38 protein-coding genes and 1 pseudogene (1 of these 39 running past the window's edge) are annotated in these 57,671 nt (G+C 61.2%); 24 read left to right on the top strand and 15 right to left on the bottom strand.

The window, feature by feature from the left end; translation table 11 throughout:
* From BV106_RS30575 to rpoD, 4 genes are all read left to right on the top strand, one after another.
* Positions 1–1,545 carry the 3' portion of a hypothetical protein gene (locus BV106_RS30575; RefSeq protein ID WP_265596239.1) on the top strand. Its footprint begins 183 nt before the window's first position, so only the last 1,545 of its 1,728 coding nucleotides appear in the window; its start codon lies beyond the left edge, outside the window; its stop codon occupies positions 1,543–1,545.
* 68 nt (positions 1,546–1,613) lie between these two features.
* Positions 1,614–2,105, top strand: a complete 492-nt coding sequence (locus BV106_RS36500) for a zinc/iron-chelating domain-containing protein (RefSeq protein WP_051946567.1) — start codon at positions 1,614–1,616, stop codon at positions 2,103–2,105.
* 81 nt (positions 2,106–2,186) lie between these two features.
* Complete coding sequence (dnaG, locus tag BV106_RS36495) at positions 2,187–4,049, top strand: DNA primase (RefSeq protein WP_051946565.1); 1,863 nt, start codon at positions 2,187–2,189, stop codon at positions 4,047–4,049.
* Between the two features lie 195 nt (positions 4,050–4,244).
* A complete protein-coding gene (gene rpoD, locus BV106_RS39180; protein WP_304945304.1) occupies positions 4,245–6,080 on the top strand; it encodes an RNA polymerase sigma factor RpoD in 1,836 nt (611 codons plus the stop codon).
* Between the two features lie 1,850 nt (positions 6,081–7,930).
* Here rpoD and BV106_RS30555 read toward each other — a convergent pair.
* From BV106_RS30555 to BV106_RS30545, 3 genes are all read right to left on the bottom strand, one after another.
* Positions 7,931–8,305 carry a hypothetical protein gene (locus BV106_RS30555; RefSeq protein ID WP_038171233.1) on the bottom strand — a complete coding sequence of 125 codons (375 nt, stop codon included), beginning with the start codon at positions 8,303–8,305 and terminating at the stop codon, positions 7,931–7,933.
* A 61-nt stretch (positions 8,306–8,366) separates the two neighbouring features.
* Positions 8,367–8,954, bottom strand: coding sequence for a DUF883 domain-containing protein (locus BV106_RS30550; protein ID WP_038171232.1), 588 nt, complete (start codon positions 8,952–8,954; stop codon positions 8,367–8,369).
* A gap of 186 nt (positions 8,955–9,140) precedes the next feature.
* On the bottom strand, positions 9,141–15,761 hold the full coding sequence (locus tag BV106_RS30545) for a hypothetical protein (RefSeq protein WP_038171230.1): 6,621 nt from the start codon (positions 15,759–15,761) through the stop codon (positions 9,141–9,143).
* A 323-nt stretch (positions 15,762–16,084) separates the two neighbouring features.
* Between BV106_RS30545 and BV106_RS30540 the strand changes: the two genes are divergently transcribed.
* From BV106_RS30540 to BV106_RS30525, 4 genes are all read left to right on the top strand, one after another.
* Complete coding sequence (locus BV106_RS30540) at positions 16,085–16,921, top strand: ParB/RepB/Spo0J family partition protein (protein ID WP_063768030.1); 837 nt, start codon at positions 16,085–16,087, stop codon at positions 16,919–16,921.
* Between the two features lie 10 nt (positions 16,922–16,931).
* Complete coding sequence (locus BV106_RS30535) at positions 16,932–17,423, top strand: nuclear transport factor 2 family protein (RefSeq protein WP_038171227.1); 492 nt, start codon at positions 16,932–16,934, stop codon at positions 17,421–17,423.
* A gap of 135 nt (positions 17,424–17,558) precedes the next feature.
* Positions 17,559–19,160 (top strand): fused MFS/spermidine synthase, encoded by a 1,602-nt coding sequence (locus tag BV106_RS30530; protein ID WP_038171224.1) that lies wholly within the window; start codon positions 17,559–17,561, stop codon positions 19,158–19,160.
* A 345-nt stretch (positions 19,161–19,505) separates the two neighbouring features.
* Entirely contained in the window at positions 19,506–20,867 is a 1,362-nt protein-coding gene (locus tag BV106_RS30525) for a PQQ-dependent sugar dehydrogenase (protein ID WP_081892469.1), read from the top strand.
* A 107-nt stretch (positions 20,868–20,974) separates the two neighbouring features.
* Here the strand turns inward: BV106_RS30525 and BV106_RS30520 are convergent, their stop codons facing one another.
* The 3 genes and pseudogenes from BV106_RS30520 to BV106_RS30515 form a co-directional block, all read right to left on the bottom strand.
* Positions 20,975–21,769, bottom strand: a complete 795-nt coding sequence (locus BV106_RS30520) for a TIGR00266 family protein (protein WP_038171256.1) — start codon at positions 21,767–21,769, stop codon at positions 20,975–20,977.
* 102 nt (positions 21,770–21,871) lie between these two features.
* Positions 21,872–22,006: pseudogene (locus BV106_RS38980) on the bottom strand (GYF domain-containing protein); the annotation flags it as partial.
* A 21-nt stretch (positions 22,007–22,027) separates the two neighbouring features.
* A complete protein-coding gene (locus BV106_RS30515; RefSeq protein WP_051946560.1) occupies positions 22,028–22,573 on the bottom strand; it encodes a GNAT family N-acetyltransferase in 546 nt (181 codons plus the stop codon).
* Positions 22,574–22,760: 187 nt separating this feature from the next.
* On the opposite strand from BV106_RS30515, the gene BV106_RS30510 reads away from it, so the two are divergent.
* The 4 genes from BV106_RS30510 (at position 22,761) to BV106_RS30495 (ending at position 30,697) form a co-directional block, all read left to right on the top strand.
* Positions 22,761–24,206 (top strand): PLP-dependent aminotransferase family protein, encoded by a 1,446-nt coding sequence (locus BV106_RS30510; RefSeq protein WP_038171222.1) that lies wholly within the window; start codon positions 22,761–22,763, stop codon positions 24,204–24,206.
* 80 nt (positions 24,207–24,286) lie between these two features.
* Positions 24,287–25,165: a sugar phosphate isomerase/epimerase gene (locus BV106_RS30505; RefSeq protein ID WP_265596238.1), complete on the top strand. Its 879-nt coding sequence runs from the start codon at positions 24,287–24,289 to the stop codon at positions 25,163–25,165.
* Between the two features lie 234 nt (positions 25,166–25,399).
* Positions 25,400–29,407: a hypothetical protein gene (locus tag BV106_RS30500; RefSeq protein ID WP_038171220.1), complete on the top strand. Its 4,008-nt coding sequence runs from the start codon at positions 25,400–25,402 to the stop codon at positions 29,405–29,407.
* A gap of 132 nt (positions 29,408–29,539) precedes the next feature.
* Positions 29,540–30,697 (top strand): hypothetical protein, encoded by a 1,158-nt coding sequence (locus BV106_RS30495; protein ID WP_265596237.1) that lies wholly within the window; start codon positions 29,540–29,542, stop codon positions 30,695–30,697.
* A 12-nt stretch (positions 30,698–30,709) separates the two neighbouring features.
* Here the strand turns inward: BV106_RS30495 and BV106_RS30490 are convergent, their stop codons facing one another.
* Positions 30,710–31,552, bottom strand: a complete 843-nt coding sequence (locus BV106_RS30490) for a hypothetical protein (protein ID WP_038171216.1) — start codon at positions 31,550–31,552, stop codon at positions 30,710–30,712.
* A 270-nt stretch (positions 31,553–31,822) separates the two neighbouring features.
* Positions 31,823–33,118 carry a hypothetical protein gene (locus BV106_RS30485; RefSeq protein ID WP_038171215.1) on the bottom strand — a complete coding sequence of 432 codons (1,296 nt, stop codon included), beginning with the start codon at positions 33,116–33,118 and terminating at the stop codon, positions 31,823–31,825.
* A gap of 153 nt (positions 33,119–33,271) precedes the next feature.
* Between BV106_RS30485 and BV106_RS30480 the strand changes: the two genes are divergently transcribed.
* From BV106_RS30480 to BV106_RS30470, 3 genes are all read left to right on the top strand, one after another.
* A complete protein-coding gene (locus BV106_RS30480) occupies positions 33,272–34,075 on the top strand; it encodes an Hsp33 family molecular chaperone HslO (protein WP_038171213.1) in 804 nt (267 codons plus the stop codon).
* A 234-nt stretch (positions 34,076–34,309) separates the two neighbouring features.
* A complete protein-coding gene (locus BV106_RS30475; protein WP_051946559.1) occupies positions 34,310–34,840 on the top strand; it encodes a PH domain-containing protein in 531 nt (176 codons plus the stop codon).
* A gap of 96 nt (positions 34,841–34,936) precedes the next feature.
* Positions 34,937–35,689: a HAMP domain-containing sensor histidine kinase gene (locus BV106_RS30470; RefSeq protein ID WP_038171211.1), complete on the top strand. Its 753-nt coding sequence runs from the start codon at positions 34,937–34,939 to the stop codon at positions 35,687–35,689.
* 71 nt (positions 35,690–35,760) lie between these two features.
* On the opposite strand, the gene BV106_RS30465 is transcribed toward BV106_RS30470, so the two are convergent.
* The 3 genes from BV106_RS30465 to BV106_RS30455 form a co-directional block, all read right to left on the bottom strand.
* Positions 35,761–36,126, bottom strand: coding sequence for a hypothetical protein (locus tag BV106_RS30465; RefSeq protein WP_038171209.1), 366 nt, complete (start codon positions 36,124–36,126; stop codon positions 35,761–35,763).
* Between the two features lie 179 nt (positions 36,127–36,305).
* Positions 36,306–38,873 carry a phosphatidylglycerol lysyltransferase domain-containing protein gene (locus tag BV106_RS30460; protein ID WP_038171208.1) on the bottom strand — a complete coding sequence of 856 codons (2,568 nt, stop codon included), beginning with the start codon at positions 38,871–38,873 and terminating at the stop codon, positions 36,306–36,308.
* 113 nt (positions 38,874–38,986) lie between these two features.
* On the bottom strand, positions 38,987–39,766 hold the full coding sequence (locus BV106_RS30455) for a DUF1003 domain-containing protein (protein WP_081892466.1): 780 nt from the start codon (positions 39,764–39,766) through the stop codon (positions 38,987–38,989).
* A gap of 208 nt (positions 39,767–39,974) precedes the next feature.
* On the opposite strand from BV106_RS30455, the gene BV106_RS30450 reads away from it, so the two are divergent.
* Positions 39,975–42,971 (top strand): c-type cytochrome, encoded by a 2,997-nt coding sequence (locus BV106_RS30450; protein WP_038171206.1) that lies wholly within the window; start codon positions 39,975–39,977, stop codon positions 42,969–42,971.
* 124 nt (positions 42,972–43,095) lie between these two features.
* Here BV106_RS30450 and BV106_RS30445 read toward each other — a convergent pair whose 3' ends face one another.
* Positions 43,096–43,986 carry a DMT family transporter gene (locus BV106_RS30445; protein WP_038171205.1) on the bottom strand — a complete coding sequence of 297 codons (891 nt, stop codon included), beginning with the start codon at positions 43,984–43,986 and terminating at the stop codon, positions 43,096–43,098.
* A gap of 176 nt (positions 43,987–44,162) precedes the next feature.
* Here BV106_RS30445 and BV106_RS30440 point away from each other — a divergent pair, with 176 nt between their 5' ends.
* A complete protein-coding gene (locus BV106_RS30440; RefSeq protein ID WP_038171202.1) occupies positions 44,163–44,690 on the top strand; it encodes a peroxiredoxin in 528 nt (175 codons plus the stop codon).
* A gap of 158 nt (positions 44,691–44,848) precedes the next feature.
* Positions 44,849–45,403, top strand: a complete 555-nt coding sequence (locus BV106_RS30435) for a peroxiredoxin (protein ID WP_038171198.1) — start codon at positions 44,849–44,851, stop codon at positions 45,401–45,403.
* Positions 45,404–46,023: 620 nt separating this feature from the next.
* Here the strand turns inward: BV106_RS30435 and BV106_RS30430 are convergent.
* The 3 genes from BV106_RS30430 to BV106_RS30420 form a co-directional block, all read right to left on the bottom strand.
* Entirely contained in the window at positions 46,024–46,497 is a 474-nt protein-coding gene (locus tag BV106_RS30430; protein ID WP_038171196.1) for a hypothetical protein, read from the bottom strand.
* A gap of 79 nt (positions 46,498–46,576) precedes the next feature.
* Complete coding sequence (locus tag BV106_RS30425) at positions 46,577–47,125, bottom strand: hypothetical protein (protein WP_265596236.1); 549 nt, start codon at positions 47,123–47,125, stop codon at positions 46,577–46,579.
* A gap of 155 nt (positions 47,126–47,280) precedes the next feature.
* The gene (locus tag BV106_RS30420; RefSeq protein WP_038171194.1) at positions 47,281–47,844 is read right to left on the bottom strand and encodes a hypothetical protein; all 564 of its coding nucleotides are present in this window, start codon (positions 47,842–47,844) and stop codon (positions 47,281–47,283) included.
* A 661-nt stretch (positions 47,845–48,505) separates the two neighbouring features.
* Here BV106_RS30420 and BV106_RS30415 point away from each other — a divergent pair.
* From BV106_RS30415 to BV106_RS30390, 6 genes are all read left to right on the top strand, one after another.
* Positions 48,506–48,985 carry an Hsp20/alpha crystallin family protein gene (locus BV106_RS30415; protein WP_265596235.1) on the top strand — a complete coding sequence of 160 codons (480 nt, stop codon included), beginning with the start codon at positions 48,506–48,508 and terminating at the stop codon, positions 48,983–48,985.
* Between the two features lie 73 nt (positions 48,986–49,058).
* A complete protein-coding gene (gene lon / locus BV106_RS30410; protein WP_038171192.1) occupies positions 49,059–51,494 on the top strand; it encodes an endopeptidase La in 2,436 nt (811 codons plus the stop codon).
* A 164-nt stretch (positions 51,495–51,658) separates the two neighbouring features.
* The gene (locus BV106_RS30405; protein ID WP_038171191.1) at positions 51,659–52,402 is read left to right on the top strand and encodes a hypothetical protein; all 744 of its coding nucleotides are present in this window, start codon (positions 51,659–51,661) and stop codon (positions 52,400–52,402) included.
* Positions 52,403–52,508: 106 nt separating this feature from the next.
* Entirely contained in the window at positions 52,509–54,029 is a 1,521-nt protein-coding gene (guaA, locus tag BV106_RS30400; protein WP_038171189.1) for a glutamine-hydrolyzing GMP synthase, read from the top strand.
* A 106-nt stretch (positions 54,030–54,135) separates the two neighbouring features.
* Entirely contained in the window at positions 54,136–57,126 is a 2,991-nt protein-coding gene (locus BV106_RS30395) for a Sel1-like repeat-containing protein kinase family protein (protein ID WP_038171188.1), read from the top strand.
* 259 nt (positions 57,127–57,385) lie between these two features.
* On the top strand, positions 57,386–57,671 hold a 286-nt coding region (locus BV106_RS30390; RefSeq protein WP_038171187.1), incomplete at its 3' end, for a hypothetical protein.

Here is a 57,671-nt window from a genome sequence, read left to right as displayed (position 1 = left end):
AACGCGGTGTCTCTGGATGATGCCACCCACCTGGCGGACCACGCCTGGTATGAACTGGATACCCGGGCCCGGATCAGCCGCTGGCGGGCGGAGTTCATCCAGTGCATGGAGATCGCGCAGCGGCATGGACTGCAGGTCTATTTCACCATGGACGTTTTCAGTTCCACCCCGGCGGTGCGGGAGCAGATTGCCCGGCTGCGCTGGACGGTGGAGCGCTTCCTGGCGGAGCTGCTGGATGGCTTTCTCCGGGATTTTCCCCAGGTGGCGGGTGTGATTCTGCGGATCGGAGAGTCTGACGCCACGGACGTGCAGGGGGAGTTTCGCAGTGAGCTCTACCTGAAGCGGCCGGAGCAGGTGAACCGCTTCCTCAAAACCCTGCTGCCAGTGTTTGAGAAGCACGGAAGACAGCTCGTCTTCCGCACGTGGACGGTGGGGGCTTACCGGATCGGGGATCTCATGTGGCACCGGGGCACCTTTGTGACGGTGCTGAAGGGCGTGGTGGACAGCCCCTCGCTCATCGTCTCCATGAAGTTCGGCGAGAGTGACTTCTTCCGCTACCTGCCGCTCAACAAGAACTTCTTCCGCACCCGGGTGAGGAAGATCATCGAGCTCCAGACCCGGCGGGAGTACGAGGGCTGCGGGGAGTACCCCAGCTTCACAGGGTGGGACTATGAGCGGTACGCGAGGGAGCTGGATCAGGCGGAGAACCTGGTGGGCATCATGGTCTGGTGCCAGACCGGCGGGTGGGTGCCCTTCCGACGCCTTGCCCTGCTGGAGGACCGGGCCGTCTGGACGGAACTGAACACCTTTGTGACCATCCGGACCTTCAAGGATCGGCAACTGGTGGAGGAGGCGGTGCGGGACTTTGCCCAGCTCAAGGGCTTGCCCCACTGGCGCTCCCTGCTGGAACTCCTGCGGCTGTCCGACACAGTCATCCACGAGCTGCTCTATGTGGAGGAGTTCGCAAGGCAGAAGCTCTTTTTCCGCCGGGTGCGCATCCCGCCCATCCTCCAGGTGTACTGGCACAACATCTTCATCAGCCACTCGGTGAAGAAGGTGCTGGGCTACTTCGTGCAGGACAAGGAGGCCTGCCTGCGCACCACCAAACTGTGCCAGCAGAAACTGGAGCAGATGAAGGGGCTGGCGGCGGAGTGCGGGATGCCAGTGGGGGACATCGAGTACATGGCTGACACGTTCAACATTCTGGCTCTGGCCCGGGAGTACTACTTCCAGCCGTTCTGCGCCGAGATCGAAGCCCGCCTGCGGGCGACCAAGAAGGCGTACAAGGCGAAGTACCCCAAAGGCGGCGAGCGACATCGCTACCGGGTGAAGATGGACTTCAAGCCCTTCTGGGTGAAGGCCCGCTACCTCGGCTGGGCTTTCCAGCTGCTCATGCGTCGGCAGCGCGGCTACCGGTTGCTGGATCGATTGCTCACCCTGCACACGCTCTCGCTCATCTTCCGGGTGGTCTCGCGACGTCGGCCGCAATGGATCCCGAGCTTCGCCAAGGACAGTGCCATGGGGGTGGATACGGTTTTTAAGTGAAGGGATAAGGGAAGAGGGGCAAGGGATAAGGGGGTGGCGGTTTGGAGGATCTGGGGTAGCGTGCGTGAATGTCTCTGTCCGATGCTGAAGTTCGAGCTGAAATGGCCGCCATTTATGCGGCTGTGGAGGCGCGTCCCTTGGAGCGACAGTGCAGCATGCTCACGGAGTGCTGCCAGTTTCACCTCACAGGCCGGACTCCCATGCTCACGCTGGGGGAGGCCCGGTACGCCGCGATCGGTGTGCGGGCCAGTGGACGGAAGAAGCTGCCGGTGCGTCCCAATGGGGATGGAGCCTGCCCGCTGCTGGGGCAGAACGGCCGCTGCATGATCTACCAGCATCGCCCCTTCGGCTGTCGCACTCATTTCTGCGCGGCGGCGGGTGGGCCGTATCCCCGGAAGCATCTGGCAGATCTCATTCAGCGGCTGGAGGTGCTGGATGAAAAGCTCGGCGGCGATGGACCGCGCCCCATTCAGGGAGCCGTGGCGGATGCCCTGGAGGACGGCGACGGCGGGCGAGGCCAGCAGGCGGGGAAGGGGAAGCACAAACGGGGCAGGCGGTAGGCGGGCAGGTCGATTTTCGACGGAGACTTTTTGTGACAACTTGCTGACGGAGTTTGTATCGTCGAAGCTGACGCTTGGCGCATGGCTCGAATCCCTGAAGAAACGCTTCAACAAGTGCTCGCGGCCACGGACATCGTGGATCTCGTGGGGCGCTATGTGAAGCTACGCCGGGTGGGGACGAACTGGCGGGGTCTGTGCCCGTTCCACGGGGAGAAGACCCCCTCGTTCTATGTGAATCCCGCGCGCGGGTCCTACCATTGCTTTGGCTGTGGGGCAGGGGGCACAGCGATCCGGTTCGTCATGGAGCATGACGGCCTGCAGTTCATGGATGCGGTGAAACGCCTGGCCGACTCGGCCGGAATTCGCATCCAGGAAGAGGTGTGGGACGCCAATGCAGAGCGCGCGGCCAAGATCCGCAATGGCCTGGTCAAGCTCCACAAGGACATCTCGGCCTGGTTCCACCTCCTGCTGATGAAAGGGCAGGTCGCGGAGGAGGCTCGCGCCTATTTGAAGTCTCGCGGCATCAATGCGGCGACCGCCAAGTCCTGGGAAATGGGCTACGCTCCCGCCTCCACCCCCATGCTGATGAAGTGGGCGGATGAGCACAAATACACGGAAAATCTGCTGGTGGCCGGTGGCATCCTGGCCCGTGGCGATGAGGACTCGGGGCGCGGTGGGCAGATTTATGCGCGGTTTCGGCATCGGTTGATGTTCCCCATCCGCAATGACTACGGGGAGGTCATCGCCTTCAGCGGTCGCCTGCTGGACTCCAATGCCAAGGCTGCAAAGTACCTGAACTCGCCGGAGACCATGCTCTTCAACAAGAGCAAGGTCCTCTTCGGCCTCGACAAGTCCAAGCGCGCCATCATCAAGGCGAACCGCGCTGTGGTCTGCGAGGGGCAGATCGACATGATCATGGCGTTTGAGAGCGGGTTCGAGAACGTGGTCGCTCCGCTGGGCACCGCCTTCACTGAGTTCCACGCTCGCATGCTCAAGCGGCATGCTGAGGAGGTAGTGCTCTGTTTTGACTCGGACAATGCTGGGTACAAGGCCGCCGAGCGCGCCTTTCACATCCTGGCCCCCACCGGGCTGGTCGTGAAGGTGGCACCTCTGCCGCAAGGGGAGGACCCGGATTCACTGATCCGGAAGGAGGGCCCTCAGGCCTTCCAGGCCAAGCTGGACGATGCCCGGGATTTCTTCGATCACATGATCGACTATGCCTCCTCCACCCGGAACATGGCGGAGACCCGGGAGAAGACGCGGTTTGCCGGAGACATGGCCACCATGATCCAGCTGCTGGACAACAACATCGCCCGGGACGCCGCCATCCAGAAGGTCTGTGTGCGGCTCAATATCCTGGAGTCCGATTTCCGCAAGCAGGTGGCACGGCTGGCTAAATCCATCGCCAACCAGCAGCAGCAGAAGGCGGCAGCAGGAAAGAACGGCGGGAACGGGGCATCTGGCGCCTCCGACGGGCCCGCAGAGGCGGAGTTGCCTCCGCCCCACCCGCACGCCCGGCAGCTCATTCGCCTGGCCGTGACGTCGACGGAGGTCTTGGAGCTCATTCGCACGCATGCGCAGCTGGAGGCTCTGGCGGCGGTGCCAGGCTGTGAATTGCTGGAGCTCATCTTCAAATCCCAGTCAGACCTCTCCACCGCCGGCGGGTTGAGCGCCTTTCTCGCCACGTTGACCCCCGCAGAGGAGCGTGCCTTCAGCCGCGTCGTGGCAGAGCCTCCCCAACGAGTTTCCACCGAGACCGCCCACCAAACTCTCCAGCACATCGAGTTTCAGGGGCTGGAGAACCTCTATCAGAACCTGACCACCCGACTCCGCCAACCGGGATTGCCCAAGGAGGACGTCATCCGGATGCAGGAAGAGGTGATCCGTTTGAAGGGGGAGATCGGCGTTCGACGTGCTCAACTGCCCAGCAAGCAGGATTACTGAGTGAATCTGGCTGATGAATTTCAGGTTTTGCATCATCCGCCGATCTTCAGAACTGGCCTCATTTGCCCCCAGTAGGTGATTATAGGGCGAAAATGAACCTTTTAGCCCCTCAGTTGGCTAAAGGCTTTCCTCAACAGCACAAAGATTCCTTGACCGTAGCTCTTGCCTCCAGAAGATTCTCCCGCTTCCGGCTTCATGAGTGCATCTGCAAACCCCCAGCATACGGATTTGAACGAGGGTGCAACATCGGTTTCACCGACCCCGCATCGCCGTCGTCGTGGTCGTCCTCGGAAACATCCTTTGCCGGATGGTTCAGCGGCTCCACCCCCGGCCCCCGTTCAAGTCAACGGTAAACGTCGTCGTGGACGTCCACCCAAGTCTTCGCGTCCGGCTGAACCGCCGCCGCCCCAGCACGATGACATCAACGCCCCGGAGATTCAGGAGAAACTCCGCTACTTGATCCGTCTGGCCAAGGAGCAGGATTACCTGACCTTTGACGACTTCAACGAGAGCCTGCCCAATGGCTTCGTCACGGCTGAGTTGATGGATGAGATTCTCATTCGCCTGCGCAGTCTGGAGATTGAAGTCATCGAACCCACCCAGGTGGATCGAGTGAAGACCAAGCGTGCCGCTGCCTCGGATGACGAGGACACCGTCGTCGAAGAGCGCGAGGACGGGCAGCTGGACATGCTGGATGACCCTGTGCGCATGTACTTGAAGCAGATGGGCGCGGTGCCCCTGCTCACCCGGGATCAGGAAATTGGCATCTCCAAGCGCATTGAAAAGGCGGAGAGCCACCTGCAGTCTTGCCTGCAAAACATCGGCTTCATTGCCACCGAGTACCTGCACCTGGGCGATGCCCTCGCCAGCGGTACGGAGCGCTTCGACAAGCTGGTGCTGGATCGCCAGATCGAAGACCGCGACAGCTATTTCAAGAAACTGCGCCAGGTCTGTGACCAGGTGCGTGATGACATCACCAAGGCCAATGATCAGTATCGCGCCTTGATGTCGGCCAGCGCCAAGCAGAGGCAGTCGCTCAAGGATGCCTTTGAGCAGACGAAGTCCAGCCTGATCAAGCTCTGCGCCAAATTCTACTTCAAGCAGAAGACGAATGAGGACCTCATCGCTGTGCTGCGCCAGCGCATGACGGAGCTGGACCAGATCGAGATCGAAGCCTCCCGCTCTGCGAACAACCCCGATGTGCAGAAGGCACTGGAGGAGTTTGAGCTTCACGCCTGGGTCACGCCCGAGGAGTACCGCCGTCTGGTGGCAGAAACCATCCAGTGGAGCAAGGAATCCACCAAGGCCAAGACGGAGATGGTGGAGGCCAACCTGCGCCTCGTGATCTCCATCGCGAAGAAGTACACGAACCGCGGCCTGTCATTCCTCGACCTCATTCAGGAAGGCAACATGGGCCTCATGCGTGCCGTGGAGAAGTTCGAGTACAAACGCGGCTACAAGTTCAGCACCTACGCCACCTGGTGGATCCGTCAGGCCATCACCCGCAGCATTGCCGACCAGGCGCGGACCATCCGCATCCCGGTCCACATGATCGATACCATCAACAAGCTGTTGCGCGTGCAGAAGCAGTTGGTGCAGGAGTTGGGTCGTGACCCGACTCCGGATGAGATCGCTGAAGAGATCCACCTGCCCGTGGAACGCGTGAACGCGGTGCTGCGCATGAGCCAGCAGCCGGTGTCCCTGCAGACCAAGGTGGGCGATAGCGACGGCGACACTGAATTTGGCGATTTCATTGAGGATAACACCAGCGTCAGCCCCATGGAGCTGACGGCGATGAATCTGCTCCGCGACAAACTCAAGGACGTGCTCGACAGCCTCACTGACCGTGAGCGGGCCGTGCTGGAACAGCGCTTCGGCCTGGTGGACGGCAGCGGCCGTACTCTGGAGGAAGTGGGACGCCAGTTCCACGTGACGCGCGAGCGCATTCGCCAGATCGAGGCCAAAGCCCTGCGGAAACTCCGCCACCCCACCCGCATCCGGAAGCTGGGAGGCTTCTTCGGTACGCAATAGGGGCGGTGGTGACACCGTTGCCGGGACAGAGTTTGTAGACAGCGCTGGAGACCGGCACGTCAGCACGTGGCATGTGGGCAGGAGCGAGGGTGCTCCTGTCCCGGGGTGTTCTCAAAATGATCTCTGTCGGAGAAGCCAGGGAGCGCACGCATCTTGCGTGCTGTTCCCGGCATCTTGCCGGGAACCTCAGTCAGCGTGGGGCTTCGTGAGGTTCAACCAGACATTCGTGCCCCATCGCATTGGAGCGACATGGAGGCGTTGAAGACGGTGGGAGGGAAAGCGGATGTTGTCTGGGATTGTGGCCATATCCTCTTCGAGGAAGAACTTCGACTGAGCGGGGTCTCCGGCCCCGCGTGGCAGCGAAGGTGAGGACATCGCAGGTGAAACAAGACGTCACCGGCTGAGACATCAGGGGGATTTGTCTCACTGCAACACCATCAACACCCTTTTTGGTAGTTCACCGAGAAATGCAGGGGGTCTTTCTTGGCGTAACTTGGAAATAGGGTGTTGATGGTGTTGCAGGAAAGAGTGTTGGGCGGAGGGATCATTCATCGGCTGCACCTGCCATAGACCGGGAAGTCAGTGTCTCCTCACGTCGTCAACTACACTGGCGCTGGGCGGTTGGTGGTCAAAGACCGGTGGGGGTGTGATTTGGTAGTACATGTCTTCAGGTCACAGCCTTCCCCCCGCTGCACGGATGGCCAGGTATTAGGGGACGCTACGTCAAAAGACGTTCGGCTGAGCGGGGCTGGGAACCCCGGCCTCCTGTATCAGGAAACAAGCTATCAGATGACTTGGCTGCGGAATAAAGGAGGCGGGGTCTCCGGCCCCGAGTGGCAGCGAAGGTGAGGACATCGCAGGTGAAACAAGACCGTCACCGGGTGAGACATCAGGGGGATTTGTCTCACTGCAACACCCTCAACACCCTCTTGGGAAGTTCACCGAGAAATGCAGGGGGGCTTTCTTGGCGTAACCTGTAAATAGGGTGTTGATGGTGTTGCAGGAAAGAGCGTTGGGCGGATGGATCATTCATCGGCTGCACCTGCCGTAGACCGGGAAGTTAGTGTCTCCTCACGTCGTCAACTACACTGGCGCTGGGCGGATGGTGGTCAAAGACTGGTGGGTGTGGGATTTGGTAGTACACCTCTTCGGGTCACAGCCTTCCCCACGCTGCACGTATGGCCAGGTATCAGGGGACGCTACGTCAAGAGACGTTCGACTGAGCGGGGCTGGGAACCCCCGCCTCCTGTACCAGGAAACAAGCTATCAGATGATTTGGCTGCGGAATAAAGGAAGCGGGGTCTCCGGCCCCGCGTGGCAGCGAAGGTGAGGATATGGCAGGCGAAACAAGACGTCACCGTGTGAGACATCAGGGGGATTTGTCTCACTGCAACACCATCAACACCCTTTTGGGAAGTTCACCGAGAAATGCAGGGGTCTTTCTTGTCGTAACTTGGAAATAGGGTGTTGATGGTGTTGCAGGAAAGAGCGTTGGGCGGATGGATCATTCATCGGCTGCACCTGCCATAGACCGGGAAGTTAGTGTCTCCTCACGTCGTCAACTACACTGGCGCTGGACGGTTGGTGGTCAAAGACCGGTGGGGGGCGAAGTGGTAGTTGAGGATATGGCAGGTGAAACAAGACGTCACCGTGTGAGACATCAGGGGGATTTGTCTCTCTGCAACACCATCAACACCCTTTTGGGAGGTTCACGGAGAAATGCAGGGGGTCTTTCTTGGCGTAACTTGGAAATAGGGTGTTGATGGTGTTGCAGAATCATAAAAAAGCCTCCTTTCCTCGCTCCAACAGAGGAGCGAAAAAGGAGGCGAGGCGGATAGTTTTAGAATTACTCAGTCCACATAGGGCGGCGCAGCGGTTGGGGAGGAGTTGAGGTCGAACTCCCTCCGCAGTCGGGCGGCCTCGGACTCTTCTTTGACCATTTCATACACCTTGGCAGCGCCAAAGAGGAAGAGGGCCGGTGGAGCCAGGGCGGAGACGATCCGAAGGTTGGCATTGATGATCGCCCGGAGCGGCAATCGGTGCAGGAAGTAGCCCACGGCTACTGCGGTAGCAAGGGATGCTGCCGGGGACCGGCGCACAGTGTCCTCGACTTCGGCGTACTGCCGTCGCACCGTGTCCTGGGCTTCATTCAGGAAGCCGGTCACGCCGCGGTCGATGGACTTCAACACGGACTCAGGCTGAAGGGAAGATTGGGGAAGGCTCATAACTGGGATGAGATGGAATGGATTGAATCAGACGAGTGGGTGCCAGATGACGATGTCGCGACTACCAGAACTTGAACTGGCTGGCGGTGCGACGGGCCTGGGAGAGGATATCGTCCACCGCCCGCCGGTTCTGGCGCGTGTTGATCCTGTCGACAGCATGTTGTGCACCGGAGCGGGCCATATCATACTGATCGTGCAGCTTTTCGGCAATGGGGGCCAAGGCGGCGAAAACGGCACCTCGTGCGGTATTGACAGGATCTTCAGCAAAGCGCTGGCGGAAGGTGCGCTCCTCTTCCTTGCGGCTGATGAGGACCCCCACCACGATGCCTACGGCCAGGGCGCCCAAGAGCGCGGGAATGGGGTTCTCCTTCACATAGTTGCCGCTGTGGGTCAGGGCTTCGTTCGTCTTGTCCTTGGCGGTGTGCAGGGCCTGCTGGGTGCGTTCGCGGGCTACGCCGTAGGCCTCTGACGCGCGATCACGTGCCACATGCATGGCCTCGTTGGTCTTTTCCCGGGCGGTGGCCAGGGCTGCTCCTGCCCGGTCCCGGGCGGTGGCGAGGGCCTCGCGGGTGGCGGTGGACGCCTGCTGGGCGATTTCTCCGGCCTTTTCCGGGAGCTCATTGAGGGGAGATGGAAGTTCGTCTTTCATATCCCTGTATCGCGTGCCGCGGGACGGCTGGTCCCTTCTGGATGGGAGCGCGAGGCGCAGGCTCCCGTGGGAGGGGTTCCGTCTCATCCGAAAGAAATGGGGCGGGATCACGAATGATCCCGCCCCGAATGCTGGCTGAGTGAGAACCGGCGGATGCGGTCAACTTCCGCGTGCCGGAAGGGGCGGCTATTGCGCCGGAGGAGTGACTTCTCGAACCTGGGCTCCGTTGGCGTCCGTGAGCACCAGGATGGAGAGCTTCTCCACGGCATTCAGCTCGGTGGGCTTGAGCATCTGGTGATCCAGTCCATTGCCTGAGGCTCCGGCCTGACGTGCCTGCGGCATGGGGGGCGGCACGGGCTGTCCGGCGCTGGTGCCGTTGAGGCTGGCGTAGTCGAATCTCCCGCGGAGATCCGTATAGCCGTCCTTGAAGAACCTCACGGTGCCGTTCTTCAGCCGGGCATACACCTTCACATAGCCTTTGGCGATCGGTTTGTCCGTGCCGCTGTCGCGCACCTCCAGCCGTCCGTAGTTCTCTGTCACCGCGAGTTTGAGCGTGTTGGCATGGTAGGCCTGCGTCTTGCGCTGACCAGCACCCATGATCTCCACCAGGAGGTTGGCCCGTGAGTAGGCTTCCGGCAGCGGGATGCTGAGGGTGTCCTTGTCAGCGGGCAAGGTGACAGCGACGCTCTGGTTCGGTTTGATCACGCTGAACCGGCTGGCGTCTTCGCTGACGAAGGGATTGCTGCTGAAGCTGAACTCAGGATCCGTCAGATAGTAGTTCACCGTGACCTGGGACAGACGATGCCAGTTGAGCGAGATGGTCCGGTTTTCCACCTTGAACTCAAAGCCCGGCTCCGTGGCCGACAGTTCGCCCTGCTGACGATTGCGATCTGGCGGCGCGGGTACGCCATCTGGAGAAACTGCTGGCGCTTTGCCATCGATTTCATCCAGCTGGGAGAGTACCTCGCCGAAGCGCTGTTTCCACCGGGGCACCGGATGGTCGCGATAGGTGGCAGCCACGGTCCGTGCCGTGGCGGTGTCTCCCTCATAGAAGGCCGCCTGGCAGCGCAAGTAGTCGAGCTGGATTCTGGTGGCGAGATCCTGTCCCGGGGTTGCCTTGAGCCTGTCCAGAGCCTCCTCCACGCGGTCCTGGAGGAAGAGGAAATAAACGACCGCCAGGTTGTCCGCACTGTTCAGGGTGGGTTTGAAGGAGAGGGTGCCCAGAAGCTTCTGGTACTGCTCCAGCACCTCCTCGTTGGCGATCCGCCACTCCCTGCCGAGCCGGTGGGCGCGCTGGTTGATGAGCGGGCTGTATTCCAGGTGCTCATAGAGATCGAACTCCAGCGGACCAAACTTCACCAGGGGGGATTCCAGAACCGGGCCGAACTCCTCCGAGTAATGATGCTTGAGCCACTCACCCAGAGTGGGCGTGTCATTGTGGTACAGGGCGTAGCTGGTCAGCGTGTCATCCCAGACATGGCGTTCCGCCAGCACCTTGATGACCTGACGGTAAAAGTCCGCACTCTGGCGGCAGCGCCAGGCGATGCGGCCCAGATCCACGCGCTGGATGTTGTTTTGCCCCAGATAGGCGAACACCTCCGCATCCGTGGCATACTGGGAGACATAGTCCCAGGAGGCCTTGTCCACACCGGAGAGCTGGGTCACGACGTTGAAGGAGAAGACCGGGGCTTTGCCCGCCTCCTTGCCACCCGTGGCCACGTGCACTGGATAGTGGGCGAACTTCCCGCCAGCCTGTGCTGGAGGAGTGGGGAAGTAGAAGTAGTACTCCCGCGTCGTGGTGGTGTAGGGCTCCAGCGGCAGTCTCACCGACTGGGTGGCCTTGCTCCCGCGGACGGGGAGGGCACCCTGGGGGATCTGCAGCAGGATCTCTGCCTTGATCCGGCTGCTGGTGGCATTGGTCACCACGATGTTGGCTCCATAAACCGTGCCGGTCAGGAATTCATCGGTGACGTTCTTCTGGAACATCTCGTTGCCCTCCTGGCGGAAGCGTTCGTCCGCGCGGAAGAAGGACTGGGAGACCAGCAGTTGGCCGGCCGACTGGTCATTGGCTGCCGGGGCAGGGCGGATCTGCTTGTGAAACACCAGCACCGGGGCGCTGGCGGTGAACTCAAAGCGGCGTCCCTCCGTCTTCGTAGCATGCTTGGGGGCGTCGAAGGGCAGATCGAGCACGGCGAGGGCCAGAAGGATCTCAGTGAAGTTCCGGCTGGCCTCAGCCACGTGGGGCGAGACAAACGGGCCCTTGGAACCTTCTGCAATCCAGGCCGCAAAGTCGCGCCAGTACGCATTGACCGTCACCAGGGTGGCGTTTTGCTCGGACTGGCGGAGTTTGTAGTAGTTGTTCTCCGCCCACTCCCGGGCCGGTCCAAGTTCGCGGAAATAGGCGCGTGCCAGCTGGCGTGCGTCTGCCTGCAGGGCCACCCCGGCATAGGCGTACTGGCTGTCATAGCCCACCGTCAACTCGATGGGCTTGGCTTCGGCGACCAACCGCTCGCGTCCTGCCTGCTCTTTTTGCTTCTCCGCCAGATCCCGCAGTTCCAGCTCTTCACCCGCAGAGTCTTTTTTGCCTGCTACGGAGAGGCCGCGTGCTGCGGGCTGGCTGATGGCCGGGGCGGCAGGGTCTGCGATACCGGAGAGCCGTCCGGAGACGCTGCTGAAGTTGTCAGCAGGGGCCGCCGGTGAGGTCGTCGGCGCCGGGGCCGGTGAGGGGGAGTCCAGGGCTAGAGCCGCGGACTTGCTGGTCTCAGCGTCGGCCCAGAGGGACGACTTGTCGGTACCATCGAGCGAGCGGCCCCGCAGAGCGGTCTCGAAGTACGTGTCCTGAGCCTCGGGATTGAGAGGGAGCAGTTCCCAGGACTCCTGCAGATGGCGGGCCGCACGGGCAGCTTCACCGGGCAGGCGCTGGGCCAGCAGGGCGCGCTCCACCACATTGAGCCGGGCATAGCGCCAGGGTTCAAGGTAACTGTCCAGCTTCGACTCCAGGAGGAAGTCATCCATGAAGGTCTTGTCCTTCTTGTTGGCGAGGTAGGGCTTGACCACGGCGGTGAAGAACTCGGGATCCTTCTTGGCCAGGAACAGATGCAGCTCATGGCAGGCGTGCTCTCCGTACTTGGCCCGCTTTTCCGCATCGCTGAACTTGGGCCACTGCAGGATCCAGGCAAACTCGGCCACATGGGCGTCTGCATTGAGCGTCTTCAGCAGGGAGTACACGCCGCCCAGGGTGTCGTAGCTTTCCACCTCACTGGTGAGGATGTCCTCCAGCACCAGGGACTGGCCTTTCTGCAGCACCGTAGTTTCCTTGGTCTCCGTGAACGGGCTGGTGGGGGTGAGGTTACGCGTGAGCCTCTCGTCACGGAGCTTGGTGCCCGCTTCAGGGAGGGAGAGCTTCTGCCAGACCGCGTTCTCCAGGTCCTCCGCATAGATCTGCAGGTCCTGGCGATCCCCCAGGTCTTTCTTGGGGATGCGGACCACGCCTGCCTGATCGGGCACCAGGTTGTAGTGGGTGGGGGCGCTGAGGGCGAGGAAGTCCAGGTTCCCGTCCTGAGTGCCGGGGAGGCCCGCCGCGCTGCCGCGGGGGGCGTTCTCCGCCCGGGCCTTGCGCAGGGCACCATCCCGCCCGCCCAGGGTGGAGCTGGCGGCCTGGCCTGTGGCCATCTCCAGCTCCGTGAGGCTGGTTTCACGTGTCTGCCAGGGGTTCAGCAGCAGTTCCGCACGGGGCAGCATGCTGCCGGCGAAGGTCTTGGCTCGGCGTCGCTCCAGGATGTAGCGGTACTCGTCCCCAATCTCGCGACCAGCGGCATACAGTGCCGGAAGCTGCGGGGGAGAGGTGATGGAGGCACCGAACCGGGGAAAGCCGCCCAGGCTGCTGAAGAGGGTGGATGTCTCCTCGAACCGGGTGGCCGTCACGTGCACCCGGGTGAAGGGATTGACGTTGGCGAGCTTCACCGTCACGAAGTCCGGCTCCGTGGTGACGCCGGTGATTTGCAGCATCTTGCTGCCCTTGAGCTCCAGCTGGCGATGCCTGCCCAGCAACCAGCCGCCCACCGGCTTGCCCGCAGAGATGCGCAGGTCCAACTGGACTGGCGGTGCGCCACGGAGCTGCAGTGAGTAATCACCTGGGGACAGTCCTTCCACCACCACAAAGCCATCGCGCACGGTGGCGCTGGCGCTGCGATCCGCGGCGAAGGTGCCCGCCCGGGTCTCCAGCAGGGAGACGCCGCCGTCAGCACCCGTGAAGCCAGCCGGAGCGGGGATGCGCAGTGTCTCTCCCTGAGCGGCCTGAATGACGGATGGCCACGTGCGCTGATACACCTGATTCTGCCAGCCCACCTGCTGTCCATCCGGGCATTGGGCGGAGATGGTGCCGACATCAGAGAGGGTGCCCAGATCAACGCGTCCCTTTTCATCCGTGCGGAGGGCCAGATCGAGGGTGGAGGTGAAATCAGGATGCGTAAAGGTGAAGGCCACCTGGCGATCGGCCAAGGGTTCGCCGTTCTTGCCCAGGAGTTCGAAGAAATGACGCCCGGCCATTTCTGAGAAGCGACCGGCGAAGATGGCATCCGTCTTGTCCAGGGTGTTGATCTCCCAGGTGCGGCTGGCCATCAGCTGGCGTTTCTCACCCCCCTGGCTGAAGAGCTCGACGCTGGCGCTGAGGGCGGCGGTGACTTGGGCCAGCCGGTTCGGCACCACGAAGGTGTGGGCGAGCACGCTGGTGGCATTGAGCTTCAGGTCCTTCACCTCGTGGGTGGTGGTGATGCCATCCAGGGTGCGGGTCGTCAGGGTCAGCTTGGGCTCCAGCAGGGCGGACGGGGCCACGTGGGTGCCGCCAAGCATGAGTGAGGGGCGCACGGCGAGCGTGGCCTCCCGGCCTGCCAGGAGCTGCTCCCGCGTGAGATGGAACTGCGCGGTGAACTGGGGCTCTTCCGCGTGATGTTCGAACTTGGCCAGGGAGGCAAAGGTCCCTTGGGCGTCTGCCAGTACCACCGGTTTGATGCCCGGCTTCGCGGTGAAGGGGACCAGGATGGCACCGCCCAGCTTTTCCTGCGGGGTGAGCTTGCGCCCATCGAGCCAGGCCACGGCATCCGTCACAGGCGCGCCCTTTTCATCCAGGACCACCAGGTAGTCGCCTCCGGGGCCGGGGCGCTGCAGCACCTGCCACTGCCCCACCCGCACCAGGGCGCGGCTGCTGCGGCCACCGCCGATGAACTCGATCACCCAAGCCCCGCGTTTCCCCTTGAGCTCGGGGAAGGTGAAGGTCTCCCGCTTGCGGAGGAAGGGCCCGTTCTGATAGCTGCGGGTGCTTTCCTGGTTGGCCACCAGGCCGTCCAGATTGAGGTCCGTGTTAAGCTGCCGGTTCTGGGAGAGGAAGTAATTCAGCTGGTTGATCTCATAGATCTTCACGATCAGCCCCGGGGTGTTCTTCAACAGCACGTCGAAGCGGATGTCCTCACCGGCCTGGAAGAGCCGCGCATTGGAGGAGGGGAACTCAATGTCCACGCGGTCCTTCAGCTGCTGGTAGGCGGTGGGGGTGAGCAGGGCGGCCCAGCGCTCCGGATTGCCCTGGCCGGCCAGGATCATGGCCTCCGCATAGAGCGGCTTCAGCCAGGACTCCCGCACGTACTGGGTCCAGGGGGCCAGGGTGGTGTCCACATCATCCGCCGGCTGTCCGGCACGGGTGAAGAGTTGCAGGAAATAGTCGCGCACCAGGCTCTCGTCCCCGCGGGGAGGCGGGCTGTCCAGCAGCGGCTCGCTCAGATCCATGTTCAGGTTGTTGAGCTGGTTCTGGGCGGGCACCTGCTCCAGCAGGCGCGGGCTCACATAGGGCGCCTGGCGGGGGAGCTTCAGGTACTGGAGGAAGCGCTCCTGATCGTAGAGCCCCTTGGCCCGGTCATGCTCCAGACGGTGAAACAGGATGCGGGCCTTCAGCGTGTTGAACGCAGGCGGGAGCGTGGCGGCATAGGCCCAGGTCCGGTCCAGCCAGGCTTCGCGCTCAGTGTCATCGTCATCCAGATTCACGTCCGCGGAGGGGGCCAGCTTCCGCATGCGCTGGTGCACATATTTGGTGTTGTTTCCCAGCTCCGGCATGAGCTTCACCAGGGCATCCAGCTGCGCCAGCGTCAGCGCCCGGTGGATGGCCAGGGAGCCAAACCCGCCTGAATCACGACTGGTCAGATCGGCATGAATGACTTCCACCAGCCCGGGCAGGTCAGGGCGCTGGATGCGGCCCAGCGCAGTGCGGCGTTGCGAGGGCGTGAGGGTGGCCTTGTTCCGGATCAGGCTTTCCAGGGCGGCGACACCGAACCCTTCGAGATTGGGGCTGTGGTTCAGAGCGTTCTTTTCGAACGCGGACCGCGTCACCCGGGCGGCATCCAGAGCGCTGGGCAGGTCGGGCTTTTTGTCGCGGGCTTCCTGCGAGTGCTGGAACTCCAGGCCGAACTTGTGCTTCAGAAAGGTCAGCGTCTGCTGCGGGTCCGTGCCGTAGTTCAGGAGCGCCTCCCGGTTCTCGATGACTTTCCGCAGTTCGGAATCGTCCCGGAAGCGTTTCCGCCACTCCGCCATGATGTCGGCCAGCCGGGCCGCATTCCGGGTGTGTTGATAATGAAGGGCGTGGTAGAAGTAGTAGTCCTCAGATCCGGGAACCAGTTCATTCAGCACTTTCTCGCGGTCCTGGGCGAGGGCGAACTTTTCTACGAATCCGATCTCATTGCCACTCTGCGCAGCAAGGGGCGCAGAGGAGAGGATCGAAAGGGACAGGGCGAGGACGAGAGGGGGTAGGGATGTCGTGCTCATGAAAGTAAGGATGGCGTTCCTGCATGACGCAGGTGGCGGATGATTATGAATTAATCGTGTAAAAAAGAGAACCCTTTGGTGATGAGCGGTCCTCCCCACCGGGCGCGGCATGAGATGCGATCATGCTCACCGCCGATGGATGTCGGTCTGACTGGGCTTGCGACACGCGGAAGTGAAGTTTCCTGTTTTGGCGAACCTGTTCGACAGGCTTGCTTTGGCGGCGTGATGAGATAGTCTCGCCCCTTATGGCAAAAGCAGCGCTAGGCAAAGGCCTCGGAGCCTTGATTGGAAAAGCGGGGACTCCTCCTCCCGCGGGGAATAGCATGCCCTTCACTCCCCAGCCCGCGCCAGGCGAGTCAGTCCGCAAGGTCCCGCTGGACGAGGTGGTGCCCAGTCCGCTGCAGCCCCGTAAAGAGTTTGCCCCGGAGCAGTTGCATGAGCTGATGGATTCCATCCGCGAGCACGGGATCATCCAGCCGCTCATTGTGCGCTTGGTGGCCAATAAGTTTGAACTCATCGCAGGTGAGCGGCGCTGGCGTGCCAGCCGTGAGCTGGGACTGAGTGAAGTGCCCGTGATCGTCCGCACCGCCTCTGACAAGGACGTGCTGGAGATGGCGCTGATTGAGAACCTTCAGCGTGAGAATCTCAATCCGGTGGAAGAAGCGCAGGCCTACGTGCGCCTGAGCAAGGAGTTCAACCTGCGTCAGGAAGACATCGCCCAGCGCGTGGGCAAGAACCGCGCCACGGTGGCCAATGCCATCCGCCTGCTGGAACTGCCCGCTGCCTCTCTACAGCACCTGCGTGAGGGCCGCCTCACCCCGGGGCATGCCAAGGTGGTGTTGGGTCTGAAGTCCTCTGACGACATGGAGGCCGCCTGCGCCATGGTGCTGGACAAGGGGCTCAGTGTGCGTGCCACCGAGAAATTGGTGGAGAGCATCCTGAACCCGCCCGCGCCGAAGGCCAAGCCCGCCTCACCCGACGCAGAGCTCAAGATCGCGCTGCAGGCCGTGGAGCAGCGTCTCACCCGGCACTTCTCCACCTCTGCCACCGTGCATCACGGGGAGAAGAAAGGACGCCTGGAGCTGGACTACTATGGGGTGGAGGATCTCAACCGCCTGCTGGCCCTGATGGGAGTGGAGGAAGCAGACTTCGGAAGTTGATCTCAAGCCGATGCGCAAGGTTCTGATCTGGCTGCGTCAGCGGCGTACGGGAGTGAGCTCCTTTCTGGCTGTCAGCCTGTTGCTGGCTACGGCCTTGCTGTCGGGCTGTCGCGCCCAGGCCCAGGCCCACCCGGATGATGCAGAGGTGCGGAAGTTCCTGGAGCGCTACTTCTCCACCTGGTCTGCCCGGGACATGGAGGGCTATGGTGCCTGCTTCCATCCTCAGGCCAGAGTTTTTGTCCTGGACGGACCCTCAGTGGTCAGTCAGGGCCTCACGGACTTCCTTCACGGACAGAAGCTGGCGCATGAGATGGCCAGCACGCCGATGACGGAGAAGCCGGTGACCATGACCATCCAGGGCGATGCCAAGGGCGTGCAGGCCTATGTGACCTGGGTGCTCACCAAGGGCAGCAAGGAGGAGCGGGGTTCTGATCTTTTCACCTTGAAGAAGGAAGCCTCAGGCGGGTGGAAGATCGTGAGCCTCGTTTTCTACGGGGAGTAGGGCTCCGCCCGGTCTCTTTCTTACCGCTTAGCTACTGGCAACTTCAGTTTGCGATGGGAGCAGTCCCCGCTTTGGTGGAGCGCCTGTCCCAGCGGGCATCTGGTGCCCTCGTTTCCATTTCTCACCCCCTCCTTCATGGCCATCCCTTCTGCCTCATCTGTGAAAAGCGGTTCCACCAAGGCTGATGCTGCCACTGCGGCAGCGATCGCCAGTCACTCCCGCGCCACCCGGTGGCTGCTCGGGCTGATCTGCTTCTTCTCTGGGGCGTCGATCATGGTCATCGAGATCGCAGCCAACCGGCTGCTGGCTCCCAGTTTTGGCAACAGCATCTATACCTGGACGGCGCTGATCGGCGTGGTGCTGGTGGCCCTCAGTGTCGGGGGCTATCTGGGTGGATATCTCGCGGACAAGTTCTCCCGGCTGGATCTGCTGGGCGCGCTGCTGGCAGGGGCGGCCGTGCTGACCATGTTCATCCCCGCGCTCAGCAGCGTGCTGAGCCCCTCCCTGTCCAAGGGCGGTCTCATCGCCGGGCCGGTCTTCATTTCCCTCTTCCTCTTCGCCATCCCAGGCATTCTGCTGGGTGCCGTGTCTCCGGCCAGCGTGCGGTTCTACAGCATGGCGGCCAAGGATGAGCACGTGGGCGTGGCTGCCGGGGTGATCAGCATGCTAGGGTCTCTGGGCAGCTTCGTGGGTACTTTCCTCTCTGGATTCTTCCTGCTCTCCGCCTTCGGGGTGAAGTCGATTTTCCTTGGCTCTGGGGTGGTGCTGCTTCTGCTGTCCCTCCTGGCTTTCTGGATGGCTCGCAAGTCGGTCAAGGTCCAGCTTTCCACGGTGGCGGTGACCGTTCTGGCCGCGCTGGTGAGTTCCACCGCAGAGGGCACCACGACGGAGCCAGGGATGACCACCCTGCACCGGGCCAGCTCTTTCTACCACCAGATCGAGGTTGTAGAGCGTGATAGCGCAGGCTCCAAGGAGCGCTTCCTCAAGCTGGACTCCACCATGGAGGGCGGCATGCGCATGAAAGACGGCGGTCTGGTGCTGGAGTACCAGAAGTTTTGGCGCCTGGCCCAGCTGAACGAGAATCTTCCCCTGAAGCGCGCTCTCTTCATTGGGGCAGGGGCCTTCGGCATGCCCCAGGAGCTCTCCCGCCTGGTGCCCGGCTCGCACGTGGATGTGGCAGAGATCGATCCCGCCGTCATTCAGACCGGGCGTCAGTTTTTCAAGCTGGATGAGCATCCCTCCGTGCAGGCCCATGCCGCCGATGCCCGCCGGTTCCTCAAGGACTGCGAGGGTGGGTATGATCTGATCTTCGGCGATGCCTACAACGGCGTCCGCCACATCCCGGCCCATCTGGTCACTCAGGAATTCTTTGGCGAAATCAAAAGCCGCCTCAGCCCCAAGGGCGTGTTCATGATGAACGTGATCTCCGCTGTGGAAGGGGATCGTGCCGAGCTCCTGGAATACATCCTGACCACCGTGCGCAGCGTCTTCCCCCACGTGGAAGTGTTCGCAGTCGGCGGTGCCCGGGTCCACTCCCAGAACGTGATCCTCCTCGCCTCTCAGGAAAGCTGGAAACCCTGGATCGAGGACGCAATTCACCTGCCCGGCTCCTGGCAGTACCCCTTGCTCGCCCGCCGCATCCCCGCCAATCAGCTGCCGATGGGCACTGAGGGGAAACTGATGACTGACGACTGGAATCCCGTGGACGCGATCATCGCGCGGCAGCTGCTCAAGTGATGAAGGGCATGGTGAGGGGCAGCGGAGGCGGGATTTAACCACAGAGGCACAGAGAACACAGAGCAAGGAGTTGTGTTGGAGTCCTCTTTGTTAAGTCTCTCATTATCAATGGTTTGATGGAACTTTAATTCTGTAAATTCTGTTAATTCTGTCTAAAAATCAGTCCTCTGTGCTCTCTGTGCCTCTTTGGTTAAACCCACGCCCACAAATTTTCCCGCCGGTTTACACTTTTTTTGAAAGAGGTGATTTTGCCTTGCCGTAATTCCGCATTCGTTCGACAAGCTAAGAAATGCCGTGAATTGTTCCTCACTTTACATGGCATGGGGATGGCTCGCATGATGCGCGATGCCAACCTCAAAAGCTCTATCATGCCGTGTCTTGGGTGGTCTGCTGGCAGCGACCATGGGAACAGCAGGCGTCTTGCAGGCGGCGGATGCGATTCCGGAGGAACTGTTGTCGATTGGTCGTGCAGAGCGACCTGAATCCTTGGGGCCTGGCGACAGTCAGGCCAATCCCACAGCCAATGCGTTGACACCAGGCGCGGGCCTGAGCACCAGCGGCATCCAGACCAGCGTGCCTACGGAGGATGCGATGGCGGTGTACGCCTTGCAGCGTCTGCATGTGACGCACAAGTTCGACTGCCCGGTGGCCATGGCCGTGCTGCCATGCGATGCCCCGCGGGAGGTCGTGATGCAGCAGCGTGGGGAAGTCTGGGTGCTGCCCAAGAATGATGTGGTGGGGGACCCTCAGTTGTTCCTCGACTTTCGCGAGCAGCTGAAAGGGGCATTCCTCTTTGAGGAAGGGTTCCATGGGCTGGCCTTTCATCCCAAGTATGCGACCAACGGAAAGTTCTACATCTCCTATTCCACGACGGAGCCCCGCCGGACGGTGATCAGTGAGATGGAGTGTCTGCCCGGGCAACCCCTGAAGGCGGATCCCGCCTCCGAGCGCGTGATCCTGGAACTGCCTCACCCCATGGCGAACCATTTTGCCGGTGGCCTGGCCTTTGGTCCGGACGGCATGCTTTACGTCGCGATCGGCGATGGCGGTCTGCGCGATGATCCCTACCGTCTCGCGCAGAATCCGTTTGTCCTCTATGGGAAGATGCTACGACTCGATGTCGATGAGCGGACCGGAAATCTCCCGTACGGCATCCCTAAGGACAACCCCTTCGTGGACAAGCAGGAAGTGCGTCCGGAGATCTGGGCGCTGGGTCTGCGCAATCCGTGGGGCTTCAGCTTCGATACGGACGGCGGTGACCTCTGGCTGGCCGATGTGGGGCAGGACATCTGGGAGGAGATCAACCTCGTCAAGAAAGGCGCGAACTACGGCTGGAGCGACCATGACGGCCCACGGGCCAGCACGTTCCATCTGCAGCCGTTTCTGCCAGATCAGAACTACGTGGATCCAGTCTTCGCCTACACGCATGCGGAAGGCATCAGCGTGACGGGTGGATTCATGTACCGCGGGGAGCGGCTGCCGCAGCTTCAGGGTTGTTACATCTATGCTGACTGGGGCAGCGGAGTGGTCTGGGCCCTGCGCTATGACCCGGACTCGAAAAAGGTGAAGGAGCGCCTCGTCCTCTTCCGCCGGCCAGATGACAAGGAGCGCCCCTTCAATCCCACGATGATCGCCCCGGATGCGGCTGGCGAAGTGGTCATCCTGTCGCAGGAAGGAGCACTCTATACGCTCACGCCCGCGGGCTGATCAGTGTGTCAGTACGAGCGGCTTGAGGTTTGAGGTTTGAAGTTTGGAGTTTGAGCTTTGAATCTTAGGGGCAGGCCTTCACCTGCCCCTTTTCTCTTCTCCCTCTCTCACTTCCCATCCAGCATCCGGCCCAGGCCGCCGAGGACGGAGCCCTCACCGGTGGAGGACCCGCCCGCGCTGGGGGCATTGGCCAGGATGCGGTCAGCCAGACGGGAGAACGGCAGGCTCTGCAGCCACACGGTGCCGTGCCCGCTCAGGGTTGCGAGAAACAACCCCTCCCCGCCGAACACCATGCTCTTGAGGTTGCCGGCGCGCTGGATGTCGTAGTTGATCCCGCTTGTCATGGCCACCAGGCAGCCGGTGTCCACGCGCAGGGTGCCGCCGCGCAGCTCCTTCTTCACAATGGTGCCACCCGCATGAACGAAGACCAGTCCGTCCCCGCGCAGGCGCTGGAGGATGAAGCCCTCTCCGCCGAAGAAGCCAGTGCCGAGCTTGCGGTTAAAGGCAATACCCACCTCGGTGCCCAGTGCGGCGCAGAGGAATGCGTCCTTTTCACAGATGATTTCCCCGCCCAGTTCGGAGAGCCGCATGGGGATGATTTTGCCTGGATAAGGCGCGGCGAAGGCCACACGCCGCTTCCCGGTGTTTCCTCGATGCGTGAAGTGCGTCATGAAAAGGGACTCTCCCGTGAGCATTCGCTTCCCGATGTTCTTCAGTGCACTCATGAACCCTCCACCGGGTTGTGAGCCGTCGCCCATGCGGGTCTCGAACTGGATGTCATCCTCCATGTAGTTCATCCCGCCCGCCTCGGCGATCACAGTCTCGCCGGGATCCAGTTCGATCTCCACGATCTGCAAATCGTCGCCGATGATTTCGTAGTCGATCTCATGGGCGCGGGGCAGGTTGCCCCCTTGAGGGACCGGGGGCGGTCCGCCAAATCCGCTGCTGGCAGGTGCCGGGGGAGGGGTGGATTGGAAAAGCGCGGGCAGAGCTTCGCTGGCGGGAGTCCAGGGCCCCATGCCGGGCGTCCAGACGAGGGTGGCCGGGCTCAGTTCGCCCCGCTTCACGAGGGCTGGCAGTTCCGTCTGGACTGTCTGGAGTTGCTGGTTTTGTTTGCCGAGGTAGTACCACTTGCTCATGGCAGAATCTGAAGGTGTTTTTTAGAGGGTTGATCGCGTGTCACGATGGGGGTGTAGATACACTTTCATGACGCGACCATAGACCTGCTCTTCCCCCACGGGTTCAAAACCCAGCTTCTCGAGCACGTGCTGCGAGCGCACATGATCCGGCAGGACGATGCCGTAGAGCGACTCATCTGGGCGCATCATGGCGTATTGCTCCATCCACGCCCGGGCCATTTCCGTTGCGTAGCCGTGGCCCCAGTGTTCGCGGGCGAACCGGAAACCCAGTTCCACGCGCGGGTCATTGGGCAGCGTGTAGAGTCCGCCATCGCCCAGCAGCTCCCCCGTTGTGCGATCCGTGACCAGCCACTTCGTGAAGCCGTGAGTCTGGCCATGTTGGAGATACCGCGAGATCCGGTTCTGGGTGTCTTCCAGGGTGGCGTCCGGACCACCAGGGATGTGGTGCATCACTTCTGGATCGGAGAACCAGCGATGGGTCACCGGCGCATCCTCCAAGGTGAAAGGGCGGAGCCGCAGCCGCTCCGTCAGGATGGGCCCGTTGAGGGGAGGCAGTGCTTCAGTCATAGAGGGGAAGAGGTGTCCGGAGCACGCTCGCCCGCTGTCACGGGGAGTCAAGGCGGGGCCAGAGGCCGGGCCTGCCGCCTTCATGCCGGTTCCCAATGCCAACATGCATGCGTATAATGCCTGAGGCTTGCGCTGAAGGGCAAACGGGTTCACCGCCATCTCCTTCCGCCGGAGCTGGCGCTGTTGCATGATTCACGAATCCTCCGATCACGACTCTCTCTACCGGCAGGTGTGCCAGAAGGTGGAGGGGCTTATCCGTGGTGGTACCTGGCGGCCGGGGGACCGCATCCCTTCGGTTCGGCAGGCCAGTCGCCAGCATGGGGTGAGTATCACCACCGTCCTTCAGGCCTACCTGGCACTGGAGGATCAGGGCCTCATCGAAGCCCGGCCCAAGTCTGGCTTCTTTGTCCGCCCGCAGCTCTTGAAACCGGTGGCGGAGCCCAAGGTCTCCCGCCCCCGCAGTGCGGTGACTGCGGTGACGGTGGGAGGCTTGCAGTCGCGCCTTTTTGAGGCCAGCCGCATTCCGGGCATTGTGCCGCTGGGCGGCGCGGCGCCAGGGGCGGAACTGCTGCCGGTCGAGAAGCTCAATCGCATCCTCGCTGGCGTGGCCAGACGTCATGGGCGCAGCGCTGTGTCCTATGATGTGCCGCCCGGCTCTGCTGCGTTGCGTCGGGAGATCGCGCGCCGATCCGTGGATGCAGGAGCCAACCTCGCGCCGGATGAGATCATCACCACCTCCGGCGGCACGGAGGCGCTCATGCTGGCGCTGCGTGCCGTCACGAAGCCGGGTGACGTGGTCGCCGTGGAGTTGCCGGCCTACTTCGGTGTCTTGCATGCGCTGGAGGTGCTCCAGCTCAAGGTGGTGGGCATCCCCATGCATCCACGCACGGGCATGGATCTGGATGCCCTGGAAAAGGTTCTGAAAACCCGGTCTGTGGCGGCCTGCGTAGCGGTGCCGAATTTCAGCAATCCCCTGGGCTCCCTGATGCCGGACGCTCACAAGGAGCGCCTTGTGGAGCTGCTGGCGGCACGGGAAATCCCGCTCATCGAAGATGACATCTTCGGCGAGCTGTACTTTGGCGAGCACCGGCCGCGCACCGCACTTTCCTATGACCGGAAGGGCCTGGTGATTCTCTGCAGCTCCTTCTCCAAGACGCTGGCCCCCGGGTACCGGGTGGGTTGGATCGTGCCGGGCCGTTTTTACAAGGAGATCCAGGCGCTGAAGCTCACCAGCACCCTGGCTACCGCCACGCTGCCAGAGCTTGCCGTGGCCGAGTTTTTGGCCAATGGCGGTTATGATCACTACCTGAGATCCATCCGGCGCACTTATGCCGACAACATCGGTCGCTTTCGCCAGGCAGTAGCCGCGTCGTTCCCCGGTCCCGTCACTATCACCCAGCCGCAGGGGGGCTTCGTCCTGTGGGTGGAGTTGCCCAAGGGGGTGGATGCCCTGCGGCTTGATGACGCGGCTCTGGAGCAGAAGATCAGCATCGCCCCCGGCCCGATGTTCTCTCCCAAGCAGGAGTTTGGGAACTTCATCCGCCTCTCCTGTGCGCATGTCTGGAATGCCCGGATGGAGCGGGCGATTGGCACGTTGGGCCGACTCGCCGTGCAACAGCTCAAAACGGCCTGAAAGCGGCCTTCTTTCACTGCGGAGGGATTCCCCTGCACCTGCCTTGACAACCCCGGCGGTCAATGGTGGGCTGGGCGCTCATGAAAACTTCGCACCGTTATTTCTCCCTCCTCGCGGCGGGCACGATGGCTGTCATGTGCAGCCTCTTTGCCGCCAATCCCATCCCGCAAGAAGTCAAACAGGGCGGCTTCGCCATCGGGCCCCAGGCCTACAGCTTCAACCGCTTCACCGCGTTCGAGGCCATTGAAAAGGCTGAGAAGGCCGGCGCTACGGTCATCGAGTTCTATCCCGGCCAGAAGCTCAGCCCCGAGGCTCCAGATCGCAAGCTGCACCACACCATGAACGACGCCGACTTCAAGGCGCTTCAGGACAAGCTGGCCCAGCACAAGATCAAGGCCGTGAACTACGGCGTCGTGGGCGGCAAGGACGAGGCCGAGTGGCGTCAGATCTTTGAGTTCGCCAAGAAGCTTGGCCTCTATGCCATCACCACCGAAGATGTGAAGAACATCGACGCCATCGAGAAGTGCGTGAAGGAGTTCGACATCAAGGTGGGCTACCATGAGCATGCCAAGCGCCCGCTTGACCGCAGCTACCAGCTCTGGGACCCCAACTACGTGCTTGGGCTGGTGAAGGATCGCGACCCCCGCATCGGTGCCTGCGCTGACACCGGTCACTGGGCCACCAGCGGCCTTCAGCCCATCGAGTGCCTGAAGATCCTCAAGGGCCGCATCATCAGCAGCCACCTGAAAGACCGCAAGGAAATCGGCAAACAGGGCCCTGACCAGATCTACGGCACCGGCGTGAGCGACGTGGCTGGCTGCCTGGCCGAGCTCAAGGCTCAAGGCTTCGATGGCAACATCTCCGTGGAATACGAGAACAAGTGGGAAGACAACGTGCCCGACATCAAACAGTGCATCGATTTCGTGAAGGCTTGGGGCGAGAAGAACGCGGCCAAGTGAGTCGGTAACTCGGTAAACCAGTAATTCGGCAATCCGGTCAATTTGTGAACCGGCCGTTCCCGCAAGGGGGCGGCCGGTTTTTTTTGTGGGAGTGGTTCTAGGGGGTAACACTTGGAACAGAGCCTCGCGAGCTTTGTCGGGAAGTGTTGCGGTCGGCCTACAGCGCGGTTCTTGGGTATTGTGTCCACGACTCCGTTGGGCAATAATTTCGCCAACCAGTCTCCGACAATTCCCATGAAAATGCCTTCTTTGATCTCTGGATTGATCATCTTCGGGGTCATCCTCTTCGGAGGCAGACTTGCTGCCCAGTCGCCGTTGCCAGAGCCACCCGCCCGTACGGAGAATGCGATCCGCGCGGAGTCGGACAGACTGGTCGCTGAGGGCAGGCGGAAGGAGGCCTTTCTTGCGCTGCTGACATTTCCTGGGGCGGAGTGCGAGGCCGCTGCGTTGGCACTTGGCGCAGAGGAGGCGACTTGGTTTTTGAGCGTTCTCCAATCTCAAGTGCCTCCGCTACAGGGAGCGCGTCGGCACTTGGTGGAGGCTGAGCTCTACTGGAAAATAGGAAATCAGGAGAAGAGTTTGGCCCATCACCGCTCTGCGATTGCTGGAGTCGCCAAGGAGTACAGCACGGACTGGAGTGGGGAGACGCTGCCGCGAGACTTCTATCCGACCGTTCCGGAACGGGAAGCCGGGCCTGGTTCGAGTTCCAGTCGGGGCTCAGACGAGTGCTTCCGCCGCCCCTTCGGGACTGAAAGGCGTTTCCCTCCAGACACGTTGGAGTCGTTGCAAAAGCCGGTCCAGGAGAACCTGTGGCTCAATCGCTTCACGACCGCGAAAGCGTGGCCGGAGGCAAGGGCGGAGTACGAGCGCATCTGGAATATCCATCGGGATCGACTCCGACCGCATGTCTATCGCGAAGAGGCTCGACGTGGAGAACCGCCCCAACCGCTCTACGTGCGACAGCCGCATGGCTGGTCCAAGGGGGGCCTCGCCTTTGCATCGGCTTACGCTGATTTCTTGCGCAAGCAGGGCCAGGAAGAGAGGGCGGATGAGATCCTGCTGGAAGTGCTTCTGGCCATGGACATGGACCGCATTTTGCCTGAAGACGCTCTGGTGAAAAGCGCAGGTGCCCCGTTGAAACTGCCCGTCCACTGCTATGTGGTCAGTACCCAGCGGTGGGCCTTGTCGCCTCTCATGGGAGGACTGGGGCGTCGGGCCTTCATCCATGACGCCGTGTCTCAGCTTCAGCAGGGAACGAACCGGATGGCAAAGCTGGAGGGCCGCTTGCGGGCAGCCATTGATGCTGGTCACCCGGAGATGCTGCGCGTCCTTGCGGCCGTGGCGTTCGAGCAGGAGCACCTGGAGAGGGCCATCGAATTGGAGGAGCAGTATCTGGCCCAGCGCAGGCTGGACGCGCTCAGCCTCACTTTGCGAAGAGCCGCCTATCACGACAGCTTTGATATCGCGGCGGAGGCCATGAAGTTCTACGGGCAAGCCCTGAACCTTCCGGGAGATGCGTCGCGCTTCAATGTGCCGATTCTGGTTCCGGGAAATAGAGCGATGGCACCCAAAGGGGGCGCGAGTATTCCCAAGTCGGAAGTGGATATCCCGGAGTTGGACAACGATCCGCCGGAGCCTTCGGCAATCCCTGGCACCGATCCGATACCGGGTTGGCGACGCTGGGTGAAGGCCCGCATGCTGGCTCTCGCCCAAGCCACGAACAATCCGTCAGTGCAGGCCCAGGTCCATCTGGCCTCCCTCGAGAGGCCGGACGGCTCACTGGCGCCAGCTGCCACCGTGTTCGATGTACAGAAGACACTCGAAAGCCTGTCACTTAAGGATGAGATGACAAAGTGGGCCAGCGAGCGCTTGCAGAAGTTTGCCCCGGGTCAGGAACCGGCGACGCTGTTGTTTTTGCTGGGGAGAAATGATCAAGCGTTGGTCAGATTGGAGGAGGACTGGAAGGGGGCTGGACCCGCTCATCGCGCCTTCTGGCCAGACAGGGAAACCGATGAGTGGCGCAGGCGTTTTGAGGATTTAGGGAAACAACGTCACCGGCAGTTCCTGGGGGCCTTCGTCAAATCCTTTCCTGCGAGTCCCTATGGCAAAGCCTGGCTTTTGTCCCTGCATGAAGGCGAAGACGCTCCCGCGCTTGTCCCATGGATGGAAGAGCTGCTACTACCGAGAGAGGCTAAAAGCGAACGGGTGTTTCGTCGGATCCGTAGTCCTGAACTGCCCGATATCTGCGCGAATCCTTATCAACTCGCTCATCGCCTCATGCGTCTGTATCGACGCTCTGGCAAGCAGGCAGAGTTGGTGAGCCTGGGCCAGAGAGTGAAAAGCGGCAAGCAGCCGTTTGTCATCGACAAGAGCTGGCGCGATCACGGCGAATGGGAGTTGTGGCAGCGGAACTGTGTGGCGCTGCTGCAGGAGGTGGAGGAGCCGAAGGCTGCGTTGCCACTTGCAGACGCGAAGGCCCGTAGGGTGTTTCCCTGGATCCTGCAGGATGACACCGTCGAGCTGTTCGCCTCACTGGATAGCGTGCTGGCCGTAGCAGCGGCAACGGAAGGTGCTCACTTTTTCACCGGGCACCCTTGGGGTGTGGCCGTGTTTGGAACGGATGGAAAACCGCAGGTGAGAATTCCGTTGGGACACGCGGCGACGCACCTGGCCGTCAGCCCCGGCTTTGTCTGGGCCGGGACTCCCAACGGACTCTACCGGATCACGGCCGGTACTTGGTCCGTGCATCACCTCTCGCTGGCAGAGTCCTTGTCTGATCCAGAATCTCCCCCGGACGTGCTGGACGCCTTTCATGCGCACAAGCACGCGGTGCGCTGCCTGCTCAGGGATGGTCGCTCGCTCTGGATGGGCGGTGGGAGGGTGATTCAGAAGCTGGATCTGGACTCCCTTGAGGTGACAGCGTTTCGCCGTCTCCCCGGGGTCTCGGAAGACAAGCGCGTCGATGCGGAGCAACTCTATGCCGAAAGAGACTTTGTCTGGCTGGGAAGTTGGTGGGGCATCAGTCGCTATGACAAGAGGTCGGGAGCCTGGCAAAACCTGCCTCCTCCTCCAGGGGGCAAATGGGGTGAGACACTGACTCGAGCTGGCAACAACTTGTGGGCGTTGGCGGAGATGCCTGGCCGTGGCCGTGGCCATGTCCTGCACCGCATCGAGGGGGCGGATCTTCTCGCCCGGGAGGTGAAAATGAACGGGGGCTCGCTACAAGACAAGGTGTTCCGCCCCGTCCGGGAGCAGGGGGGCATGATGTTGTTTGCTGGAACTTACTCTTTATGGGGCTGGGCTCCCAGCAGCGATCAGTTGACCAATCTGGACCGACGCATGCTGAGCCATACGGAGTGGGCGGGCCTGGCGGAGCCTGGGAAAACCAGCTCGGCTCAAGATTCAGGGGGAATGACGATCCGGGCGCGTCGGTACGACCGGCGGGACCCAGCGAGCACGCAGGCCAGCGACCTGTTGGAGCAAGAGGCGCAGGAGCCCTCGGGTCTCATCGAGTTTGGAGGTGGGGCGAGTGAAATAAAGAAACCCTGGAATGCCGCGGAATGGGAGGGGGTGACCCGTGGAAGTGTGGTGTGGGATGCCGTGGAAGACGATCAGGGAAACGTCTGGCTGTGCACCAATCGAGGACTGACCGTGGTGAGTGCGACTGGGGGCGGGGGCGCCAGTTCCAGACGGAACTGCCTTCGTCATTGGGGCATGGACGAAGGCCTGGTGGGGGAGCGTGTCTGTAGTGGGGCCTGGGCAGGGAGGAAGCTCTGGTTCGCTACCATGTGGGGTGATGATGCGGGAGCTCTAATGTTTTACGATCCCGCAAAAGGACAGTTTGGCAGCCGCACAAAAGAAGACGGGCTGGCTTCCAACATGATCTCGCGGTTGGAAGTGAAGGACGGGCAACTGATGGTGCACCACGGCATGGAGTATGACCGGAGGCACGAGGGGGAATCTTATCTCTTCACGCCTTCCCTCCTGGATGCACAATCCATGAAGATCCTGCGAACCGGTGAGCGTTCCACAGCGAGCCCCGAGGAAAAAACCCGGTGGGTGACGGATCGCGTCGGGAACGAGTGGTGTCCCGTGTTGGGAGGCCGATTGTTGGCCCAACGCCGTACGAGCAGTGGCGTGTGGTATTGTGGTGCCCATGGCGCGGTGTTCGTCCCAGGCCAGGGGATCCCTGAGGTGACTGAGTACCCGCGTTTGCCGGTGAAGATTGTGGCGGGAGATTGAGCGGCAGCACGTGACGCGTAACACGTAGCGCAGATTGGCAATCGGCATCAGGCCTTGTCTGGTGCGACTTTCACTTTGCCATTGCCGTATCGAAAAAAGACTGGTGAACTGGGGGCGATTCCTTTGATGGCCATGTCCGCTCGATATTACCTTTCACGGTGCCTGATCTTGGGTTGGTCGATGATTCAGTTTCAGACGGTTTGCATCGCAGATGAAAAGCAGCCTATGGACCGTCACAGTCTGTTGTGGCGTCAGGCGATTGACCAAGAACGCAATGGCTCCACGAATGAAGCCATCGAGACCTATCGGCAGCTCTTGGATAGCCCGCCCGTGGAGAAGGATGTGAAGGGCATGGTCGGGAACATCTTTGTTGGTCAGGTAGGTGATTGGAACGATCTTGGTTCCAAGAGCCTTGATCTCAGCTTTACCTCCGTGGAATGGCAGATCGTGGAGCTGGTTCGTGATGTCCCTCCCATTGCGCCGAAGCCGAGCGTGTATCAGCAGAGCGGCATTGTCTATCATGCTCCCAAACAACCCGGATGGAGGAGGCATGTTTTTGACCGTCTGGATGATCTGTTGCTAAAGTCTGGCGATCCCAATGCCTGGGTGCAAAACCGTCTGCATTCCCTGGAGGGACCTTGGGGCTTGGTGAACTTTCACGAAATCGCTATGACCTGCGGCGATTTGGAGGCGAGAGGGCATGGCGAAAAAGTTCAGGAATGGAGGCGACACCATCTGGCTGTGGCCACTGGTCCACAGATGAGCCGGGCTTACCTTCTCTTTGTCGAGGGACGGACTCCGGAAGTGGTTGAGGCATTGGAGAAACACTGGAGTGGGATTGCTCCGGGTAAGCTATACCGAGCACTGCCGGACATGCGCGAGTGGCTTCAAACAATCGATCCCAAACAGACAGGGACTGAGCAAGGGCTGCGTCTGGCGCAGAACTTGGTCAAGTTGGCTCCTGAGTCTCCGGAGTTTGCTCTTTATCTGCTTCTCCACCGGAAGGATCCGGATCAAGTCTCCATGATCGTTCCACTCGAACTGGTTCTGCATCCCGAGTCCAGATTTGTATTCGGTTCGGGAGGAAAAGCCCGGAGGGTCTCCCTGACGAAAGGGAATCCCATCGACCTCGCTGTCAGATTGCGCCAACTCTACCTTGCTGCTGGACGCGTTGATGCGTTCAGGGCTTTAGATGAGCGGGTCAGAAAACGGGAGATTCCCTTCGATCCGGCTGCTTACGAAAATCCAGAAGACCGCAAGAAGATCGAGGCTGCCTTGGCGGCATGGTGAGCCCCAATGGTCTCAGTCTTTGGAACGGGACGTTGGGGACACATCCCGCTGGCCGGACTTGCTCTTCGTTTGAGCATAGAAGTCCGGCTCAGCAGAGCGCACGGGGTAAAGCCGCTGGGAGGGCTTGGTGTCCAGTTGACCCTGCTGCCACGCCATCACCAGCATGTCATTGCGGGTGGGATCCACCATCGCAAACGCAGGCTTGCCGCAAATGGGAGGGAGCTGATGCACCTGGAGATGGGGCATCCCCAGAGCGTAGCCCCAGTCCTTGGGCAGGCTGCTCAAAAAGGCATCATAAGGTTCAGCGAGTGATTCCACCACAAAGTCATACTGGGCACCGCCCAAGCTGCGGCAATAGTCTGTGGCATCCTTTGAGTCCAGCTTCATCCTGTAGCCGTGCACGCTGCCCCAAACCTCTGAGAAGGTGCCAGTGCCCAAGGGGTGGATGGCCATGAAGTGAGTGGAGCCCACCGGCAGAGGATGAGCCAGCACCGCTTCAAAATGCGCCTTGGAGTCGGGCGGGTTGCGGAGGGTGTCTGTTACCCACCAGGTGGAGATAAGGGCACAGGGAATGAGAAGAACGGGCAGTTTTTTCCCGGCTGGGATCGGCACTTTGCGTACCGTCCACACGGCCATGAAGGGCAGTTGCAGCGGGGCAAAAATGAACATGGCGTAGGCCAGGGTGCCGAGCGTCAGCATGATGGCCCAATGGCTGGGAGAGTGGGTCAATGCCCAAGGCAGCAGGCTCTTGTCATCCACACTGCTGATGCGGAGCAGCACCTCCCGCAGGAGGAAAGCGACGGAAAACAGGATCCAGGAGGTGAGAAGAATGAAACGCCAGCGGTTCTTTTTCATCTATCAGGCAAGCCAACCCATGGCGGAGGCAGAGATCGCGGGGGGTGCCGGGATGGACAGAGCATCACGGTATCGCGGTGTCTGAAACATCGCTTTCCATAGGGGTTTGGCTTAGTCTAAGGGAAGTTCCGACTCTGCCAAACGGAAATTCTCTATGTGGCAGGCATCTTGAGCCGCGGGCAGCAGGGGAATTCCATGCTGTCGCCAATAAAAATGCCAAGGGAGCGGTCAGATCGACCTGCTCCCGGCTCGCGCTGAAAAAGATGCAGTTTACTTGATCCCTGATACGTCAATCAGGTACATCTGACGGCCGTTGCCCCCGTGAACGGAGTCGATGACGACCTTCTTCCCGTCGTTGCTGGCGCGGGGGTGGGTGTCACAACGGAACTCGCCTTTGTACTCGCGGGGTTCAAAGAACTGACCCAGAAGGATGCGGCGGTCCGTGGGGATGTGATAGAGGAAGGGCGTCTGCAGCCGACGCACCGGGTCAGGGTAGGTGTCGCACAGGAGCCACTCGTTGTTGTGGTGGGGCAGGTAGGTCATGTGTCCGTCCACGGTGATCTTGTCCGCTCCGAGCTTGGTGTACTCCCGGGTCTTGTCTTTGTACACGATCACCCTCGCCTCGGGCTCTGCGGCGGGCTTGGCCCAGGCCACGAGGTGGTCCGGATCCCGCCAGATGAAGTGGCTCACCACGCCGCTGGGCTCCAGCACATAGGGCTCTGAACCATCCAGATTGATCGTGAACATGCGGGTCTTGAACCCGCCCGCCTTCTGCTCGCGGGGGATGTCCACCCGCTCCCGCCAGCGGTGCAGGAAGATGAGGCGCTTGCCATCGGGTGAAATGAGGAGGTGATTGAACCAGTTCCAAAACTGGGTGAGGTCCAGTTCCGGGTGAGGGATGGCGACTGCATCCGCGATGGAAAAGATGAGCTGGTGCTCGCCCGTCTCCAGATTCATGCGCCAGATGCCGCTTTTGGCTGGCGCTTTCTCGTTTGAGGACGGGTCAGGGATGCCGCTGTAGCCATAGCCACTGCGGCAGTAATCAATGCGGGCAAAATCGGGAGTCACCGCCCACTTGCCATCCGGACTGATGGTGTAGATCGGGAGGGGCAGGGTACGCTTTTCTCCCGTCTTCACATCCAGGATGTGGCTGACATAGCGCTGGTTTTCCTTGTCGCGATCGTTCCAGATGATCTTGCTCTGGCTGCCGGGCAGCCACTGGAGCATGCATCCCTGTTGCCAACCCCAGGCGGTGGAGGTGCCCAGCTCGATCCACTTGTCGCCGTCAGCGGTGTCGATCATCCCCACGCGCAGCACATCGTCCGGTCCCGGCGTGCGGCCTTCAAAGTCCACCTGATTGCTCAGGATGTAGCGGTCCGTGGGATCGAACTGGAGCTTGTCGTAATACGCGAACCAGTGGAATTTGGGCCCCTGAGTGAGGGCGCGCACCGGCGGCAGCGCTTCAGCGGCGGGGGCCGCACCAGCATCCTGGGCCAGTCCCGTCTGCGTCATGCCCTGGAGCGTGGCGGAGGCGGTGATGAAATTGAGGAAGTGACGACGATTCATAAGTCGCTCGGGAGGCGTAAGAAAGAAAGACCATACTAGATGGCACGCCTCCCGCAGTAAGATTTTGGGGACGCAGTTTGCGTTTCCTCCGGGGGCTTGCTTCTGCTATGTCCCCAACCCCCCTCATTCATCCTGAATCTCAGATCAGAAGCCATGACAGACACCGAAGCCAGCCCGCTCGAGGTCCGCACTTATTTTGTGCGCGGACGCAACGCGCTTGTGGCCAGAGCCGACTTTGAGCCCCTGTACATCGACTATTACCTCCACCGTGCCGAGCACGAGTTGAAGTACTCCAACGTCAACGATCTCCTGCTCAAGGAGGCGCTCGCAGCCCTCACTCTGCACCTCGCCTCCCGGCCTCAGGATGAAACGTGCGGCTGGACGCTCAATTTCGACACCCCGCTCGTCAACGTCTTTGTCACCGGAGGCTCGCGTCCGGGCCGGGTCGCGGGCCGGGTCTTCACTGAGGACGTTAGGGATTTCGGGAAAAACATCTTTATCGCGCAGACGGCGACCCAGGGAAAAGCCTCCCGCCAGAGCATGGTGGACTTTGCCGGTCGCGATGTCTTCAAGGCCGTCGAGACCTTCTACACGCAGAGCGAGCAGCGCACCACGCGCCTCTTCCGCCACGCGGAGGAGGACATTGTCATGGTCTCGGCGCAACCGGACTGTGATGAGGAGTGGCTGGCCTCCCTGACGGATGAATCTGTCAGGGAGCTGGACAAAACGGAGACGCTGAGCCTGCTGGAAACGCGGCTCTACGTTTGGCACTGCGGGTGCAACGTGGAGCGGCTCTATCCGGTGCTCGCGAAGCTCTCCGATGACGACCTCAGTCACGCCTTCGGCGGCGAAGAGGTGCTCACCATGACCTGCCCCCGCTGCGGCGCCCGTTTTCGCACAAGCAAGGAGCAGTTCGAAGCCTGGCGTACAGAGAAGCTTCAGCCACCCGGCGTGTGATTGCACCGGAGTGTCCCGCTCACTGGGACAACCTCCCGAGCATGCCTTGGCATGCACGGGAGGCCTTCCGCAAAGGTGACTTTGTCGACGCCGTGTGAGGGCTCGGTCTCTGGGCGGCGTGAACCATCAAGGATGAATGCCCAGCGCTGCGGGTGATTTCATCAACGCTTCACTTGGCGGTGGGCGGCATTCTGCGCTATGCTTTGTTGTAGCAAACAACATTTGCCCAACAACATGCCTACCGACGACCGCTCTCATCCGTCCGCACCGGCTGAATCCACCCTGTGGAAGGGGCACTCCTCCCAGTGGGTGCATTTTTGGTTCTATCTTTTCTGCATTCTACTCGCCATCGGCTGCCTCGTGGCCCTTCCCTTCACCGGAGGGCTCTCCATAGCAGGCATTGTGCTTCCGCTTGGCCTGTGGATCGCACGCTGGTGGGTGACTAAGACCACCCACTACGAACTCACCACCCAGCGCCTTCGCAAGACGAGCGGCATCCTGAATCGCCGGTTGGATGAACTCGAACTCTACCGCGTGAAGGACTACAGCCTGGAGCAGCCGTTCATTCTGCGGATGTTTGGGCTGGGCAATCTGTCTATCATCACCTCAGACGCCACCACCCCGGAGCTGGACCTGAAAGCCATCGCCGGAGCGGAGGATGTGAGGGAGAAGCTTCGTCAGGCCGTGCAGAGCGAGCGGGACCGCAAACGCGTTCGCGAGCTGGATGTTGACAGTCCTGGTGGCAGTGACGCCATCGCGGGATAAAAGTGCTTCACATTGAATGTCTTGTGTACCTCTTGGGAAATGTGAATAAGATGTGGACATTCAGGTATTGTTAATTAATTTCAATTCGTATTCACGATGGCCACAGATGCTTCACCGGGGCAATCCATGCAGTTCGTTTACCCCACGAACCTCAATCTTGGGCCACAGTCGGCCGACGGCTATCACCAGGAGCTGCTCAGGGGGTTGACCCACAAGCTCAACAACATGCTGGCCATCATCCAGGGCTTCAGCAGTCTCATTCTGATGAATGATGATCTGGACCCGGGGGTGATGGAGAACATGCAGCATATCAAAGAAGCCTCCGTCAACATCTCAGGCCTCAGCGAGCGCATCCGCGCCGCAGGCGGATGTGCGAAGGTGACGCTGCAGCCGCTCAATCTGAATGAGTACATCGCCGTGGTAGGAGCCTCCTTCCAGGATCCTTTCTCTAAGAACGGCGTCGCGTTTGATCTGGAGTTGTCCCCGGGACTGCCCCCCGTTCTGGTGGACCCCACCAAGCTGAAGGAACTGCTGGTGGAAATCCTCAAGAACGCGGCTGAATCCGTCCAGCGCACCGGGGGACGCGCCCTCATGCAGGTGCATGGCCCGGGCGTGATCTCCCCCGCGAGCGAGCGTCGGGTGGACATCCTCATCAGCAACACCGGATCTTCCATTTCCCCTGAGAAGCAGACCGAAGTGTACCGCCCCTTCACGGGCACGAAGAATAGCAACCATCTCGGCCTCGGCCTCACCATCGCCGCGATGCTCTGTCACCAGATGAACATCCGCCTGGGGGTGAACTCACAGGAGAACACCACCACCTTCTGGGTGAGCGTGCCGATCGCCTAAGCCTTGGCAGATCCAGTTTAATAAGGGGGCATCGCCAAGAGCGGTGCCCCCTTTTTGTTTTGGGCGAGACCTCAGTTCCGTCCGAAGTTTCTCCGTGGCCGGATCACCTGCCGGGGAGTGCCCGGACTGCGGAGTAGCGATGGCGGCAGATCGCCGCGGCATCCGTCCCGCACGTAGCACTGCATCGCCAGTCGGCGCACGTCATCACAGCCGGGCCAGGTTTCGAGGATGCAGGCACCGATCTTGGTGGCCATGTCCCACTGCTCGCAGTGGATGAAGAAATTCATGCTGACCATCAGGTAGGGAAGGGTCAGTCGTAGTTCCGCAGGCAGTTGCAGCAGTTCTCTCTCCGCATCTTCCAGCATGTTGAGAGTGGTGTAGCCTTCGCACCGCTGCAGGCCTGCACGAAAGGCGTCGAGCTGATCGGGGGTGATCATGGCCTGTGGTGAGGACGGGTTGCTTCCTCGTCTTTCTAACAAAGGATCGTACGAAATGCGCAGTGCGGTTGTGGCGGGTTCTCCACTATGGCCCGATGGCTGAGCACGCTGCACAAGGGGAGCACGCCACCGCACCCGGGTGGATGCGGTGGAAGGCTTGCCGAGTTTCCTCGTTCCGCCTAGGACCTGACGAGCCCCACGAAGCCTTTCGGCAAATGCACCCCTGCGATGGCCAGGCCCGCCATGGCCAGGCCCACGCCAGGAGGGTAGGCGAGGTAGCGGCCCTGCCACTCGGGCTGGTACTTCTTCTTGAAGTTGAAGAGGCTCTTGTACCCGTAGAACTTGTCGAAGTTGTCGAAGAGAAACTGCACCGCGCGTTCTTTCCGGCACTCCAGAGCCTGCCCGTCGCCAGCGTTGATGTTCGCGAGCGGCGCGTTCCCGAGGCTGACTTCCTGCACTCCCTGGGCCTTGAAGTGGTCGATGGCTTCCACAATGAGGAAGTCCAGCACGTCCCGGGCCTCGGCACGGCCGCGCATGAGGTCCAGGCAGCGTCCGTTGCCCTGATTGTAGGGGAGCCACGTGGCAAAAGTTTCGATCCGGCCCTCGGGATTTCGCACGATGGCCACGCCATGTTTGCGAATGCTCTCGATGCTGAAGGCACCCAGGTCGAAGGTCATCTCGCCACCATGTTTGTGGGCCAGCCACTCCTGGGAGATCAGCGTGAGCTGGGCTTCGAGGCCATGATCGATCTGCGGGCTGCCGTCATACCACTGGAACGTGAGGCCGCCTTTGCGCGCCTTGTTCCGCGCCGTGCGCAGGTTTTGGAACTTACCTCCCTCCAGCTTGAACTCTGCCACATCCAGCCGTGCATCCTCACCCACCTTGAAAGTGACGAAGTTCTCCTCCTCATAGAGGGGCCGGTTCGAGACGTGGACACAGTAGAAGATCGGCTGCCAGTCCTGGTTGCGGCAGAAGGCGCGGAACTCTGCCACCGCTGAGGCGCGGTTTTCCGGTGCACAGATGGGGTCGGCCAGGGCCACGGCATATTTTCGCCATAGTGCATAGGCCACCAGCCCCTTGCCGTCCCGGGTGAAGAAGCAGCGCTTGTCCGGCAGGAGGGCGAAGTTGTCCATCGGGTCCTGCCCGTGTTCCGCGATGATCTTCGCCATGCGCTCACGTTCGTCCCCCGTGGCTTCGGGGTGGCGTTTCGCCAGCACCGGTCGCAACAGCAGGGCCAGCACCAGCATGGAGCTCAGCAGGCTGCCTGTCCGCAGGGTGGCCAGGAAGCCTCGCACCTCACGGCCCCCGTCATGATCCAGCTCGGATTTCTGCATGAACACGGCCGCCCCGGCCCCATGCAGGCAGTCTGCCCAGGAGAGCGCTGCTCCGACCTTGCCGGACTCGCTGTACTGCCGGATGCCGATGGTGCCGTAGATCGTGAGGCCCAGCGCCAGGGAGAAGGCGACAAGCCCGGCGATACGCACCGAGGGGGCATCAGATCGCGCCACAAAGTCCTGACGCCATCTGACCAGAGGGATGAGCAGAATGGCCGCCGCCAGGGCGTGGTGCCAGTCGAACGCCCGCGACAGATGCAACACAACGGACACACTCAACAGCGCCAGCACGAGCAGCCAGGCCAGATGCTTCCGGCGACGTAGACCGCGGGCGAGGGACAGGAGCGCCAGACCAGAGAGGAGCAGCAGCAAGCGGCTCTTCTCCGTCACCCCCAGCGGCACCCATTGTTCCATCCAAGCCAGCACCGCGGGCGGTTTTTGGAAGAGGGCTTCCAGCAGGTCCACCAGCCCCATGAGCGTGACCGCCCAGACCAGGACTGAGATAGAGTGCTTCTTCGAGACGAGGAAGAATATGGAGAGACCAATGGCCAACGCCGCCCCAGGCCAGAGAGGGGAAAGGCCAAAGGGGAGCTCATCTTCCGGTGGGGGGGCGGCCGCGCTGTCATCTCCCAGCACCCAATGCACACCGCGCAGGAGATCCTCGGCAAACTCGTCGGCCGGCCCGTCGAATCCGTGATTGGCACCGCTGATCACATAGAGTTCATGCGGTGTCTTCAGCCCCTGAATCCAGGCGGTGGACGCCATGAAATCGGCCCCACCGTGGAACTGCGCGACCCGCAGTCCCGCCATGCCCGCGGTGAAGTCAGCCAGATTAAAGGTGCCCGGCCCGGTGGGGGTGACGCCGAGTTCATCTGAAGCTCTCAGACCAAAGCGTCCGCGACTGTCGGCACTGAGCATGATGAGGCCCTTCAGTCCGGCAGGGCGTTCCTTCCAGGCGGCAGCAGGGACCGCCTGCACCGCCCCCATGCTCCAGCCGGCGTAGATCACCGGGGTGCTGGCATCTCCGCCGCCGCGGGTCGCAGCTTCCGCGGCGAGCGTGGCCATGTCTTTGCCCAGGAGTTCTGCCGTGTAGTCCTTGGCGGCATACTCACGCAGATCCAGCCCGATCACGTAGATCCCGGCATCTCGCAGCCAATGGCTTACGGCATCCTCCCATGCAGACCAGCCGCCATCCCCGGACCCAAAGACCATGACGGCCACGGGAGGGCGCTCGTCCGGCTCATACAGGCGGGCTGAGGCCGTGGCGTGGGCCAGTTTGATCTCGGCCCGGGGAATGGGGACGTCATCCTCCGCGACGGGTTCGTCCTGAGCGGGGACGGGGAGAGCCAGGCAGGTGAGATAAAGGTATGGCAGAAGGACCGGCAGCAGCCGGCGAAGCACGGAGGGCATCATGGGACCAGTCAGGAGGACGGAAGCGGAAGGAGTCAGGCGAATAGAACTGCCCGAGGACAGTCTAGCAATAGTGAAAAAACGGCCACCCTGCCCGGGGGAAAGCTGGGAGGGACCTAAACGTGATTCGTATCCTCACCTTTTCGGGGTGTCCGCGCTCCCCCCTCACTTTTCCCTTGGGCAAGTTCACGCATCAGGTCGAGCTGGATCTCCTGGATCTCGAGCAAGCGTGTGGCTTGCTGGTGCAGGAGGTAATCCACCTTCTCGTGCAGGTGACGGATCTCGAGCTCGGACTTTAGGTTGATCTTGTAGTCATTCTCCGCCCGTCGTCTGTCCCGGGTCTCCTGCCGGTTCTGGCTCATCATGATGACTGGCGCCTGCATGGCGGCGAGGCAGGAGAGGATGAGGTTCAGCAAGATGAAGGGATAGGGATCGAACGCCCGCGTCGCCAGGAACCACGCATTCACTGTGATCCAGAGGATGAGGAATCCACCAAACGTGAGGATGAACGTCCAGCTCCCGCCGAAGCTGGCAATGCGGTCGGCCAGACGGGCGCCGAAGCTGGACTCTTTCTCCTCGGTCTCGTCCAGGGGGCGGGCGCTCAGCACTTCGTGTTTGTGCAGGCTGTCCACCACCTCCTCATCCAAGTGGGTTAGCTCTCCCAACTGATCCTTCAGGGCATCACGCACGTAGTCGAGCCGGGCCGCATTCAGCACCTCATGAGAGACGAATGAGCCAGGCTTCAAGTCCGGATACTGGGTGGAGATTCGCCTCGCGATGGTAGGCCGGAGGGCATCCAGGGGGACCAATTCCGAGTGCGGTAAGGTCTTCTGGGTCGCCTGGCAGACCCCCGTAGGGCCGTGGGAATTCCGGTGCGGAGGAGGGTGCGAGTGCATGGAGGTAACTCAGTGGTCCGGTGAATCTGTAAATCAGTTTATCGGTGGCTGCACCGGGAGAGTACTGAGTTTTCCCGAGCAGGTATCGCGCCCCCGGTCTCTGCCGCAGGTGGCCCGGTTGTCCCGCGATCACGTCACAACTGAAATTCCCTTCCTGATGTACGCGTTAAGCTTTCCTCAGTTTTCTCCGTCCCGTTAAGCTACCATCATGCCTTCACTTTACCGACGCCTTACCATCCCCCTCGCCGCCACGGCCGCGCTCAGTCTCGCCGCTTTCACGGCGCTGGCCGAGACGCCCCAGTGGATCTGGTCCGCCGCCGAGGCGAAGCCCGACCAGACGGTGTACCTCCGCAAAACTTTCAACGTTCAGCAGAGCGACACTGTGCGCCTGCAGGCCACCGGTGACGATGAGTTGACCGTCCTGATCAATGGCAAACCCGTGCTGACCGGCCAAGGCTGGGACAAGGTGCAGGTGAAAGAGGTCAGTGACGCCGTGGTCAAAGGTCAGAACGTGCTGGCGGTGACAGGAACCAACCGTGGCGGCAACAAGGGCGCCGTGCTGGTGAAGCTCATCATTGAGACCCGCAACAAGGGGCAGACGGAGATCGTCACCGACGCGACCTGGAAAGCCAGCGAGACCGCACCGGCCGGCTGGGAGCAGGTCAAGTTCGACGACAAAGACTGGAAGCCCGCCGTCGCGCTCGCTCCACTGGGCGGTGGTCCCTGGGCCAAGCTTAATGAAAAGAGCCTGGCCGCAGCCGCCAACCTGAAGGAGCCTGAGGCCACCGCGGTAAAGGACATCAAGCTCAAGGAAGGCTTCAAGGCGGAACTGCTCTACAGCGTGCCGCTGAAGACTCAGGGCTCCTGGGTGGCGAACACTTTTGATGACAAAGGCCGCCTCATCGTGAGCGACCAGTATGGCAAGCTCTACCGCGTGACCCCGCCGGCCCTGGGCGGCAAGCCCGAGGACACGAAGATCGAGGAAATCGCCGCCGAGATCGGCGAGGCTCAAGGGCTGCTCTTTGCCTTTGGCCACCTCTACGCGATCACGAACTCGGACAAGTTTCCCCGCGGTCTCTACCGGATCAGCGATACGGACAAGGATGACAAGTTCGACAAGGTGGAGCAGCTCCGCGCTTTCCCGAACAAAGGCGGCGAACACGGCCCGCATGCCGTGGTGCTGGGGCCGGATGGCAAGTCCCTCTATTGCATCGTGGGCAACCAGACGCCCATCACGGAGATGAACAGCAGCCGGGTGCCCCGTCACTGGGCGGAGGACGTGCTGCTGCCTCCCCTCATCGGGCGTGGTTTCATGCGTGATGTCATGGCCCCAGGTGGCTGGGTGGCCAAGACCGATCCCGATGGCAAGACCTGGGAACTGATCACCACCGGTTTCCGCAACGAGTACGATGCCGCCTTCAACCGCCAGGGGGATCTCTTCACCTATGACGCGGACATGGAGTGGGACTTCAGTGTCCCCTGGTACCGGCCCACTCGTATCTGCATGGCGCAGAGCGGCGGCGAGTTCGGCTGGCGCTCCCTTTCCAAGAAGTGGCCCGTGCGCTGGGAGGACAGTCTCCCACCCGTGACGGACATCGGTCCCGGTTCGCCCACCGGCGTGGCTTTCGGTTATGGGGCCAAGTTCCCGGCCAAATATCAGGAGGCGCTCTTTGCCGCTGACTGGAGCTACGGCAAACTCTATGCCGTGCACCTGAAGCCTCAAGGCGCCGGGTACAAGGCGGAGTTCGAGGAGTTTATGAGTGCCAATCCGCTGCCGCTCACCGATCTCGCCGTTTCGCCCAAGGACGGAGCGCTGTACATCACGATTGGCGGACGCCGCGTGCAGAGCGGGCTCTACCGCGTGACCTACACGGGCAAGGAAAGCACGGCCGCGGCACCGCTGAAGCTTGAGGGTGAGGAGAAACAACTCCACGAACTGCGCCGCAGTCTGGAAGTCTTCCACGGCAAGGAGGACCCCCAGGCGTTGGCGGCGGCCTGGCCGCAGCTGGGCCATGCCGACCGTCTCATCCGCTTTGCTGCCCGCATCGCGGTGGAGCACCAGCCTCTGGCCACCTGGAAGGACAAGGCCTTGGCCGAGACCTCTCCGCGGGCTTCTCTCATGGCCCTTATGGCTCTGAGCCGCGCTTCGAACGGGGACCAGGCCCTCTATGAGCCAATCATGAACGCGCTGGACCGCATCAAGTTCGCCGACCTCAAAGGGGCCGACCGCGAGCTTTATGTGCGGGTGCACATGCTGGCCTTCGCCCGCTTCGGCGAGCCTGCGGATGGTGTGCGTGCGAAGGCCATCGCCCGGCTCTCCTCAGTTTTCCCCACCAGTGAGCCCTGGCTGGATGTGGACCTCGTGAATGTGCTCACCTTCCTCGGTGACAGCGCTTTCGTGGCCAAGGCCATTCCGATTCTGGAAAACGCCCCCACCCAGGAGGAGCAGATCTCCCTGGCCCAGAGCCTGCGCTTTGCCAAGAACGGCTGGACGCCGGAACTGCGTGAGCGCTACTTCAAGTGGGTGTGCCTGCGCGCCCCCACCTACAAGGGTGGTGCCAGCTTCGACCTCTTCATGCAGGACATCCGGAAGGATGCCGAGGCTGGACTGACGGATGCAGAGAAGGTTGCGCTCAAGCCCATCCTTGAAGCCAAGCCGGATGTGAAGGCCCCGCAGTTCACCTTCGCCCTCAAATCCTTCGTGAAGAACTACACGGTGGAGGACATCGAAGGCCTGCTCGGAGCTGGTCTCGAAGGCGGACGTAACTTCGTCAACGGCCGCAACATGTTCGGCCAGGCCACTTGCTTCGCCTGCCATCGCTTCGGTCAGGAAGGCGGCGCTATCGGGCCCGATCTCACGAGCGTGGCGGGCAAGTACAGCCCGCGGGATCTGCTCGTGCACATCATCGAGCCGAGCAAGGAAATCAGCGACCAGTACGGCCAGCTGGAAGTCACGCTCAATGACGACAGCAAGGTGTACGGCCGCATCATGAACCTGGCGGGCGATACCATCACGCTGAACATCAACATGATGGACCCCAACGCGCTCCAGCGGGTGGATCGCAAGCTGATCAAGAGCATGGACCAGTCCAAGGTGTCCATGATGCCTCCGGGCCTGCTCAGCACCCTGAATAAGAACGACATCCTCGACCTGCTGGCTTACCTGCTGAGCAAGGGGAACAAGGAAGATCCGATGTTCAAGTAGAGCAGTGAAAAGTTAAAAGTTGAGAGTTAAAAGTCTCTGAACCGGGGGTTATGGGAAAGCTGCTCGCAGCCTTCTCATAGCCCCCAAACTATTTACCCCCAAATTCTGTGCTGGGATGGATGGCCTATCCCACCACCACCAGCACGATTGCCGTCATCATGAGGGCCGCTCCCGCCATTCTCCAGGCCAGTACTTTGCCTCCCAGATTCTGCTCCTGATTGGCGAACCAGTGGCCGATGAGCCAGACCAGGGCTACGCTGAGGAGACCTCGCGAGGCGTAGATGATGTTCGCCGCCGTGGCGCGACCGTAGATCGCGACGGTGCTGACAAAGATGATGCTCTGGGTGCCCAGGAGCATGGAGCCTCCGCAGAGCCACTTCCATGCGGTTTTGGGAATCTCGCGCAACGGTGCTTTGAAGAGAAGGATGAGGCTGAAGGAGAGGACGGCATTCATGCCAAAGATCAAGGGCAGCAGGCGCCCCACACCCCACTGAGGGCCCCATTTCTGCACCAGCACGTCGAAGAGCGCAAAGCTCACCGCGCCCACACCGCCTGCCATGAGCGTGATGCCGATGTTCTTGGGACGTTTGCCTTCGTGCTTTTTGTTCAGCAGAGTGATGCCCGCCACGCTGAGGAACGCGGCGATCCAGAGCAACAGGGATACCGGGATGCCGACAACGAGCGGAGTGAAGACGGCGACCAGCACCACCTTGAGTCCGAAGATTGGCACGGCGACAGAGACGTCACCTTTTTCAAGCGCGAGGAACTGGGAGAGTTGGCCGATGAACAGACAGAGTGCGATGACCCCCGGCTGCCAGAGAATGTCCCAAGTCACCTCCCGGCCGCCCAGCAGCCAGAGGAGTGCAAAGAGAAGGCCGACAATCTGGTTGGCCACAAACGTGGTCCGCCACAGGCCCACCCCGGATTCGCTGGATCGCTTGAACAGCAACGCGCTGAACACGTACATCAATGCGGCGATGGCCGGGTAAACTATGATCGCGGTGGAAGCGGGCATGAAAGGGGAGGAAGCAGGAGAGAGAGGTTCCTATACCTCAGGTTGAGAGTGCGGGTGGGGAAATTTTGGATCCGGGGACATCTCCAGGCAGCCGCGGCAGGGTGAATTTTGGCGAACTGAAGGCGACACTCCCATTCTTGCTAGACTGCCGGGGGCTTTCGCGTTTTGCTCCCGCCATGAAGAAATCCATCGCCGCCGTTTTTTCTCTTACCCTGCTGGCCGCCGCCAGCGTCATCGCCGGACCCAAAGCTGTGAAAGTTGACCCACCCTACGCCGCTCCCGCCATCGAAGGCACCGACCAGACGGGCAAAGCCGTCAAGTTTGCTGACCTGTACAAGGACAACAAGTTCGTGCTCGTGTACTTCTACCCGAAGGCGGACACCCCGGGCTGCACCAAGCAGGGCTGCAGCCTTCGTGATGGAAATGCCGAACTGGCCAAGAAAGGTGTCAAAATCGTCGGCGTGAGCGCGGACACCGTGGAGGCCCAGAAAGCCTTCTCGGAAAAGTACACCTTCCCCTTCCAGCTGATCGCTGACAAAGACGGCAAGGTCATTGATGCTTTCAAGGTCGCCAAGCGCCCCAACGGCATGGCCTCCCGCGAAGCCTTCCTCGTGAAGGACGGCAAAGTGGTGTGGCATGACCCCGCCGCCGCCACCGAGAAACAGGCCGAAGACGCACTCAAGGCCGTGGAAGAGGCCAAGTAAGCGACCTCGCAGCAGTCTCTTTAACCCCGTGTTCCGCAGAGGGACACGGGGTTTTTGTTTGGGTGACGGGTGCAGCGATTGAATCCAATTCGCATTTGGCGCGCGTAACATCCGCTGAACCCGCGATCTGTTTGATCCGCTTTTTCCAGTTTGAGGTCATGAAATTCAAGAAGCCCCTCCTGATCCTCATCACCCTGATTGTCGCCATGGGACTGTTTTCCACCCTCTTTACCCACGCCAGCGAAGGCAAGCTCGTCGATCCCTACGTCGCCCCCAAGGTGGAGGCCCAGGATCAGAACGGCAAAACCGTCAAACTGGAGGACCTCTATCTCAAGGGGCTGACGCTCGTCTATTTTTACCCCAAAGCCGACACCCCGGGCTGCACGGCGCAAGCCTGCAGCCTGCGGGATGCTTATACAGATCTCACCAAGGCCGGCATTCAGGTCGTGGGCGTCAGCACGGATGGCGTGGAGGCGCAGAAGAAGTTTGAGAAGAAATACAATCTCCCTTTCACTCTGCTGGCCGATCCAGACGGGAAGATTCTGAAGGAGTTCGGCGTGAAGAAAATTCCTCTGGTGGGCATGGCCACGCGTCAGGCGTTCCTGGTCAAAGATGGCAAGGTCATCTGGCACGACGCCAAGGCCTCCACCGTGGAGCAGGCGGCGGATGTGCTGAAGGTGGTGCGGGCGGACGGTGAGTCGGTGAAACAGTAAATCAGTGATTCAGTAAACCGGTAGGTCAGTGCGTCAGTGCGTCAGTGCGTCAGTGCGTCAGTGCGTCAGTGCGTCAGTGCGTCAGTGCGTCAGTGCGTCAGTGCGTCAGTGCGTCAGTGCGTCAGTGCGTCAGTGCGTCAGTGCGTCAGTGCGTCAGTGCGTCAATTTTTGCGCGAGTTGGCTCATGAACCCGAAGGGTTCGCCAATCCGTAGCCATGGGGCGGCCGAGCGGAGCGAGGACTACCCATGGTATGAGGTTCGGTGATTTCTACTGCGGAGCAGTAGGCCATCTCGGCCAAATGACGGATGGAGTCAATTTCGGGATGGTCGTTCGGGAGTCTTGATGGTGCAGGGGGGCGAACTCTGCTGGCATTCATCAAGGGCTGCGGGGACCTGTCTCCATCAGGCGAAAGCGGCGTCGAGCCGCACGCACTCCAAGACGCTTCGCGACACTCGCACACATTGGAGCCAAGGATGCTTCATCTGGCATGTTCACCCAACGCGGCAGCGTCTTGGAGTGCGTGCGGCTCGACGCCGCTTTGGCGGCTCTTGTGATTTCCTATGGCCTGATAGCTGAAACAGGGTGGGAAGCCTGCGTGACGCTGAGCCTGCCACGGACATCACTCACTCCCTTGCTGCGCCGCAGCTTCCTTCGAAACCTTGGCATCCTCCTTAGCCTCCTGGTTCGATGAACGGAACTTCCAGGTCGACTTGAACTTGTCGATGGCCACCCTAGCCCCTTCCATCGCCAAATCTTCCACCTTGTCGGTATTGAGCAAAGCTTTGCGGTCTTCAGGTGTGACAGCCTTATTCACAAGAGTGAGGGTATTTCCGTCAGATTCTGGTTCAGGCTGGGGCGTCAGAATATGGATCCAGTACCATCCCACGGCTGAAACCCATACCAAGCCGACACCTGTGTAGAGCACCAGGGTGATCTTGCTGACGGTGGAACGACGCCAATGCTGCTTGAGTTTCTCTCGATGGCGGGCACTGAAAATAGATATCAGTCCATAGTAGAAAAGGACCGAGGCCCACCAGGTCGCCTCGATGATCAGCATGAACAATTCGCCGAGAATCAGACCGATCTCGCCCATAGATGACTAGGGTCGCAGCAACGCTGGTTTTTGTCAATAAGCTCGCCCCTCCGCCTGCGGCTAGTCCGGGTTTGATCCATTAATGCGCCTCTGATCCGCTTGGCCTAGGCCCCGTTGAAGCCCTCGATACGCTCACTTCCCAGGCGCCGCTCTCTGAGGTGTAGGGGACTTGAACGTAGTTCCGCAACGCCTTGGTGACATCTCGTACTCGGTGAGAGGGAAGGCGGCGGGGCAGCAGGTGTTCTGGAAAGAAAGTGTTCCCGCAGGAATACTCGATTCTGACTTCTGCCAAGTAGCCACCAGGAGAGCTGGGATCGGCCGCAAAGCGAAACGGCCGACGACTCGCTGCAAAGGCTGAGCGATGATCGGGATCGTCGCGCTCCATTGCCTCGAGCTCCATCTCAGGAGTGTCCGGCATGAAGGCGATGCCGGGCACGGCATGCTTTGATCCATCCGTGGCGACCAGAAGATTGGGCGACTCCACGTGGTGGAAGGTCCAGGATCCTTTTTGCGTAATGGGCCGATTGTTGAAGATGGCGGGACGCCCACAAAGCTTGAACCCTGTCGAGTGCGCCAAGATGATGGAAGCGCCGGTGACCATGGACAATCCGATGACTGCGGTGGACATTCTGCAGATGAGCGGATAGACCATCCATAGCACCACCACGCTAAGCCAGACCGCTTCACCTACACCTGCCAGGATCGCGAACCAGACCAACAAGAGACTGAACCCAAAGGCTTTCACAGTGTTTCACCAGATATCCGCATGTTGCGGCCACGTTCCTACCGGTTCTTCTTCACCTTCTCCATATAGACTTCCTGCGCGGAGCGGTCACTGACCTCGATGTTGGTCAGCTTGATGGACCAGACGGAGCCAGGCCAGCTGTCGAATGATGCCAGGCCCTTTTCCGTGGGGCGCAGATTGGTGCTGGAATACACTTCACGTTTGCCGCTGCGATTTCCGCAATCCATCGCCACCGTCTGCTGGATCTTGGTGGTGCGTGTGAGCAGGGTCATCTCCTTCTGCTGGGTCATTTTGAAGGTGATTGTGCGGTCCGGTGCGGCACCCGAGGCGACCACTTTGGGGGTGGTCAGCTTTCCGTTCTTTTCCTCGAACTCCAGATGAACTTCATCTCCTGGGTAGAGCGTCAGGCTGCCATCGGTAGCAAGGAGTTCACGTGCGGGCAGTTTGACCTCCTGTTTGGAGCCGTCCGGTTGCACCACTTTGATGGCCGAGGCGGGACGACGGTTGGGTGATGCGGAGGAATCCTGGGCTTTGAGTTGGCCGAGGGGTGCTGTGGCGAGGAGCACCGGGACGATGAACAACGAGTGAAGCGTGGATTTCATGGGAAGCGGTTCGGGAAGTGAGGGGGGGGAATTGAAGGCGGATTTTGCGAATTCAGATTCAGCGCGGTGGCGAGCGGCCTGGGCTGAGCAAACGGGAGTTTGGCGGAAAAGGTCAGGCTAACATGTTTGGCGACGGAGTGTCAAAGTGAAGTGTGCGTGTCCATCCAGGGAGGCGGATGCCCGATCAAGGATGACGAGTTTTGGCTGAGTAAAGTAGTTGAGAGCTTCAGCTCGGTGCTTGGAGTTCACTACAGAACGGCTGATGAACTGAAGTTGTGAGCTGCCTTGCTGGACGTAGTTCGGCTGTCCCAGCCGTTCAGTCGCCGGAGCCATCTACGGCCTGAGTCCATTGCGTTGATTTGCCGGATGAATGATGGTGAACGTATCCCTCCGCTCCCGAAGCCGGTTGGCACAACCGGACTACTCCGCACGCGGCAGCTGAATGTGGTGCCAGACCTCATCGGGGGTGGTTTGTCATGGGTGGCGCGACTGACCTGGTTAACTAAAGTTCTGAACGGCTTTGCTGGGGCCATTGAGTTCCTGCCTGGCCGTTCTGCCTCCCACATCGTTTGCCCCCACTCGATCGCTGACGTTCGTATCATCCATGGGGCTGCGCATGTGCCCCAAGATGAACACGTCATCTGCGCCACATCTTCCTGCCATGCCCAGTTCGACACGTCCTCATCAACCGGAGCCCCACCGTCCGGTGTTGCTGGTTTCCACTGTCCGGACGACGATGCCCCGAGGCATTCGTCTCACCCACATTGTCACGCGGGCGGACAAGCTGGTTTCGGAGCTCGAAAAGCTCCGGCATAGTGCCTTCCGACCTCCGGCAGCTGTGTGGTGTCCGTCGGTCAATGTTTACGAACATCCCTCCAAGTTTGAGGTCTGTGTGGATCTGGCTGGCGTAAGCAAAGATGAAATACTCATTGAGCTGACCGATCAACGCCTCGTGTTCCGCGGGCAACGCAGTGCTCCGGAGGCGAGCTGTGGGCATCCTCCGTGCGGACGTATTCTCATCATGGAGATCTCGGACGGCAGCTTCGAGCGCACCATCGATTTTCCCGTGGATCTGAACGTGCCAGAGGCTCATGCCCGACAGGAGAACGGTTGGCTCTGGATCTCGCTCCCCAAGGCCTGATCTCCTGGCGACCCCTCCCACGAATTTCAAAAGAACACCCCCCGCTGTGAACGCACCTTTCCCCTTACTTTCCATGCAAACTGAGACTCGCTCCCCCGACGATTCTCCTCCCCAGGCTCCGGTGGCCCCGGTGCTGGATGTGGCTGGTCCCGATGCGGGTGCCGCTGAGGGCACGACCCGCACAGGAGATCCTCCCGCCAGCCCGCTGACCCTGGCAGTCCTGCCATTGCGCAATACCATTGTTTTTCCCGGCACCGTCGTTCCTCTGAGTGTGAACCGGGCGGGCAGCTTGCGCCTGCTGGAGGAGAGTCTTCCTCAAGGCAAGATGCTGGCGCTGGTGATGCAAAAAGATCCCGCCAATGACGAACCGGGCCCGGCTGACCTGCATGAGCACGGCACGCTGGCCAAGGTCATCAGCATGATGCGGCAGACCCAGAACGGGGTGGTTATCCTCGTTCATGGGGAGGATCGCATCCGCGTGAAAAATCCAGTGCAAACAGAGCCTTTTCTTCGCGCTGAGGTGGAGGTGCTGCCCAGCGTCGCGCCTGCGACCGATGACAACACGGCGGCCGCCATGGCCAACCTGCGAGAATCCGCGGTCAAGCTGCTGAAGCTGCGTCCGGATGCCTCCGAAGAAGCCGTCAATGCTGTGAACGGCATTCATGATGCCTCGACGCTCACGGACTTTCTTGCCTCGAACCTGGGGCTGGAGGTAGGGGAGCAGCAGGCCCTGCTGGAGGAGCGCGATGTGCTGCGGCGCATCGCACGGCTTCAAGGGCATCTTTACAATCAGCTGCATATTGCCGAGCTGCAGAGCAAGCTCCGGCAGGATGTGCAGAGTGAGTTCTCCGAGGCTCAGAAGAGGGCTTATCTGCGGGAGCAGGTGCGCGCGATCCAGAAGGAGCTGGGTGAAGATGGCGGGACTGAAGAGCAGGTGGAAGATCTGCGCCGCCGTCTGGATGAAGCCGGGCTCCCGGACAAGGCGAAGGCTCAGGCCAAGAAGGAGCTGAAGAAGCTCGAGATCACGCCTGCGGCCAGCCCGGATCATTCCGTTACCCTCAACTACCTGGAGACGCTCGCAGACTTGCCCTGGCAGAAACTGGATGAGGAACACGTGGACCTGAAGAAGGCTCAGGAGATCCTGGACCGGGATCATTACGGCCTGGAAAAGATCAAGCGCCGGCTCATCGAGTATCTGGCGGTGCGCAAGCTCAATCCGGCCGGGCATGGGCCGATCCTTTGTTTCCTAGGTCCTCCGGGCGTGGGCAAGACGAGTCTAGGGCAATCCATTGCGGATTCCCTGGGGCGCAAGTTTGCCCGGATCAGCTTGGGGGGCATCCGGGATGAGTCGGAGATACGTGGACACCGTCGCACGTACATCGGCTCCATGCCTGGGCGGCTCATTCAGGAGTTGCGTCGTCTGGGGACGAGGAATCCGGTGATCATGCTGGATGAGCTGGACAAGATGGGGGCGGACTTCCGCGGCGATCCTGCCAGTGCCTTGCTGGAAGTGCTGGACCCGCGGCAGAACCACGAGTTCGTGGATCGCTATGTGGATCTGCCGTTCGACCTCTCCCAGGTGATGTTCATCGCCACCTGTAACACGCTGGACACCGTGCCAGCCCCCTTGCGGGATCGCATGGAGGTGGTGCAGCTGCCGGGCTACACCGAACGCGAGAAGCTCGCCATTGGCCGGAGCTATCTTGTGAGACGTCAGGTGGAGGAGCACGGGCTCAAGCCGGAGCAATGCCCGTGGACCGATGAGGCCATCTCCACAGTGATCGAAGACTACACCCGCGAGGCCGGCGTGCGCAATCTGGAGCGCCAGATCGCCTCGGTGGTGCGGCATGTCGCAGCCCAGGTGGCAAAGGAGGAAACTGATCGCGTGGAGGTGACTCCAGCTGTGGTGGTAGAGGCACTGGGTGCGGCACAATTTGGCCGGGAAAGCCGGCTGCAAAGCAGTGCCCCGGGCGTGGTGACGGGTCTGGCCTATACTTCGGTGGGTGGGGAGATCCTGCACATCGAAGCCGTGCGGTATCCGGGCAAGGGTGGCTTCATTCTCACCGGGCAGCTGGGCGATGTGATGAAGGAATCCGTGCGCGCCGCGCTCAGCCTGGTGCGGAGTCGGGCAGATAAGCTGGGGATCGATCCCAAGGAGTTTGAGGAGACAGAAGTGCACGTGCACGTCCCCGCCGGGGCCGTTCCCAAGGACGGACCTTCCGCGGGCATTGCCATGTTCACGGCTCTGGCCTCGCTCTACACGGGGCGTCCCGTCAGCAAAGATGTGGCGATGACCGGTGAGGTGACGCTGCGTGGCCTGGCACTGCCGATCGGCGGGCTCAAGGAGAAGTCCATCGCCGCTCTCCGGGCGGGCATCAAGACCATCCTGATTCCCAGGCTGAATGAGAAGGACATCCCTGAACTGCCGGCGGAGGTGCGTGAGACCGTGCGGATCATCCCTGTGGATACGGTGGATGATGTGCTGCGGGAGGCGCTGGTCAGCGAGTAGGGGAGCTGATTTTGCGAACGCGCCTGATGCCGCATTTTGGGCGGTGCGGCCCTGACTCCTCACAACTGCGGGAGTCAGGGCCGGGTAGGCCAGGCGTCGGCTGTGTATGCTACTTGGGTGGAGGCGTGTATTGAACGGATTGGGCCTGTGCGACTCCCAGTTGCATGGCTCATGGCGCACGTCGCATTTTCACCCACCCGGCAGTTTTCTGGGGATCATTGTGTCTGGCCTGTCTGTTCATCTTCGTCGGACATTGGCTCTTGCATGGGGCGGCGTATGATCCGGTTCATGGTCGCTCATTCCATCCGCTCACCTTTTACGTGAGCGACTACGCAGGGAAGTGGCCGGAGGGATTGTGGATCAAAGCTGGCATTCTGGGGTTCTGCGTTTGCCTCGCGTGGTTCGGTCGTGTGGCGCTGGAGCATCATGCGCGCGGGCCCTGGGTGTTCTGGGCCACGCTCTACTGGCTGGGGGTGACGGCGGTGATGATCACGGGCTTGTTGCTGGTGGTGGTGTTCGACCTGCTCCCGCCGCACTACGAGACCGGCCACCGCTTCCGGATTCTTCAGTACCTCCTGGGATCTCCTGAGCCCCAGCTCGTGGGGCTGACGCCAGAGCAGTGGAGCATGCGCTGGTATCACAATCTCGGGTTCAGGCTCTTCATTTTAGGGTTCGTGGCCGCGGCGTCGATGTTTCTGGTGCTGGACTTCAAGCGCCAGGACTGGCGGGCGGCGGCGCGGGGCATCGTGCTGATGACTGGCGTCTGTTTTTTTGGCTGGTGGCTCTGGAGCGGCAGCCCGGTGCGCGGCGTCCCGCAACGGGCGGTGCTCCTGTTGGTGGCCATCTGGCTGGTCGGTTCAGTGCGGACCTTAAGCGTCATTCGGACCCCGGATCACCAGCTCCTCTGAGCAGGGGAGTGACGCCGGGTCTTGCCTGTCAAATGCGGATTGCCGTTCTTCCGCCTTTGACATCCCGCCTATCTGCGCGAATGACTACCGCCTTCTATTCAAAATTATGATGACCGAAGGCGAAGTAGCAGTGTTGGACTATGGCTCGCAATATAGCCAGCTCATTGTGCGGAGAGTCCGCGAACTGGGTTTTGTGTCCCACCTGTATGCGCCTGCACAGCTGACGGAGCTGAACAAGCCGGGTGCAGTGATCCTGAGCGGCGGACCACGCAGCACCTCAGAAGTCGATGCTCCAGATGTGGATTTTGATGCCTTGCGTGCCTTGGAGGTCCCCATTCTCGGGGTCTGCTACGGGATGCAGCTGCTCAACATCAAGCATGGCGGCACGGTGAAGCCGGGCGTGACCCGTGAGTACGGTCCGGCCCGCCTCATCGCCAACGACAACGTGCTTTTCAAGGGCATCCCTGCGGATTCCCAGATCTGGATGAGCCACAGTGACACGGTGCAGAACCTGCCCGAGGGCACCCAGGTCATCGCCACGAACCAGGATGCGATTCCGGTGGCTCTCCAGTGGGGTGAAGCCTGCTTTGGCATCCAGTTCCACCCAGAGGTCACCCACTCCCACCAGGGGACGAAGATTCTCAACAACTTCCTCGGCCTCGCTGCCGGCCGTCTGGCCAAGTTCAGCATCGCTTCCTTCAAGGAGCAGATGATTGAAAAGATCCGCCAGGAAGTTGGCGGGCGGGAAGTCATCTGCGGTGTCTCCGGCGGCGTGGATTCCACCGTGCTGGCCGTGCTGCTGCACCAGGCAGGCGTCAAACAGCGCTGCCTTTTCGTGGATCACGGCCTCCTGCGCAAAAATGAATCTGAGGAAGTGCAGGCCCAGTTTGCTGAGGTAGGCGTGCCGATTGAAGTGGTGGATGCGCGGGAAACGTTCCTGGGCGCTCTGAAGGGCGTGACCGATCCTGAAGCCAAGCGCAAGATCATCGGCAACCTCTTCCTGGACGTCTTCTTCGGTGCCGCCGACCACATTGAGCTTATGGCTCAGGGCACTCTCTACCCCGACGTCATTGAGAGCGCTACGAGCGGATCGATCGCCTCCAAGATCAAGACGCACCACAACCGCGTGGATCGGGTGCTGGAACTCAAGGAACAGGGGAGAGTGATCGAACCTCTCGCTGAGCTTTTCAAAGATGAAGTGCGCGCCCTCGGCGCTGCGCTGGGCATCCCTCACCGCGCCCTCTGGCGTCACCCCTTCCCCGGGCCGGGGCTGGCGGTGCGCGTCCCTGGTGACGTGACGGAGGAGCGCCTGGAAATCTGCCGCAATGCGGACGCGATCTTCATCGAAGAACTGCGTCGCTCTGGCTGGTATGAAAAGACCTGGCAGGCCTATGCTGCCCTGCTTCCGGTGAAAACGGTGGGGGTGAAAGGCGATGAGCGCAGCTACGAGCAGGCCATCTCCCTGCGTGCCGTGGTGAGCGAAGATGCCATGACGGCCGATTGGGTGGAACTGCCGCATGAAGTGCTGCGCGCCACATCGCACCGCATCCTGAACTCCGTCAAAGGGGTCAATCGGGTGCTTTATGACATCTCGACCAAGCCCCCGGCAAGCATCGAGTGGGAGTGAGTCTCCACCAGCCCCGGCCGGACGACCCGGCCGGTGGCTTGTATCTTGCTAGTAAGGGGTTGCAAAACGCCCCCGGCCTGATGAAATTCCGGGTCAAGTAAGCAGCATGGCCACTCCTACGCAGTTCCGTCACTACCTGATCGCCCAAGACGCTGATGGGGCCAACCTAGAAGTCCTGCGCTCCAGCGAGCAGGTGGCGGTCTTCGCCTTCGATTCGCGACGGCAGGTCTTCGTGCATTGCCATGTGCTGCTGGATCCCGTGGAGGATCATGCGGCCTTCGAATCGCGCGCCAAACAGTTCGCGGACAAGGGGCATCCCTTGCGGGCCCGGCTGGTAGAGTGTGGTGAGGATGACAGCAGTGCCTTTTACATCACGGAAAGCGTTGATGGTGAGACACTGAGGGCCTACCTGGAGCGTCGGGAAGACCTCCCTGCCCGAGTGGCGGTGAAGCTGGCGATTGCGGTCTTGAAAGTCATGGACGGGCTCGGCCCTCTGGGGGACAGCCTGCCAACCCGGGCTCTGGATAGTCTGCGGCTGGTGCAGACCGGGCCTCAAAGCCTGGTGGCTGTGCTGGCGGATTACCGCCTCGTGCTGACGAAGGGGGCAGAGAAGGCGGATGCCAAAGCCTTGGGCCAGCAGATCCAGTTTCTCCAAACGTGGCTCCGGGAGCATCTGCAAAAGTCCTCCGAAGGGGATGAAGCGACTGTCCGCAGTGCTGAACTGCAGGAGCAACTCACCAGTGTGCTGGCCTCGTGGAGCCTTCAGGGTGCCGGACTGCTTCAGCAGGCAATTGTAGATCTGCAGAAATTGGACGCCGCCCCGCAGGAAGGGGAGCTCTCCGCAGCGCTCAAGCCCAAGCCCTACCTCGCGCCCATGATGGCCAACTTCCAGGAGTTGGCCCGCAGCATCAGCCAGACGGTGCGCATTCAGAGTCAAAAGCTCACTCCTGCCCACCCGTATGCGCTGCGGGGGATGTACATGAAGACGGGCCAGACCGTGGTGGTGGAGCAGCTGCCACCCAGACGGCTCGCGGGGAACTTTCCTGACGTGGCGCTCCGCCAGGTGCAGAATCTCCCCAAGGGGAAGTATCCGAACCTCATCCCGGTGGTCTTTGTCGAGCACGGTGAGGAGATCGAGTGTGTGGGCGAGACTGCGGTGGAAGGGGTGCCGCTGAATGAATTGCTGGAAGCCCGGGGCGTGCTGGACCCGCAAGAAGTTTATGTGGTGCTGGCCAGCATGGACGCTGCGCTGGAGCAGATGGAGAAGGCCGGAGTGGCCTGCCATCGCCTGCGGCTGGAGGATATTTACCTGTTCACTGGTTTTGGCAAAGAGGCCCCGGTGGATACGGGCCTGCTCAACACAAAGTTGAACGAGTGGCCTGGGTTCTCCATCGTCATTCGCACGCACCCGTGCATGCATGGCATGGCCGGTCGGGGGACTGACCCTGGTCTCCTGTTGCCTCTCCCGGGGCAGATCAAAGGAGGCGTGCACCCGATTTGGAACGGTGGCTGGCTGGCCGCACTGGGCAGCTGGCTCGTGGGCATGCCGGATGGATTGGCCGCCAAGCATGAGACAGGCATTCCCCAGACCGACTCTGTTTGCGCGCTGCTGGAAGATGAGCTGCAGCGCACGGGCAAAGGTGTGCCCTCACCTCGTCCTTCATTCCTGTCCCGCTTTGCGAAGCTGGTCCAAAAATATGAGCTGGTGCAGCCGAAGCCGACCGTGCCTCACGCGGAACTGAGCGGCGTGGAGCCTGCTCAGGGTGCCGCCCGTGAGATGCCGCGCTCCGGAATCTCGCTGCCAGCTCGCAAGGGGGGCTCACCTCCGCCTCCCATGCCTGTGCCTCAGCAGCGGCCAGCAGTCGAGGAGGAGCAGCCAGCTTTGGGCTTTGCTGAGGCATTGATTCAAAAATCTGTGATGGAAGAGGCGGAGGACGACTTCGATGAGGAGTTCGCCCTGCCGCCGATGCGCTCTGGCATGCGTGTGCGCAGTTCCACGGTAGAGAGTTCCTGGATGTCCGTGCGGTCCAAGCGGCCGTTCTGGGTCACGTGCACCCTGGTGGTGGCTGGAGCGTTGCTGGTAGGGGCAGCGCTGGCCCATTTCACGGGTCGGGCTGTCTGGCTGCAGGGAAGCAAGGACAAGACCTCTGCACCGGCTCCGGCTCCGAAAGGTGAAGAAAAGGCGACGACGGCTGCCAAGATCGAGCTTCCTGTCCCCACGGAGACAGGCAAGTCCGCCAAGTTGAGTCTGCCGCCCCCTAGCAAGCCGGTTGTGAAGGAGCTGGAAGCACTGGCGAAACACGGAGGAACGCCTGCCGGGACGACTGGGGCTGGAGCTTCCCCTGCGGGAACTGCGGTCGGAAAGAGTGCGCCTCCGGTGGAGGTTGCAATGGCCATTCCGGTGGCGTCGGATCCAAGCCTGATCTCCAAGTTGCAGGATCTCCGTAAATCCGGCGGCAAGCTCACCAAGGAACTACGTGGTTCCGCGGAACGCGCCGCTCAAGGAGGCAGCTCTGAGGCCATGCTGGCCATGGGCAGGGCTTACCTGAGAGGAGAGGGTGGCCCAGTGGATGAGCGGAGCGGTTTTGTCTGGATTGAGAAGGCGAGCGCTGCCGGGGATGTGGCGGCTTACATTCCTCTGGCTGAATGCTACCTGCAGGGGTGGGGAACGCCCCCAGATGGGGCCAAGGCGGCCGGCTTGCTGGACAAGGCGGCTACGGGTGGCGATGTGGTGGCTAAAGATCTCCTGGGGGTGTGTTATGCCCGGGGCATCGGGGTGGAGCGTGATGATTCCAGAGCCTTCCAGCTGTGTTCCGACGCCTATGGCGCAGGGGTGGCAAGTGCCTGTGGCAATCTGGGCGCTCTGTACTTGCGAGGTCAGGGTACCTCTCCGGATGCGGAGCGTGCCGTGCAACTTTTCGCGGAAGGGGCTGGTCGCGGCCACGCGGAGAGCATGATGCTGTATGCTCAGTGCCTGGAATACGGGACTGGGGTGCTGACCAACCGGGATGAAGCTTCCCGCTGGTATCAGCAGGCCGCCCGCCAGGGCAATGCTGCGGCCGCCGGTTGGTGCCGGCAGAAGGGCGTCACTTTCTAGGTCTCTCCTGAGTCCCGAAGGGCTGCGTTCTCCACGGGTGGGATTTTGTCCGATGGTGGTGCGTGGGGTCGTGCCTCAGGGACCCCGTCGGAGCGGGCGTGAGAATGGCAAGAATTGCCAAAACAAAAGCCGTACCTGTTCGTTCAAACAAAAGGCGACAAATAACATTCAACAAAAAGCGTGTCCTGTCGTCTGTAATGCTCGCAGACTCATGCCCATCCGCAGGGCGGATCAGGCCGTAAGTTTATCAATCTAATCCATGAAAATACAGCATCCCAAAGTACTGGCCCTTGCAGGAGTTGGAGTATTCGGAGTCGCAGCTCTGACTTTCGCCCAGGAGCAGAAGCCCGTTGAGACCAAGGAGCCGTCCTTCACGATGACGAGCTCGGACTTCGCCAACAAGGTGACCCGTGACTCTGCACCCATCGCAAATGCGGGTCAGCTCACTCTGAGCTACGCGGATGTCGTGCAGCGCATCCTCCCCAGTGTGGTGAGCATCAGTGCCTACTCCAAGAAGGGCACGCCTGGCCGCAGCATGCCGGAGA

This window comes from Verrucomicrobium sp. BvORR106, assembly GCF_000739655.1.
Taxonomy (GTDB): domain Bacteria; phylum Verrucomicrobiota; class Verrucomicrobiia; order Verrucomicrobiales; family Verrucomicrobiaceae; genus Verrucomicrobium.
This window is presented reverse-complemented; position numbering and strand designations above follow the sequence as displayed.

What these genes read in the sequence shown, in the direction of transcription:
- BV106_RS36500 (WP_051946567.1), top strand. Translation starts at nt 1,614, where the DNA reads ATGTCTCTGTCCGATGCTGAAGTTCGAGCTGAAATGGCCGCCATTTAT.
- dnaG (WP_051946565.1), top strand. Translation starts at nt 2,187, where the DNA reads ATGGCTCGAATCCCTGAAGAAACGCTTCAACAAGTGCTCGCGGCCACG.
- rpoD (WP_304945304.1), top strand. Translation starts at nt 4,245, where the DNA reads ATGAGTGCATCTGCAAACCCCCAGCATACGGATTTGAACGAGGGTGCA.
- BV106_RS30555 (WP_038171233.1), bottom strand. Translation starts at nt 8,305, where the DNA reads ATGAGCCTTCCCCAATCTTCCCTTCAGCCTGAGTCCGTGTTGAAGTCC.
- BV106_RS30550 (WP_038171232.1), bottom strand. Translation starts at nt 8,954, where the DNA reads ATGAAAGACGAACTTCCATCTCCCCTCAATGAGCTCCCGGAAAAGGCC.
- BV106_RS30545 (WP_038171230.1), bottom strand. Translation starts at nt 15,761, where the DNA reads ATGAGCACGACATCCCTACCCCCTCTCGTCCTCGCCCTGTCCCTTTCG.
- BV106_RS30540 (WP_063768030.1), top strand. Translation starts at nt 16,085, where the DNA reads ATGCCCTTCACTCCCCAGCCCGCGCCAGGCGAGTCAGTCCGCAAGGTC.
- BV106_RS30535 (WP_038171227.1), top strand. Translation starts at nt 16,932, where the DNA reads ATGCGCAAGGTTCTGATCTGGCTGCGTCAGCGGCGTACGGGAGTGAGC.
- BV106_RS30530 (WP_038171224.1), top strand. Translation starts at nt 17,559, where the DNA reads ATGGCCATCCCTTCTGCCTCATCTGTGAAAAGCGGTTCCACCAAGGCT.
- BV106_RS30525 (WP_081892469.1), top strand. Translation starts at nt 19,506, where the DNA reads ATGCCAACCTCAAAAGCTCTATCATGCCGTGTCTTGGGTGGTCTGCTG.
- BV106_RS30515 (WP_051946560.1), bottom strand. Translation starts at nt 22,573, where the DNA reads ATGACTGAAGCACTGCCTCCCCTCAACGGGCCCATCCTGACGGAGCGG.
- BV106_RS30510 (WP_038171222.1), top strand. Translation starts at nt 22,761, where the DNA reads ATGATTCACGAATCCTCCGATCACGACTCTCTCTACCGGCAGGTGTGC.
- BV106_RS30505 (WP_265596238.1), top strand. Translation starts at nt 24,287, where the DNA reads ATGAAAACTTCGCACCGTTATTTCTCCCTCCTCGCGGCGGGCACGATG.
- BV106_RS30500 (WP_038171220.1), top strand. Translation starts at nt 25,400, where the DNA reads ATGAAAATGCCTTCTTTGATCTCTGGATTGATCATCTTCGGGGTCATC.
- BV106_RS30495 (WP_265596237.1), top strand. Translation starts at nt 29,540, where the DNA reads ATGTCCGCTCGATATTACCTTTCACGGTGCCTGATCTTGGGTTGGTCG.
- BV106_RS30490 (WP_038171216.1), bottom strand. Translation starts at nt 31,552, where the DNA reads ATGAAAAAGAACCGCTGGCGTTTCATTCTTCTCACCTCCTGGATCCTG.
- BV106_RS30485 (WP_038171215.1), bottom strand. Translation starts at nt 33,118, where the DNA reads ATGAATCGTCGTCACTTCCTCAATTTCATCACCGCCTCCGCCACGCTC.
- BV106_RS30480 (WP_038171213.1), top strand. Translation starts at nt 33,272, where the DNA reads ATGACAGACACCGAAGCCAGCCCGCTCGAGGTCCGCACTTATTTTGTG.
- BV106_RS30475 (WP_051946559.1), top strand. Translation starts at nt 34,310, where the DNA reads ATGCCTACCGACGACCGCTCTCATCCGTCCGCACCGGCTGAATCCACC.
- BV106_RS30470 (WP_038171211.1), top strand. Translation starts at nt 34,937, where the DNA reads ATGGCCACAGATGCTTCACCGGGGCAATCCATGCAGTTCGTTTACCCC.
- BV106_RS30465 (WP_038171209.1), bottom strand. Translation starts at nt 36,126, where the DNA reads ATGATCACCCCCGATCAGCTCGACGCCTTTCGTGCAGGCCTGCAGCGG.
- BV106_RS30460 (WP_038171208.1), bottom strand. Translation starts at nt 38,873, where the DNA reads ATGATGCCCTCCGTGCTTCGCCGGCTGCTGCCGGTCCTTCTGCCATAC.
- BV106_RS30455 (WP_081892466.1), bottom strand. Translation starts at nt 39,766, where the DNA reads ATGCACTCGCACCCTCCTCCGCACCGGAATTCCCACGGCCCTACGGGG.
- BV106_RS30450 (WP_038171206.1), top strand. Translation starts at nt 39,975, where the DNA reads ATGCCTTCACTTTACCGACGCCTTACCATCCCCCTCGCCGCCACGGCC.
- BV106_RS30445 (WP_038171205.1), bottom strand. Translation starts at nt 43,986, where the DNA reads ATGCCCGCTTCCACCGCGATCATAGTTTACCCGGCCATCGCCGCATTG.
- BV106_RS30440 (WP_038171202.1), top strand. Translation starts at nt 44,163, where the DNA reads ATGAAGAAATCCATCGCCGCCGTTTTTTCTCTTACCCTGCTGGCCGCC.
- BV106_RS30435 (WP_038171198.1), top strand. Translation starts at nt 44,849, where the DNA reads ATGAAATTCAAGAAGCCCCTCCTGATCCTCATCACCCTGATTGTCGCC.
- BV106_RS30430 (WP_038171196.1), bottom strand. Translation starts at nt 46,497, where the DNA reads ATGGGCGAGATCGGTCTGATTCTCGGCGAATTGTTCATGCTGATCATC.
- BV106_RS30425 (WP_265596236.1), bottom strand. Translation starts at nt 47,125, where the DNA reads ATGTCCACCGCAGTCATCGGATTGTCCATGGTCACCGGCGCTTCCATC.
- BV106_RS30420 (WP_038171194.1), bottom strand. Translation starts at nt 47,844, where the DNA reads ATGAAATCCACGCTTCACTCGTTGTTCATCGTCCCGGTGCTCCTCGCC.
- BV106_RS30415 (WP_265596235.1), top strand. Translation starts at nt 48,506, where the DNA reads ATGCCCAGTTCGACACGTCCTCATCAACCGGAGCCCCACCGTCCGGTG.
- lon (WP_038171192.1), top strand. Translation starts at nt 49,059, where the DNA reads ATGCAAACTGAGACTCGCTCCCCCGACGATTCTCCTCCCCAGGCTCCG.
- BV106_RS30405 (WP_038171191.1), top strand. Translation starts at nt 51,659, where the DNA reads ATGGCTCATGGCGCACGTCGCATTTTCACCCACCCGGCAGTTTTCTGG.
- guaA (WP_038171189.1), top strand. Translation starts at nt 52,509, where the DNA reads ATGATGACCGAAGGCGAAGTAGCAGTGTTGGACTATGGCTCGCAATAT.
- BV106_RS30395 (WP_038171188.1), top strand. Translation starts at nt 54,136, where the DNA reads ATGGCCACTCCTACGCAGTTCCGTCACTACCTGATCGCCCAAGACGCT.